This window comes from Bradyrhizobium sp. USDA 4461 (assembly GCF_054055655.1).
This window is the reverse complement of sequence record NZ_JBSRXM010000001.1, coordinates 7,481,374-7,539,044: the sequence shown is the minus strand read 5'-3', so window position 1 is coordinate 7,539,044 and position 57,671 is coordinate 7,481,374. Positions and strand designations below refer to the sequence as shown.

Below are 57,671 nucleotides of genomic sequence, written 5' to 3'. Positions count from 1 at the left end.
CCAGGATCCGAAGGACACCACGTCGGTGCCATTGCCGGTGCCCGATTATCTTGCCGGCCTGACCGGAGATTTGCGCGGCGTGGCAATCGGCGTCGATCGGCGCTGGACCAGCGAGGGCACCGATGAGCCGGCCGGCAAGGTGCTCAGCGAGGGGCTGCGTGTCGCGGCCGATCTCGGCGCGACGATCAAGGACATCACCTTCCCCGATCCGAAAGCGGTCATCGAGGACTGGTTCCCGCTGTGCGGCATCGAGGTGGCGGTTGCGCATGAGGAGACTTATCCCGCCCGCAAGGACGAATACGGTCCGGCGCTCGCAGGCCTGCTCGATCTCGGCCGGGCGCAGTCCGCCATGGACTATCAGAAGATCGTGCTGCGGCGCGAAGCGTTCCGCGGCGCGGTGCGACTGCTGTTCGACACGGTCGATCTGATCGCGGTGCCGGCCCAGGCCTTCGCTGCGCCGACGTTGGCCAAGATGGCGGCGCTCGGCGAGGACCCGTCGCTGATCACTGGGCTGCTGCGCTTCACCTGTCCGTTCGACATGACCGGCAGCCCGACCGTGACGCTTCCCGGCGGCTTCGCGCCGAACGGTGGTCCGGTGGCCTTCCAGTTTGTCGGGCGTCACTTCGACGAAGCAGGCCTCGTTCGCGCCGGCGATGCCTTCCAACGCGTCACCGACTGGCACAAGCGCCATCCCGCGATCTGAGTTGAGGAGCCGTTCGCATGACCGAAGACTGGTTGAAGAATTCCATCATGGCCAAGCGCGCCGTCGCCAAGGGCGCGACCGGCACGACCCATAGTTTGACGATCGAGCAACAGGGCGGGTTCCATTACGTCTATGGGCCCTATGCCAAGCCGACGCTGTCGATCGATCCCGGCGGGGTCGTCGTGGTCGAGACCGAAGACGCGTTCGGCGGTGTACTCACCAGCGAGAGTGACAGTCCGACCGCCAAGCTGAATTTCCCTTATTTGAACCCGCAATGCGGACCGATCGCGGTCAAGGGCGCCAAAAAGGGCGATTGCCTCGCCGTCTATATCCGCGACGTCGAGACCCGCGGCGCGCAGCCGGCCGGGACCACCTGCATCATTCCGGAATTCGGCGGCCTGGTCGGCACCGCGTCGACGGCACTGCTCAATCCGCCGCTACCGGAACGCGTCAAGAAGCTGCATGTCGACCGCAGCGGCGTGCGCTGGAACGACAAGATCACGCTGCCCTACGAGCCGTTCATCGGCACCATCGGCGTGTCGCCCGAGATCGAGGCGATCTCCTCGCTGCAGCCGGATTATCACGGCGGCAACATGGACCTGCCTGATGTCGCGCCCGGCGCGATCATCTATTTTCCGGTGCACAGGGAGGGCGGGCTGCTCTATGTCGGCGACTGCCACGCCACGCAGGGGGACGGCGAGCTGTCGGGCGTCGCGCTGGAGCAGCGCGCGACCGTGACGCTGCAGATCGACCTGATCAAGAACTGGAGCTTCGCCTGGCCGCGGCTCGAGACGGCTGACTTCATCATGACCATCGGCAGCGCCCGCCCGCTCGAAGACGCGGCGCGCATCGCCTATCGCGAGCTGGTGCGCTGGATGAGCGCCGACTACGGCTTCGATGAGATCGACGCCTACATGCTGCTCAGCCAGGCCGGCCGCATGCGGCTCGGCAACATGGTCGACCCCAAATACACGATGGGGGCGTCGATTCTGAAGAATTACCTCAAGGCGTGAAACTTCAACATCCTTCAACGACAGAGGACATGGCGATGTATTCGGGGCGTGTAGTGGGAATGGCTTTGCTCGGTGCAATGCTCGGGACCGCGGCAATTGGCGCCGCTCGGGCGGCGGAACCGCCGCTGAAGATCGGCTTGCTGGAGGACGTCTCCGGCGACCTGGCGTTCATGGGCATGCCCAAGCTGCACGGCTCGCAGCTTGCGGTCGAGGAGATCAACAAGAGCGGCGGCATCCTCGGTCGGCAGATCGAATTGATTCATCTTGATCCCCAAGGTGACAATGCCCGCTATCAGGAGTTCGGCCGCCGGCTGCTCAATCGCGACAAGGTCGACGTGCTGATCGGCGGCATCACGTCGGCCTCGCGCGAGGCGCTGCGTCCGATCGTTGATCGCACCACCACGCCGTACTTCTATACGAACCAGTATGAAGGCGGCGTCTGCGATGCCAGCATGATCAGCATGGGCGCGGTGCCGGAGCAGCAATTCTCGACGCTGATCCCCTGGATGGTCGAGAAGTTCGGCAAGAAGGTCTATGTGATCGCCGCGGACTACAATTTCGGCCAGATCTCCGCGGAATGGAACCGGAAGATCATGAAGGATCTCGGCGGCGAGGTCGTCGGCGAGGAATTCATCCCGCTCGGCGTGTCGCAGTTCGCGCAGACCATCCAGAACATCCAGAAGGCGAAGCCGGATTGGCTGCTGACTATCAATGTCGGCGCCGCGCAGGACTCGTTCTTCGAGCAGGCCGCCGCGGCCAATCTCAACCTGCCGATGGGGTCCTCGATCAAGGTCATGCTCGGCTTCGAGCACAAGCGGTTCAAGCCGCCGGCGCTCAACAACATGCATGCCACCGCGAACTGGTTCGAGGAGATCGATACGCCCGAAGCCAACGACTTCAAGAAGCGCTGGCACGCCAAGTTCCCCGACGAGCTCTATATCAACGACATGGGCTATAACGCCTACAACGCGCTCTACATGTACAAGACGCTGGTCGAGAAGGCGAAGTCGACCAAGCTCGAGGACATGCGCAAGGTGATCGCGACCGGCGACGCCTGTATTGATGCGCCCGAGGGCAAGGTCTGCATCGATCCGAAGAGCCAGCACACCTCGCACCGCATGCGCCTGATCTCGGTCGGGCCCAAGCACGAGGTGACGGTGGAGAAGGACTACGGCACGATCCAGCCGTACTGGCTCGGCGAGATCGGCTGCGACCTCACCAAGAAGAACGACAAGGATCAGTACACGCCGAGTCATCTTCCCAGCAAATCGTAATGCATATGGGCACGAATCTTGCTCGTGCATTGCATCTCGAACTTGAAGCGAACCGGCGCCGCACTGATGCGGCGCCGTGGTCACGGAGACTGGAATGTCGGCTGAGCTCTTCTCGGTATTCTATCAGTTCGCCGACGTCTTCGCGTTCCTGATCCTGTCGGCGGCGGGCCTCGCCATCGTGTTCGGCATGATGGGCGTCATCAACATGGCGCATGGCGAGTTCATCATGTGCGGCGCCTATGTCACCGTCGGCCTCGTGAACCTCGGCGTGCCGCTGCCGATCGCCCAGATCCTGGCGGCACTGACTGCGGGGATCATCGGCATGATCGTCGAGTTCCTGATCGTGCGGCGCTTCTACAAGCGTCCGCTCGATTCGTTGCTCGCGACCTGGGGCCTCAGCCTGATCGTGACGCAGTCGATGCTGCTGATCGTCGGCTCCGCGGTGCGCGGCATCGGCACGCCGGAAGGCAGCTTTGCGATCGGCGGCTATACGTTCTCGACCTACCGCCTGGTGCTGTTCGGCGCTGCGGTGGCGGTGCTGGCCGGGCTCTATATCATCTTCATGAAGACGCGGTTCGGCGTGATCGCGCGCGCGACGATGCAGAATGCGGCGATGGCGAAGGCGCTCGGCGCGCGCACCGGGCGGATCTATTCCATCAGCTTCGGCATCGGCACCGCGCTTGCCGGCCTCTGCGGCGCGCTCTATGCGCCGACCATGACGCTGATCCCGACCATGGGCGCGACCTTCGTGGTCGAGAGCTTTGTCACCGTGGTGATCGGCGGCGCCAATGTGCTGCTCGGCACCGCGCCGGCCGCGGTGTTCCTGGCGATGATCCGGATGGCGCTGAACGCGAGCTACGGACAGATCATCGGCCAGATCGGCATGCTGTTTGCCGTCATCCTGATCATACGTGTGCTGCCTGAAGGCCTATCCAGCGTGCTGGTGCGTCGTGGGCGCTAGACGGGAATTTCCGATGTTGAAGCTGCTCGAGGGCCCGCAGACGCTCGGACGGGGCAAGATCTTCTGGTCGTGCTTCCTGGCCGTGCTGGCGGGCGCGCTGATCTATCCGCTGTTCGCCGACTCCTATGATGTCGGCAATTTCGCCTATTTCCTGATCTGGATCTTCATGGCGCTCGGGCTCTGCCTGATGTGGGGCTATGGCGGCATGCTGTCGTTCGGCCAGACCTTCTTCTTCGGCATCGCCGGCTACGGCTATGGCGTGCTCGCCATCAACATGGGCGGCGGGACGGCGACGATTGCCGCGCTGGTCCTCTCGGTGGTCATCGCGATGATCGCAGCCGGAATCCTCGGCTACTTCATGATCTGGGGCGGCATCAGCGGGATCTTCTTCGGCATCGTGACGCTGTCGGCCACGCTCGTGCTTGCCTTCTTCCTTGGCCAGACCGCCGGACCGGAATGGCATATCGGCCCGGCGCGGCTGAACGGCTTCAACGGCATGAAGGGGATGGACCCGCTCACCGTCGGCAGCTTCGATATCGAGGGATCGGCGCTCTATTACCTTATGATCGCGCTGATCGTGATCGTCTACAGCGCGCTGCGCATGCTGGTGAATTCGAGCGTCGGCAACGTGATCGTGGCGACGCGCGAGAATCCGCAGCGCGCCGAGATGCTCGGCTACGACGTCCGCAAATATCAGCTCCTGACCTTCGTGATCGGTAGCGGCCTCGCCGGGCTCAGCGGCGCGCTGTACACGTCCTGGGGCCAGTTCATCACGCCGTCCAGCATCGGCCTGCCGGCGGCGGCGATGCCGATCGTGTGGGTCGCGTTCTCCGGGCGCAACGATCTGACCGCGACCTTGGTCGGCTCCTTCCTGCTGCTGTTCGGCTTCCAGACCATCACGGTCTACAGCCAGCAGGCGGCGCTGGTGCTGATGGGCGTGCTGCTGCTCGCCACCGTGATGCTGGCGCCGCAGGGTTTCGTGCTCGGCATCGGCAAGCTCGTGGTCGATTGGTGGAGCAAGCGCCGGCGTCGCGACGAGGGCCCCGCATTAGCCGATACCGGCCGCCTGCAATCGGATGAGACCTGAGCCATGGCACTCGTCGAGGTGAAAGGCGTATCGAAGCGTTTCGGCGGATTGACCGCCGTCTCCGAGGTCGACCTGACGGTCAATGCCGGTGAGGTCCATTGTCTGATCGGACCAAACGGGGCCGGGAAGAGCACGCTGTTCAAGCTGATCGTCGGCCTTTATCCGCCGAGCACGGGCAGCATCTTCTTCGACTCCACCGATATCACTGCCGAGCGGCCGTTTGCGCGGGTGCAGCGCGGCATGAGCATCAAGATGCAGGCCCCGAGCGTGTTCAAGGAACTGCCGGTGCGGCAGAACCTCCAGATCGCGTTGCAGGAACGTCTGTCGGGCGCGGAATGTGCTGCCGAGGAAGAGCGGCTGTTGGCGCTGCTCAATCTGGCCGAGGACTCCGGCAAGCTCGCCGGTGCGCTGTCGCACGGCCAGCAGCAATGGCTGGAGATCGGGATGGCGCTGGCCCTGCAACCGCAACTGCTGTTGCTGGACGAACCCACCGCCGGCATGTCGCCCGAAGAGACCTACAAGACCGGCGAGTTGATCAAGTCGTTCAATGCCGAGGGCATGACGGTGCTGGTGGTCGAGCACGACATGGCGTTCGTGCGGCAGGTCGCGCAACGCGTCACCGTTTTGCATCTCGGCAAGATCTTCGCGCGCGGCAGCCTCGACGCCATTCTGGAAGACGAGAAGGTCGCGGAAATCTACCTCGGTAAGACCCATGCCCACTGATCGCATTCTGGACGTGTCGGGACTTTGGGCCGGCTACGGCGCAACGCCGATCCTGCAAGGCGTCAGCATGCAGGTTTCGCGCGGCGAGATCGTCGGCGTGATCGGCCGCAACGGCGTCGGCAAATCGACCCTGATGCGCTGCCTGATCGGGCTGTTGCAAACCTGGCGCGGCACCATCAGCTTCATGGATCAGGATGTCACCCAACTCGAGGCCGATGCGCGGGCGCGCGCCGGCTTCGGCTACATCCCGCAGGGCCGCGACGTGTTTCCGCAGATGAGCGTCGAGGAGAATTTGCAGGTCGGCGAGCTGATCGGCGGCCCCGACGGAAAAAAATTGCCGGAGCTGGTCTACACGTATTTTCCGCGGCTGAAGGAACGGCGGCGCCAGATCGCGGGCACCATGTCGGGCGGCGAGCAACAGCAGCTCGCGATCGGCCGGGCGCTGATCGGCAATCCGGCGCTGATGATCCTCGACGAGCCGTCCGAGGGCATCCAGCCGTCGATCGTGCAGCACATTTGCGAGGCGCTGAAATCGTTCCGCACCGAGCTCGGCACCACGATCGTGTTCGTCGAGCAGAACCTCGACACCATCCTGGAGATCGCCCAGCGCTGCTACATCATGGAAAAAGGCAAGATCACGCGATCGCTGGCCGGCGAGGAAGTCAACGCCGACAATGTGCGCGCGCAGCTGCTGCTTTGAGCGGCCGGCCGCGCGGCGAGGACTTGCATTCGACAATCGATAATAACGGAGGGAATGGACATGGATCTGGGACTCAAGGGAGCAAAGGTTCTCGTTACCGGCAGCACCAAGGGCATCGGCAGAGCGATCGCCGACACGTTCGCGGCCGAGGGCGCCAATGTCGGCATCTGCGCGCGCAACCAGGCGGATGTCGAGGCAGCCGTCACCGCGCTCAAGGCCAAGGGTGTCGCTGCGTTCGGCGGTGCAGTCGACGTCTCCAACGGACCGGCGCTGAAGGCCTGGGTCGCCGATATGGCTGCAAAACTCGGCGGCATCGATGTCGTGGTCGCCAATGTCAGCGCGCTCTCGATCGGGCAGGACGAGGAGAGCTGGGAGAAGGAATTCTCCACCGACATGATGGGGACGGTGCGGCTCGTCAACGCCGCGATGCCCTATCTGGAGAAGAGCGCGGCGGCGGCGATCGTCACGATCTCCAGCGTGTCGGGACGCGAAGTCGATTTCGCCAGCGGTCCCTATGGCACCTTCAAGGCCGCGATCATCCACTACACCCAGGGCCTTGCCTATCAGCTCGCGGCCAAAGGCATCCGGGCCAATTCGGTGTCGCCGGGCAACACTTATTTCGAGGGCGGCGTCTGGAACATGATCAAGGACGGCAATCCCGAACTGTACAAGACCGCGCTGGCACTCAACCCGACCGGCCGCATGGGCACGCCGCAGGAGATGGCCAATGCCGCCGTGTTCCTCGCCAGCAAGGCGGCGAGCTTCATCACCGGGACGAACCTCGTCGTGGATGGCGCCTTGACGCGCGGCGTGCAGTTCTAGCTGGGGGCGACAGCGACATGTCAGCAGATCCATTGCACTACAAGTCGATCACCGAGATTTCCGGGCTGATCCAGCGCGGCGAGGCCAAGTCCTCGGAGATCACCGAGGCGATGCTGAGCCGGATCGCCAAATTGGACGGCCAGTTTCACGGCTACGCGCACGTCCTTGCCGAGCGGGCGATGGGGCAGGCGAAGCAGTGCGATGCGGAGATCGCCAGGGGCATCTGGCGCGGTCCGCTGCACGGCGTTCCGATCGGGCTGAAGGATCTCTGCTACACGACGTTCGCACCGACCGCAGGCGGCACCACGATCCACGCAAAATTCGTGCCGTCCTTCAACGCCACGATCGTGGATCGGCTCGAAGTCGCCGGGGCGGTGACGCTCGGCAAGCTCAAGATGACGGAAGGCGCCTATACCAGCCACCATCCGTCCGTTCAGGCACCGCTCAATCCGTGGAACGTGAACTATTGGGTGGGCTCGTCGTCGAGCGGGTCCGGTGTCGCGACATCGGCGGGTCTTTGCTACGGCTCGATCGGCAGCGACACGGGCGGCTCGATCCGGTTTCCGTCGGCGACCTGCGGCCTGACCGGCATCAAGCCGACCTGGGGCCGCGTCAGCCGGCACGGCGTCTTCCCGCTGGCGGACTCGCTCGATCACGTCGGGCCGATGTGCCGCAGCGCTGCGGATGCGGGAGCGATGCTCGGCGTCATTGCGGGCGCCGACTCCAACGATCCGACCGCGTTGCGGGCGCCGGTGCCGAACTATCTGGCCGGTATCGCCGACGGCATCAGGGGGCTGAGGATCGGCGTCGATCGCAGATATACCCAGGAGGGCATCGATCGGCAGGTTGTCGCCGCGCTCGTGCAAGCCGAGCGCACGCTCTCGGATCTCGGCGCCGAGATCCGAGAGATGCATTTTCCGCCCTATCAGAAGCTGGTCAGCCAGTGGATTGCGATGTGCTCGGTGGAGACGGCGGAAGCCCATCTCGACACCTACCCGGCGCGCAAGTCGGAATACGGGCCTGATCTCGCCCAGCTGATCGAGCAGGGCAGGGCGACCAGCGGCGTCGACATCGCCGCGATCCATCACGAGCGGCTGAAGTTCGCGGGCCAGCTCGCTGCGATGTTCGAGGACATCGATCTCCTCTTGATCCCGACCATGCCGGTACCGATCCCGACGCTCAGCAAGATGAGCGAATACGGCGCCGATCCGACCGTGCTCCTGAGCATCCTGCGCTTCACGGCGGTGTTCGACTTCTCGGGCAGCCCGACCATCACGTTGCCGATGGGCATGGCGTCCGACCGGATGCCGCTCAGCATGCAACTGGTCGGACCGCATCTCGCCGAGGACGTGCTGGTCCGCGCCGGGGCCGCATTCCAGTCGGTGACCGACTGGCACACGCGGCGGCCGCCGATCGAATAGCGCGCCGTCAGTCGGTTACGCCTTGCCGGAAAGTCTGGCCGCGATCGCGCGATAGCCGCGCATCCACATGTGATCGAGATCGAGGTCCATCGGCAGCGGCTGCGAGGAGACGCGCGCGATCACGGTCTCGTTGGCCGGATCGATGTGGATCCACTGGCCATGGATGCCGACCGCGGCAAACGGCGTTTCGCGCCGGTCGAGCGTGTACCATTTGTTGCGGTAATTGCCGTTCGGGAACACCTTGGTCAGGTCGCCGCGCGACCAGGCCTCGGCATTGCCGTTCTGCCTGATGTCATCGACCCACCAGCTGGGCACCACCTGTCGCCCGTTGCTGATGCCGTGATTGCGCATCATCTCGCCGAATCGGGCGAGGTCGCGCAGTGTCGCGCAGATGCCGCCGGCGACGCGCGCTGCGCCGCGTGAATCCACGCTGATGTAGGCGTCGTGCTCGGCGCCCATCGGCTGCCACAGATAGTGCGACAGGATCTTTGCATAGGACATGCCGCAGGCACGCTCATAGACCCAGCCGAGCACGTCGGTGTTGGTCGAGACGTAGTGGAAGGTCTGGCCATGCGGCGCGCCGTTTGGCCGCAGTGTGCGCAGATAGTCGCGCAGATTGCTCGGCGGGATGGTGGGATCCGGCAGCTCCCAGCCGGTCGAGCGCCGGTAATTCATGACGTCGCCGTCGCGCGCCATGTAATCCTCGTCGAAGCGGATGCCGACGCTCATGTCGAGCAGATGCCGCACCGTGCAGCTGCCGCCATAGACCGAGCCTTCCATCTCCGGGATGTAGCGCGTCACCGGCGCGTCGGGATCCAGCCTGCCGTGATCGGCCAGGATGCCGCCCAGCGTGCCGGCGACCGACTTGCTGACCGAGAAGATCAGGTGTGGCGCATCCGGCGCCAGGCCGTGGGCATACCATTCGAACGCGACCTGTCCGCGATGCGACACCACGATGCCGTCGGTGTGGCTGGTCCGCAGCGCCTCGCCGACGCCGATCTCCTCGCCGCGTGGGTCGGCGAAGCTGACGTCGTCGAGATAGCGCGGCGCAAACGACAGCGGCGCTGCCGCCGCGGCGCGCGTGATGTTCGCGGTCGGCAGCAGTTCGCGGACATTGCGGAATGCCCACTCGTTGAACGGATGTTGACGCCAGTTGGCGAGCGTGACTTGTTCGTCAGCCGCCGACGGGAAGGCGGCCATGATGCGACGCGAATTCATTCTTGATCCAGCGATGCCATTGGGAGACATGCGAAAGTTCCGCATGCGCCACGCCGCTCGCAATCAACCGGATGGTGGAGGGGGCCGTCGGGTTACCATGGCGTAACCGTTTCAGGATGCGCGCTTGGCCCGCAATTTGCTTGACTATGCCCTGCGGCTGCCCCAGCGTGACGGGCATGCGACGCGCAGACGTTCGCCATCGGGAAACATCGGGAGGTAGGTCATGATCGCGCTTCTGGGCCGACCGGATCCGGCAACTACGCAAGCCATTCAGTTCGCACGCGGAATTCTCGAGGGGTCGGCGACGGCGTTCTACGAGGTCGACGGCAACCTGACCCTCAACCGCTTCGTGCTCTCCAGCAACGTGCCGCCGAGTTTCCACGACCAGTATCTGGCCGGCATGAACCGACTCGATCCGTTGCATCCGCGCTCCGCCAGCAACCGGCCGATCGCGCGGCTGAGCGTGGCGCTCAACCAATGCGCGACCCAGGAGGCCGCGACCTACCGCGCCTTCGCCGGGCAATGCGGCGTCGCCGACATGATCGAGTTCTTCTTCCGCCGCAATGACCGGATCGTCGCCGGCATGAGCGTGCTGTGGGCGCCGGGTTGCACCATCCCCGACGGCAGCATGAACATCGCGGAGAAGATCCATGATTATCTCGAATTCAACCTGACCAGCCGGCTATCGTCGAATGCCGACGAGCCGGCGCGCTACGGCCTGACCTCGCGCGAGATGGAAGTCGTCGAGCTCTTGTGCTGCGGCCGCACCAACCGCGAGATCGGCGAGTGCCTGAACATCGGGCTGGCGACGGTGAAGACCCATCTGATCCACATCTTCGAGAAGCTCGGCGTCGAGACCCGCTCCGCCGTCGTGGCGATGATGTCGCGGCCGCATTGAGGGTGTGAGCTCACGGCTCTATCCACGCGTCGTCCCGGCCTAGTGCGCAATTGCGCACGGGGGCCGGGACCCATACTCCGCGGCCCGTGTTGTGAACGGGACTCGTCGTTCCAACTGCGCACAACAATCAGCATTTGTGGTTATGGGCCCCCTGAGTTCACAGGGACAACATCGAACGTGCCCGTCGATTAATTTTGCCGCAGGCCGTTCCCGATCCACCGTACGGTGGATTGCTGCCACCGCCTGCGCCAGCCGAGAGTCCCGCAAGGACCGGTGTCGTATTCGACAATGTTGGCGAGCGGCTGCCGCTCGCAGACATTGAAGGATTCGACATGCGTGATTTCATGGCCATCGGCCGCTCGGTGGCGGTTGCCGAGCGTGGCATGGCGGCAACCTCGCACCCGCAGGCGACGCTGGCCGCGGTCGAGATGCTGAAGGCTGGTGGCAATGCCGTCGATGCCGCGGTGGCGGCGGTCGCGGTGCAGGGCGTGGTCGAGCCGCAGATGACCGGCATCGGCGGCGACTGTTTTGCGCTCTATTCTCCTCACGCGGGCGAGCCGATTGCGCTGAACGGCTCGGGCCGCACGCCCGCCGGCACCGACGTCGAGAAATTTGCCGCAAGCGGCGCCCGCGACATTCCGCCGACCGCGCCCGAGGCGGTGACCGTGCCTGGCGCGATCGATGCCTGGTGCCGGCTGGTCGCCGATCACGGCAGCAAGTCGCTGGAAGAAATCTTCCGGCCGGCGATCGCGGCCGCCGAGCAGGGCTTTTGCGTGACGCCGCGCGTCGCCGAGGACTGGCGCCGCTTCCGGGCGCGGATCGAGATCGATGCCAACGCCGCGGCGCAGTTCCTTCCCGGCGGCAAGGCGCCCGAGGTCGGCGACATCCGCACCCAGCCTGCGCTCGGCCGCAGCCTGCGCCGGATCGCCCAGCACGGTCGCGAGGCATTCTACGCGGGCGAGGCCACCGACGAGATGGTTAGCATTCTGCGTGCCCTCGGCGGTGCCCACAGCAGCGAAGACTTCGCGGCGCAGAGGTCGGACTATGTGCGCCCGATCTCGGCGCGCTACCATGACCACGATGTGGTTGAATGTCCGCCGAACGGGCAGGGCTTGGCCGCGCTGATGATCCTGCGCACACTCGCCGGCTTCGACGTCGGCGCGCTGGCGCAAGCCGATCGCATCCATCTGCTCGCCGAAGCCACCAAGGCCGCCTACCGCGCACGCGACGCCTTTTTCTGCGATCCCGCGACCGGCACGGTCGATTCGCCGGCGTTCCTTGCCGAAGACTATATCGGGATGATCCGCAGCAAGATCGACATGAACCGGGCTTCCGCGCCCGCGGTCTGGGACGATATCGAACATCGCGACACGGTCTATGTCACGGTGGTCGATCGCGATCGCAACGCGGTCTCGCTGATCAACTCGCTGTTCTATCCGTTCGGCAGCGGTATCTACGCGCCGAAATCCGGCATCCTGCTGCATAACCGCGGCTGGAGCTTTCGCGCCAGGCCCGGACATCCGAATTCGCTCGGGCCGCGCAAGCGGCCGATGCACACGATCATCCCGGGCCTGCTGCGCAAGGACGGCAAGACCGTGATGTCATTCGGCGTGATGGGCGGCCATTACCAGGCCGCGGGCCACGCCAATCTGATCTCGAACATCTTCGACATGAAGATGGACGTCCAGGCCGCGGCCGAGGCGCCGCGCTCCTTCGCGTTCGACGGCGCACTGTCGCTGGAGACGACGATTTCGACGGATGTCCGCGACGAGCTGCGCGCCCGTGGCCACGATGCCCGCTTCTCCGAGGAACCGATCGGCGGCTGCCAGGCGATCCGCATCGACCATGCCCGCGGCGTCCTGTTCGGCGCTTCGGACCACCGCAAGGACGGTCTGGCGCTGGGATTCTGAGGTGCGTCACACAATTTCGGAATAATAGAACAATACCTCTGATTTGCCGGACATGTCAAGTCGCCATGTCGAGTGCCGGCACGCCGCCGGCTCCTTTGCATGGGGTTGTTTTCCAGGTTTTGGCAGTGCGCCCCCGCGGAGGCAGGCAATTCGCAATAGCCCTGCGCTTGCGGGGAGGTGGCGGAGCATCCACCGGACGGTGGATTGTTCCAAATGCCGACATGCCGAACCTTTGGCGTCACGCCGGTGTCGTGTGCGGTTCGGCCGCCGTGCACCGCACCGTGCGCGCCCCAGGCTTTCCCAATCGAGAAGTTGATCCGCATGACCAGGACATTCGCCGACACGGTCTTCCGCAACGGCCGGATCTACACGTCGAACCGGGCGCAGCCCTGGGCGAGCTGCGCGGCCGTCAAGGCCGGCCGGTTCATCGCCGTGGGCGAGCAGCGCGACGTCGCATCGCTGATCGGCGAGGGGACCGCGACGGTCGATCTCGGCGGCCGGATGGCGATGCCGGGGATCGTCGACATCCACAATCACATCATGATGGGCGGGCAGGCCGATCTCTACGAGCTGCGTTTCTCCAACGCCGACAGCATTCCAGGGATCGCCGAGACCCTGCACAAGGCGGCGTCGGCCGCCAAGCCCGGCGCCTGGATCGTCGGCGGGCAGTTCGGCAACAATCTGCTGAACGAGATGAACACCGCGGAGTCCTGCGCGCTGCTCGATGCGGCGTGTCTCGGACATCCCGTGGTGCTGCGCGACGACACCTATCACAACCGCTGGGCCAGCTCGGCGGCGCTGCGGCTGGCCGGTGTGCAGGCCGACAGCCCCGATCCGACCGACGGCGAGATCGGCCGCGACCTCAAGACCGGGACCTTGACCGGGATCATGATCGAGGCCGCCTCGGGCCTGGTCGAGCGCGCGCTCGCGGCCTCCGGTCACTACACCGCCGAGATGGACCGCGCGGCGGTGGGCCGCTCGATCTCGGTGCTGAATGCCTATGGCGTCACCGCCTTCATCGACGCCGCCAGCATGCAGCCGATCTTGGCGGCGCTGAAGGGGCTCGACGATCGTGGCGAGCTCACGGCCTGGGCGGTCTGCGCGATGCCGGTGGTCGAGCCCGGCTTCATGTTCGGCAAGTCCGGCGAGGAGCTGTTTGCGCTGCGCGAGGATTACCGCGGCGCGCATGTGAAGCCCGACTATGTGAAGGTGTTCCTCGACGGCGTGCCGGGCGCCAAGACCGCGGCCTTCCACGAGCCGTATGTCGCCGATCCCGTGCGCGGCTGCTGCTTCCGCGGCGCCACCATGTTGACCGTGCCGGACCTGATCCGCTGGCTCGGCCGCTGCGAGAAGCTCGGCCTTGCCGCCAAGATCCATTGCGCCGGCGATGCCGCGGTCACCCAGGCGCTCGACGCCGTCGATGTGGTGCGCAGCTTCAACGGCCCGACCCATCTGATCCACCAGATCGCGCATGCGAGCTATATCGCGCCCGACGACATCAAGCGTTTCGCCGAGCTCGGGGTCGCTGCCGATCTGTCGCCGATCATCTGGTACCCGACCGTCTTCCTCGAGGCGCACAAGGCCGCGATGGGCGAGGAGCGCGCGCAGCGCTTCTGGCCGAACCGGGATTTGAAGGAGGCCGGGGCGCTGATGGCCGGCGGCTCGGACTGGCCTGTCATCCCGATCCCCGATCCCTGGCAGGGCATCGAGGGCATGGTAACGAGGCAGAATCCCACCGGCGATTTTCCCGGCAAGTCGCTATGGGCCGAGCAGGCGCTCGACCTCAAAACCGTGATCGACATCTACACCATCGACGCCGCGCGTGCGGCCGGGCTCGGCCAGACGATCGGCTCGATCGAGGTCGGAAAATCGGCCGATTTGATCGTGCTCGACCAGATGATCTTCGACATTCCGCCGGATCAACTCGCCGATACGCGGGTCGAGATCACCTTCTTCGAGGGCCGCAAGGTCTACGAGCGGAGCGCGTGATGGCAGCGGTGCATCAGATCCCGGTCATGGTGCTGACCGGCTTCCTTGGTAGCGGCAAGACCACGGTGCTGAACCATCTGCTGCGCCAGAAGGAGCTCAATGGCGTCGTCGCCATCATCAATGAGTTCGGCGAGGTGGCGCTGGATCATCTCCTGGTCGAGAGCAGCGAGGATCGCCTGGCGCTGCTCGACAATGGCTGCATCTGCTGCTCGGTGCGCGAGGATCTGATCGAGACGCTGGCCGACCTCGCGTCGCGCCGGGCTGATGGCACGATCCCGCCGTTCCACCGCGTGCTGGTTGAGACCACCGGGCTCGCCGACCCCGTGCCCGTGCTGCACACGTTGATGACCGCACCCGATGTGGTCGGCCGCTACCGGATCGACGGCGTGGTCGCGACCGTCGATGCCGTCAACGGCGCGCATACGCTCAAGGCGCATGGCGAAGCCGTCCGGCAGATCGCGGTGGCCGACCGGCTGCTGGTAACCAAGACCGATCTTGCCGCCGACGATGCGCTGGCGCGGCTCGACGCGCAGCTTGCGGCGATCAATCCGGTCGCAACGCGTGCGCATGTGCGGAACGGGATCATCGATCCAGCGAAGATTCTCGATGCCGGACTGTTCGATCCGTCGTCCCGCTCGGCCGACGTCGTCAACTGGTTCGATCTGGCGGCGCAGGCGGCGAACGCACCGCACGATCGCGCCGATCACCATTGCCATGGCGAGGATTGCGGGCATCACAGCCACCACACGCACGATGCAGGCGTGTCGTCCTTCAGCCTTGTGATCGACGAGCCGATCCAGCGCGAGGCGTTCATGCGCTGGCTCGACTATGTCGCAGCCCTCAAGGGTGAAGACCTGCTGCGTTTCAAGGCAATCGTGCATGTCGCCGAGCAGCCCGATGCGCCGATGGTGGTGCATGGCGTGCAGCACGTGTTTCATCCGCCGATCACGCTTGCCGGCTGGCCGTCGGCGGACCGGCGCTCGCGGCTGGTCTTCATCGTGCGCGGCATCCCGCGCCAGATCATCGAGAACACCTTGTGCAAATTTGCCGCGGTGAACCGCAACGCGATTCAACGCTCGGCGGCGTAGGTCCGTGATCGGATAGTTTCATTATTGGTTGTGGAGGGAGAGGGACATGACTGAGACGAAGAACGGCAAGGGCGCTGGTGCGTTCAACCGGCGCACGCTGCTGAAGGCCGCCGGTATCACCGGCCTCGCATCGGCGACCAACGTGCCGCTGGTCAACATCGCGAGGGCTGCCGGCAATACGATCAAGATCGGCTGGGTCGGCTGCCTCTCCGGCGTCCGCGCACCTTTCGCCGAGCCCGACACCTGGATCCATGAACGCGTCAAGGCGCGGCTGAAGGACGGCCTGAAGATCGGCGGCAAGACCTGGCAGGTCGAGTTTGTTTTCAAGGACAATCAGTCCGATCCCAACCGCTCGTCGGTGGTTGCGAGCGAACTGGTGCTGCGGGAGAAATGCGACCTGATCCTTATCGAGGACGGCGACGCCCAGGCACCCGTGCAGGAGCTCGCCGACGCCCGGGGCATTCCCTCGATCTCGACCATGGTACCGTGGCAGGGCTGGATGTTTCCGCGCAAGTCGACGCCCGACAAGGGTTTTCCCTACAGCTATCATTTCTTCTGGGGCGCCGATGACGTCGTGAAGAATTTCCTCGGCATGTGGCAGTCGGTCGATACCAACAAGAAGGTCGGCACGCTCTACATCGACAATCCCGCCGGCCAGGCGTTCTCCGACCCGAAGGTCGGTCTGCCCGGCGGCATCACGGCGGCGGGCTATCAGGAATTCTCCGCCGGCAAATTCCAGATCGCGACCGACGATTTCACCAATCAGGCGTCGTCATTCAAGAACAGCGGCGTCGACATCGTCTCCGGCTTCACGTACGGCAATCATTGGGTGACACTGTGGAATCAGGCGGCGCAGGCTGGCTTCAAGCCGCAGATCTGCACGGTGGCGGCAGCGTTCCTGTTTCCGAGTGCGGTGAACGCGCTCGGCGATCGCGGCGACGGCATGTCCACCGAAGTGTGGTGGACGCCGGCCTATCCGTTCAAATCCTCGCTGACCGGGCAGAGCGCGGCTGAACTAGCTGCCGAATGGGAGAAGACGACCGGCAAGCAATGGACCCAACCGATCGGTTACGCGCATGCGTTGTGGGAGGTTGCGCTCGCCGCATTGCAGAACAGCGACCCAAAGGACAAGAATTCGCTGCGCGATGCCATCGCGGGTCTCGATATGGAGACGGTGGTCGGGCCGGTGAAGTTCAAGGGAACGCCGATCAAGAACGTCGCAGTGACCTCGCTGTCGGGCGGGCAGTGGCGCAAGACCAAGGGCGGCAAGTCGAAATACGAACTGCTGATCGTGCACAACGGCACCGCGCCGTTCATCCCGAAGCAGGCCGATCTCCAGCTGCTCTCCAAGCTGGCCTGAGATGGCACCGCTTCTGCGCGTCGGCGGGCTTTGCAAGCGCTTCGGCGAGATCGTTGTCGCCGACAATGTCAGCTTCGCGCTGGCGCGCGGCGAATGCCTCGGCGTGATCGGTCCGAACGGCGCCGGCAAGAGCTCGCTGCTCAACCTGATCGTCGGCCTGCTCAAGACCGACGGCGGGTCGATCATGCTCGACGGCGCTGAGATATCAGAGCTGCCGCCGCATCGCCGAGCGCGGATGGGGCTCGGGCGCGCGTTCCAGATTCCGCAGCCGTTCCCGCATCTCTCGGTCTACGAGAACGCGCTGGTCGCGGCGTCCTACGGTGCCGGCCTGTATGGCGAGGCGGCATCGGACTGGACCATGGAGGTGTTGCAGCGGACCGGGCTTGACGCCAAGGCCGACAAGCTCGCCGGCGCCCTGCCGCTGATCGACCGCAAGCGGCTGGAATTCGCCAAGGCGCTGGCGTCGAAGCCGAAGTTGATCCTGCTCGACGAGATCGCCGCCGGGCTGACCGAGCCTGAGGTCGAGCGCCTCGTCGCGATCATCCAGTCGGTGAAGGCAGACCATGCGATGATCTGGATCGAGCACATTCCCCACGCGCTGCGCGCGGTGTCGGACCGCATCCTGGTGCTCGATTTCGGCCGCAAGGTGCTGGAGGGGCCGCCCGCTGAGGTCATGGACAGCGCCGTGGTGCGCGAGATCTACATGGGATTGAAGGCCGATGGCGTTGCTTGATGTGAACGGCCTGCAGATCTTCTACGGCGATCTGCAAGCTGTGTTCGACATGAACTTTACCGTCGCCGACGGCGAGGCGGTGGCGCTGGTCGGCGCCAACGGCGCCGGCAAGTCGACGTTCCTGAAGGCGCTGGTCGGGCTCAACGAGGAGCGGCAGGGGGCGGTGCATTTCGATGGCATCGACATCTTGCAGATGCCGGCCGAGGACGTCTCGCGGCTCGGCCTCATCATGGTGCCCGAGGGCCGCCTGCTGTTTGATTCACTGACCATCGAGGAGAACCTGCTGATGGGCAGCGTCAATCGGCGCAAGGGAAGCTGGACCTTGCGGCGGGTGTTCGAGCTGTTTCCGATTCTCGAAGAGCGTCGCCGGATGTTTCCGGGCCAACTCTCGGGCGGTCAGCAGCAGATGGCGGCGATCGGCCGCGCGCTGATGTCGAACCCGCGGCTCTTGCTGTGCGACGAGATCTCGCTCGGGCTTGCGCCGGTCGTGGTCGAGCAGATCTATCGCTCCTTTGCCGATATCCGCCGCGAGGGCACTGCCGTCGTGCTGGTCGAGCAGGACGTCAAGCGCGCGCTCGCGACCTCTGAACGAATTTATTGCCTGTTGAAGGGGCGGGTGTCGCTGACCGGCTCGGCGCAAGGAATGCAGCCGGAGCAGCTGACCCACGCCTATTTCGGTAACTAGCCAGGATTGGCAACGAACATGATCTGGGTTGAGACATTGATCAACGGGGCTCTGCTAGGCGGGCTCTATGGCCTGCTCGGCATCGGGCTCGCGCTGGTGTTCGGCGTGATGCGCGTCGTCAACATCGCCCATGGCGAGTTCATGGTGCTGAGCGCATTCTGCGCCGTGCTGCTCTCCAACCTGTTTCCGCAGGTCTCGCCGCTGTTGATGCTGATCCCGGTGATCGCACTGTCCTTTGCGGTCGGCTGGCTGTACCAGGCGCTCATCGTCAACCGCGTCGTGACCTCACCCGATCCGCTGTCGCCGTTGCTTTTGACCTTCGGCGTCTCGGTGATCCTGCGCAACGTGATGGTCGAGATCTTCGGCGCCGACGTGCGCAGCCTCCAGGTCGGCGAGCTGTCGCGGGCCAGCCTCGAGGTTGCCGGCCTCAACATCGGCATCATGCCGCTGCTCACGCTGGTACTCGCTGCATTGCTGTTCATGGCGCTGCAGCTCGTGCTGCGCCATACCGAGTTCGGTCGGATCGTGCGCGCCACCGCCGACCGCCGCGACATCGTAAGGCTGTCCGGGGTCAAGCCTGACCGGGTCTACAACTATGTGATGGGCCTGTCGCTGGCGCTCGGCGCGATCGGCGGCGTGCTGCTTGCGGTGCGCTCGAGCTTCACGCCGTTCTCGGGTGCCGAGCGGCTCCTGATCGCCTTTGAGGTCGTCGTGCTCGGCGGGCTCGGCTCGTTCTGGGGCGCACTGCTCGGCGGCATCGCGCTCGGCATGGCGCAACTGATCGGGCTGAAGATCGATCCGAATGCCGGGCTGCTCTATGCGCACCTCCTGTTCTTCATCATGCTGCTGATCCGCCCGTCGGGTCTCGTGTCGAGCAGGGTGTGACGCCGATGCCGACACGGACAATTCTTTTGGCCTCTGCCATCGTGCTGGTTGCGATCATCGCCGGCGCGCCCTTCGTGCTCAACGAAGGCGTGCTGCGGCTCGCGACCGAATGCCTGCTGCTACTGACGATGGCGCAGATGTGGAACCTGCTGGCGGGCTATGCCGGGCTGGTCTCGCTCGGCCACCAAGTCTTCATCGCCTTCGGCGCCTATGCGCTGTTCCTGACCTCCGGCTGGCTCGAGGTCACCCCGATCTGGGTGCTGCCGGTGGCGCCGCTGGTGGCCGCAGCCGTCGCGGCCATCATCGCGTTTCCGCTGTTTCGGCTGCGCGACGCCTATTTCTCGATCGCGATGTGGGTGTTCGCCGAGATCATCGGCGCCTTCACGATGAAGTCGCAGGCGGTCGGCGGCACCTCCGGCGTGCCGCTCGCCACTAGCAAGCTGATCGATTTCGACTGGTTTGAGCCGACGATGTTCTGGCTCGCCGGCGGCCTGACTCTCGTCACCATCGCCGCGCTGTACAAGATGATGACCTCGAGTTTCGGGCTCGGCTTGATGAGCGTGCGCGACAATGATCTTGCGGCGATGAGCGTCGGCGTCGATGTCCGCCACAACCGCTTCATCGCCTTCGTGCTGTCGGCGGCGGGATGCGGGCTTGCCGGTGCGCTCAGCTTCATGGGCAATCTGTTCATCGCGCCGCTGGCGGCGTTCGACGTCAACTGGTCGGTCTACATGATGTTCATCGTGATCATCGGCGGCATCGGCACGCTCGAAGGCCCGATCCTCGGCGTCATCATCTTCTTCGGCCTGCGCGAGCTGATGACCGGGCCGCTCGGCCTGTCCGGCGGGTGGTATCTGGTCGGGCTCGGCGTCATCGCCGTCGTCGTGATGATCGTGGCGCCCCGCGGCCTCTGGCCGGCGTTGCGCGATCGCCTCGGCGTGCGGCTGCTCGATGTCCACCGTGCCGCGCCGCGGCCGGCCGCAGCCGCGATCCTGCCGGCCACGTCAGAACGGGTTACCGGATGAGGCAGGCCTTCACGCCGTCACCATTGCTTGTATTCTGACTGTTCTGGCTTTGAGTGGAGGGCGTGATGGCTCTGGTATTTCGGCATGGCGGATGGGCATTGGCGGGTCTGATCGTGGCGACATTGACGGTGCCGACGGCCGCGCAGGCCGAGCGCAGGATGTGGCCGCAGGCGGCCGCGATGCACCCGATGGATGGGCTCACCACCGACGAGATCCGCTCCGTCTCCGATATCCTCCGCGGCGCCGGCAAGCTCGACGATGCGACGCGGGTCGTGTCCATGACGGTCGAGGAGGATCCCAAGGACGAAGTGCGGGCGTGGAAGCCCGGACAACCGTTCACGCGGCGCGCCACTGCGACGCTGCTAAGCGGCGGGCATCTCTACGAGGCGCATATCGACCTCGCTGCGCGCAGTCTCATCGGCTGGGAGGAGATCAGGGATCATGAGGCGGCGCTGACCATCGACGAGCTGATGTCCGCCGGTGATCTGCCGAAGCAGGACCCGCGCTGGATCGCCGCGATGGCCAAGCGCGGCATCACCGATTTCAAGAACGTGCTGTGCCTTCCGCTGACGGTCGGGCCGATGACGGATCCGACGCTGAAAGGCCGCCGCCTGCTCAACGTGCCCTGCGTCGACACGTCAGGCGCCGCCAACAATCTGTGGGGCAAGCCGATCGAGAACCTGTTCGCCCAGGTCGATCTCAAGAGCAGGACGGTGCTGTCGGTGACCGATCTCGGCGTGGTGCCGCCACCGCCGCAGACGCCCTCGCACGCCTATGCCGACTCCGGCAAATACCGCAAGCCGCCGAAGCCGATCGAGATCATGGCGCCCGAGGGCAGCAATGTGAAGGTGGAGGGCGGCCAGGTCCGCTGGGACAATTGGTCGTTCCATGTCCGCCTCGAGCCGCGCGTCGGCGCGGTGCTGTCGCTGATCCGCTACGACGACCACGGCAGCTTCCGCGACATCGCCTATCAGATCTCGGCGAGCGAGATGTTCGTGCCCTATATGGATCCGACGCCGACCTGGTCGTTTCGCGCCTATATGGATATCGGCGAGTACGGCTTCGGCGTGCTGTCCAGCGAATTGCAGCGCGGCGTGGATTGCCCAGAAGGCGCACATTACCTCGATCTGACGATCTCGGACACCAAGGGCAATCCGGTCGTCTCGAAGGGCGCGGTCTGCATCTTCGAGCGCCCGACCGGCGATCCGATTTGGCGCCACAGCGAACTGCTCAACAACACCGCCGAGGTGCGGCCGAACAATGAGCTGGTGGTGCGGATGGCGCCGGTGGTCGGCAATTACGACTATCTGGTCGACTACGTGTTCGACCGCGCCGGCAACATCGACGTCAAGCTCGGCGCCTACGGCATCGACGCCACCAAGGGCGTGGCGAGCAAGACACTGAGCGACCCGACCGCCGCGCAGGATACTGCCTACGGCACACTGGTCGACGAAGGACTGCTGGCGGTCAACCACGATCACTACATGACGTTCCGGATCGACATGGACGTCGACGGCACCGCGAACCGCCTGGTCGAGGACCGCTTCAATGTCCGCCGGCTGGAGCAGGGCCAGCGCAAGAGCCTGTGGCAGGTCGACACCAGGCCGGTTCCGACCGAAGGGCCGATCACGACGCCGCTGAACGCGGCGCAGTTCAGGATCGAGAGCGCGGGCAGGACCAACAAACACGGCTACCGCACCAGCTACCAGATCATGCCCGGCCATTCCGACGTCTCGGTGCTCGCCAAGGACGATCCGATCCAGTTGCGTGCCGGCTTCAGCGCCTACACGCTATGGACCTCGGCCTATGCCCGTGACGAGCGCTATGCCGCGGGCATGTACCCGAATGGAAACCCTGAGGTCGACGGCCTGCCGAAATGGACCGCGGCGAAGCGGCCGATCGAGGATCGCGATCTCGTGCTGTGGTACACGGTCGGCTTCCGCCACGTGCCGCGCGCCGAGGATTGGCCTGTCATGCCCGGCCTGTGGCACGGCTTCCGGCTGCGGCCGTTCAATTTCTTCGATCGCAATCCCGCGCTCGACGTCCCGCCGATGGTGAACGCCCGGGATACGAAATGAAGGCCCGCATGTATCGCATCGGCGCCCTGCTGGCGTTGCTGGCGACAGCCCCAGCCGCGCTCGGCGCAGCGGCCGAAGCCGGCACCAACGATGCGTCCTTGCTCTATTTGAGCAGCGACGACTGGGACCGACAACCCGCGCCGCGCAAGGTCGCGCTCGCGGCCGACTTCATGCGGATCTTCTGCACGGTTCAGACGATGTCGGCCGCGTCGCTGGCCGACTGCCTCGATCGCGACAAGGCCGATGGCGCGGTGTTCGAGCGCGCCATAGCCTGCGTCAGCGCACTGTCAGCCGGCCGCTGAAAGGCCGGCGTCGATTCCTTCGGCGATCCGTTTCACGTCCGCCGTGGTGAGGATCAGCGGCGGGGACAGGATGAGGTTGTTGCCGGAGACCCGCAGCATCACGCCCGCCTCGTAGGCGGCGTCGGCGACCTTGGCCATCGTCTTCTTGTCGGCTGACTTCTTGCTGTCGCGATCGGCGACCAGCTCGAGCGCAGCCATCAGGCCCTTGCCCCTGACATCGCCGACCAGCGCATGCTTCGCCTTGAGCGCGGCCAGCGCCTGCGCAAGGTCCTTGCCGCGCGCAGCGGCGTTCTCGTCGAGCCTGAGGCGGCGGGTCTCGGCGAGCGCCGCCAGGCCGGCGGCGCAGCCGACCGGATGGCCCGAATAGGTGTAGCCATGGCCGATCGAGCCGAATGTCGTGGTGTCGGCCTCGAAGGCCTCGGCGACGGCTTCGCCGATCAGCATCGCGCCGAGCGGGAAGTAGCCCGAGGTGATCGCCTTGGCCATCGTCATCATGTCGGGCTTCACGCCCCACAGCCGCGAGCCCGACCATGCGCCGGTGCGTCCGAAGCCGGTGACCACCTCGTCGGCGATCATCAGGATGCCGTGACGGTCGCAGATCTCACGCGCCAGCTTCATGAAGTTGTCCGGCGGCACGATCACGCCGCCCGCACCTAACACCGGTTCCATGATGAAGGCCGCGATGGTGTCGGCGCCCTGAAACGCGATCTCCTCTTCCATCGCCGCCGCGCAGAGCTGCGCGAGCTTTGCGGGATCGGTCTCGTTGAAGGGATTGCGGTAGCTCGACGGCGCCGGGATATGGAACACGCCGGGCAGCATCGGCTCATAGTTGCGCCGGAAGTTGGCGTTGCCGTTGACGGAGGCGCCGCCGAAATGAGTACCGTGATAGCCCTTCTTCAGTGCCAGGAACTTGGTGCGATCGGCCTGGCCCTTGATCTTCCAGTATTGCCGCGCCAGCCGCAGCGCGGTCTCGACCGAGTCCGATCCGCCCGAGGTGAAGAAGGCGCGCACCATGCCTTCCGGCTTGAACCACTCGGTGAGCTCGTAGGCGAGCTCGATCGAGGGACCGCTGGAGGTGCCGCGGAAGCCTGAATAATACGGCAGCGCGCTGAGCTGGTCTGATATCGCCTGCTTGATCGGATCGCAGCTGTAGCCGAGATTGACGTTCCACAAGCCGCCGACCGCATCGATCACGGTCTTGCCGTCGATGTCGGTGACTTCGACGCCTTCGCCCTTCATCACGATCCGCGGCGGCTGCGCCCGCATCTCGGCAGGATGGGCCATCGGGTGCCAGATCGGCTTGGCGTTGTTCTCAACCAGAAAGTTTCTGTCGCGCATGATCGCCTCTGTTACTCGAACTGCAGCCCGAAATGCCGCAGCGCCTCGCCGTAGGACGCGGCCGGGTTGCGCACATCAAACAGCACCGTGCGCATGTTGCGCGCAACGGCGCCTGCGATGTTGCGGCGCTGGTCGTCGACGAAGACGCAATTGTCTGCCTCGAGCGCCAGTTCGTCCAGCACGCTTTGGTAGGCGCGGGGGTCTGGTTTCAGGATCCCGGTATGAGTCGCGTCGACGATGGTCTCGAAGCGCTCCAGGATGGACAGGCGGTTGCGGAAATCGGCGCCGTAGAACAGGTCGAGCTCGTTCGACAGGATGGCGAGCCGGAGCCCGGCATCGGCGGCGAGCTCGATCGCGCGCACCGCCTCGGGGCGGATCACGGTATCGGGATCGGCACCGCGCGCCCGTTTCACGAAAGTTTCCATGTCGCGCCAGTCTTCGCCGAGCATGCGGCCGACCTCGCGGCTGCGCGTCAGCCAGTAGTCGCGCTCCGAAATCTCGCCGCGCTGCATCGACGCCCATAGCGGGTCGCTGTCGGGCGCGAACGGTCCGAGCCATTTCAGCGTGCACGGGGCAAGCCCGAGCGTGCGCTCGGTCAGGTCATGGGTCTCGAACAGCGTCTTCGAGATCACGCCGCCGAAGTCGAGCACCAGCGCCTGGGCGTGCGGCCTTGTCATGCGGCAGCCGTCGCCCGGCCGGGGCGGACAACGCCGGCCGCGACCCAGCGGTCGAAGATGCCGAGCACTGTTTCGTTGAATGCGGCGCTGTTGATGTGATCCTTGATCTCGTGCAGCTCGACCGGGGGCTGAATCGCCGCGCGCATCGCATCCACAAAAGCGGCGAGGGCATCGGGATCGTGCAGCGCCTCGCCCTCGCGGTCCCATTGCTGGATGCCGCCGGCCGGCAGCACGAAGGCCACCGGTGCGGTGGCGCTGGATAACTTCTCGGCAATCGCGCGGGCGATGCGCTTCCGATCGGCGGCCCCAGAGGTCGCCGACGCGAGCAGCCGGTTATGCGCGTGGAACGGGCGATCCGACAGCTCCTTGGGAACGCCGAGCCAAGCCGGGAAGTCGACCATGTCGATCGCGCCGGGCGCGACGATCTGCGGAATGCCGGCACGGCCCGCATTCTTCAGCCTGTCGGCGCCGGAGTTGACCACCGAGCCGGTGAGCTGGTTGGCGACTTCCTGCAAGGAGAGATCCAGCACCGCCGCGAAGCCACCCTGAGCTGCGATCGATTCCATCGCGCGGCCGCCCATGCCTGTCGTGTGGAAGACGACGACCTCATAGCCGCGCCGTTCGAGCTGCGGCTTCAGCTCGACCATGTAGCGCAGGCAGCTCTTGCCGAGCGAGGTGATCGCGACCACCGGCCGGTCCAGGCTGGGCTTGATCGCGCTCTTCGCGGCGCCGACGATCGCGCCGCAGGCTTGCGACAGTACGGCCGTGCAGGTGCCGTTGAGGCCGTAGAGCCCGCCGGCCCACAGAATCATCATCAGGTCAGCGGCGACGCGCTCGGGCGGAATCAAATGCGAGAACGCGACGGTCGAGACGATCAGCTTGGGCAGGCCGAGCGGCAGCGCCTGCGCGACGTCGAGCGCAAGATCGGTTCCCATCGTGCCGCCGATCGCGATCATGCCGTCGATGGCATCACGCGCGGCGAGCTCGCGCGCTAGATTGGTGGCGCCGATCGCCATCAGCGACATCGCGGAATTCTCGTCGCCGCTGGATGCTATCGCCGCGATCGTGGTCTGCGCGGCGGCGGCCACCGCATGCTTGTCATGTGTGGGCTGATAGGGCGGATCACCGAGCACGCTGATGTCCATCATGATCGTGCGGCCGCCGGCGCGCGCGATGCACTCGCTCATGAACAGCAGTTCGTCGGCCTTGGTGTCTCCCGTTCCGATCAGGAGAATGCGGGGCTCTGTCATCTCAGGCATGACCTTCGGCTCGCCGGCGGCGTGAGGGATGTGGACGAGTTGGTTTGCACCCAGCGTGCGGGAGCGTTCGGCCATCGTGCGATCACGCTATGGGGACGCTCGCTGCGGTGACATCCACCTATCGGTTGATTGCTGCCAAAGCCTTGATTTGGCGAGGATTGCAACATGCCAGCGATCCCGGTCGGGAGTCGCGTTCGCCACCGTCACAATGATCCCGCATGCAGCAAGCCCAGATCGATCAACACCGCTCGGCTGCCATTCCGGCCCAGCAGCTCTTCATTGGCGGACGGCCTGCCCAGGCGGTCGGCGAGGCGCGGCTTGACGTCGTGTCGCCGATCGACGGCCAGCTGCTGACGAGCATCGCCGACGGCGATGCGGCCGATATCGGCGCCGCGGTGAGGCATGCGCGGCAGGCGTTCGAGCAGGGCAGCTGGTCGCGCGCGGTCCCGACGCAGCGCAAGAAGGTGCTGCTGCGGTTCGCCGAGTTGATCGAGCGGCACGCCCTCGAGATCGCGGTGCTCGGCGTGCGCGACAACGGCACCGAGATCGGCATGGCCTACAAGGCCGAACCGCTGTCGGCGGCCGGCACGATCCGCTACTACGCCGAGGCGATCGACAAGGTGTATGGCGAGATCGCACCAACCTCAGGCGACGTGCTCGGGCTGGTGCATCGCGAGCCGCTCGGTGTCGTCGGTGTGATCGTGCCGTGGAATTTTCCGCTGATGATCGGAGCGTGGAAGATCGGTCCGGCGCTCGCCGCCGGAAATTCGGTCGTGGTCAAGCCGCCGGAGCTTGCATCGCTCACGCTGCTGCGGCTTGCCGAGCTCGCGACCGAGGCGGGGTTGCCGGATGGCGTGCTCAACGTCGTCACCGGCCGCGGCGCATCGGCCGGCGAGGCGCTTGCGCTGCATATGGATGTCGACGCGCTCGCCTTCACCGGCTCGGGCGCGATCGGGCGGCGGCTGCTGGAATGTTCGGCGCGGTCGAACCTGAAACGCGTGCATCTCGAGCTTGGCGGCAAGTCGCCCAATATCGTGTTCGCCGATGTGCCCGACATCAAGCATGCGGCCAAGGTCTCCGCGAACGGCATCTTCCGGAATTCGGGCCAGGTCTGCGTCGCCGGCTCGCGGCTGCTCGTGCAGTCGCAGGTCTACGATCGCTTCATGGCTGAGCTGCTTGAGGCCACCGCCAGGCTTCGCGTCGGCGATCCCCTCGAATTGACGTCTGATATCGGTGCCGTCGCCAGCAAGGTGCAGTTGCGCAAGAATCTCGACGCTGTTGTCCGCGCGGAAGCGCAGGGCGCGAAGCGGCTGGTTGGCGGCGAGCAGATCCGCGCCGACAGCGGCGGCAACTTCATGGCGCCGGCGATCCTCACCGAGGTGACGCCGGCGATGGAGGTGTGGCGCGAGGAGGTGTTCGGCCCGGTGCTGTCGGTCACGCGGTTCGACAGCGAAGAGAATGCTGTCGCGCTTGCCAATGCGACGCCCTATGGACTTGCGTCCGCAGTGTGGACCGGAAACCTTTCGACGGCGCATCGCATGGTGCGCGCCATCAGGGCCGGCGTTGTGCACGTCAACGCCTATGGCGGCGCCGACATCACGGTGCCGCTCGGCGGCTTCAAGCAATCCGGCTTCGGACGCGACAAGTCGCTGCACGCGCTCGACGCCTATACCGACCTCAAGACCGCCTGGATCGCGCTATGACATCTGCAACTGCCGAACGCTCAGGCGTTCTGAACCGATTGCTCGATGCCGAGCAGGAGCGTTTTCGCGCGCTGCATCCGCGATCGGACGCGGCGTGGCAAGACGGCAGGCAGCACTATCTTTATGGCGGTCCGTCGCACTGGATGCGACGCTGGGCCGGCGGCTTCCCGGTCTATGTCGAGGAGGCGCAGGGCGCGCATATCAGGGACATCGACGGGCGCGACTACATCGATTTCTGTCTCGGCGACACCGGGGGCATGTGCGGGCACGCGCCCGAGGCGGTGACGGAGGCGGCACTCAATCAGCTCAAGCGCGGCGCGACCATGATGCTGCCGACGGAGGACAGCATCTGGGTCGGCGCCGAATTGTCGCGCCGCTTCGGTCCGAAATACTGGACACTGACGACGTCGGCGACCGACGCCAACCGCGCCGCGATCCGTATCTCGCGCATGATCACCGGCCGGCGCAAGGTGCTGGTGTTCTCCGGCTGCTATCATGGCGGTGTCGAGGAGGCGCATGTCGAGATCCGCGACGGCCGGGTCGGGCTGCGCAACATGATCCATCCCAACGGCATCGATCATGACGCGGTGAGCCGGGTGGTCGAGTTCAACGATGTCGCGGGCCTCGAGGCGGCGCTGGCGCATGGCGACGTCGCCTGCGTGCTGACCGAGCCGTTGATGACGAATTTTGGCATGATCCCGGTCGATCCCGGATTTCACGAAGCGTTGCGCGACCTGACCCGCCGGAGCGGCACCGTGCTGATCATCGACGAGACCCACACACTGTCCTGCGGGCCGGGCGGTTACAGCCAGGCGTATGGCCTCGAGTCCGACATTCTTGTCGCCGGCAAGGCGATCGCGGGCGGCATCCCCGCCGGCGTGTTCGGCCTCAGCCAGGAGATCGCCGAGCGGCTCTGGAAGCTCGTGCCTCACGTCAATCCGCGCGTGCGGCAGTCCGCACATCTCGGCTTCGGCGGTACGCTGGCCGGCAATGCGCTGACGCTCGCGACCATGCGCGCGGTGCTGGAGAAGGTGCTGACGTCTGCAAATTATGAGCGGATGATCGGGACCGCGACCTGGCTCGCACAGGACGCGCGCCGGTTGATCGAAGCGGCCGGTCTGCCCTGGCATGTCACGCAGATCGGCGCGCGCGCCGAGATCATGTTCATGCCGCATCCGCCGCGCAGCGGTGCCGATGTCATTGCCGGCCGGCAACCCGATCTCGAGACCTTGCTGCATGCGTTCTACATGAACGAGGGCATCCTGGTTACGCCATTTCACACCATGTTGCTGATGTGTCCGGCGACCTCGGCGCGCGACGTCGACAAGCATACGGCGGTGTTCGCGCAATTCATTGATTTGCTGCGCGACGCGGGAGCAATCTGATGCAACCGCCTCCGTTTAATCTTGATGGCCGGGTCGCCATCGTCACGGGTGGAGGCCGCGGGATCGGCGCCGCGATTGTCACGCGATTCGCGCAGGCGGGCGCGACCGTTGTGATCGCCAACCGGACGCTCGATGTGGCCGAAGCGCTGGCGCGCGAGCTGGCGGCCGATGGACGTGCGGCGCATTGCGCTCCGTTCGATCGACTCGATCGCAGCAGCTTGCGCGCCATGATTGATGGTGTCGCCGCCAAATTCGGTCGTCTCGACATCGTCGTGCACAATGCCGGCGGCTGTCCGTGGGCCTCGCTGGATGAACTCGACGAAGCAAAACTCGACGAGACGCTGGCGCTGAATCTCAACGCCAGCATCTGGCTCGCCCAGGCCGCCAGTCCGCATATGCGCGCCAACAAGTTCGGGCGGATCCTCGTGACGTCGTCGGTGTCGGCGCGCGTCGCGATGGGCGGCGGCGCGCATTACTCGGCGGCCAAGGCAGGCGTCAACGCGTTCATCCGCGGCGCCGCCTTCGAGCTGGCGCGCGACGGCATCACGGTCAATGGCGTCGAGGCCGGCTTCATCGAGAAACCCGGCCGCGGCAGCATGAGCGCGCCGGAGAACAAGGCCAAGCTCGAACGCTTCATTCCGATGGGACAGATGGGCCGGGCCGACGACATCGCCTGCGCGATGCTCTACCTCGCTTCCGTTGAAGCCAGATACGTCACCGGGCAGACCATCGTGGTCGACGGCGGTTCGACCTTGCCCGAAACCGGATTTGCCGTCGAACGGCAGTGGGGAGTCTGATGCCGCGGCTGGAAGGAAAGACGGCGCTGGTGACCGGCGCGGCCACCGGGATCGGCCGGGCCACGGCCGTGCTGCTGGCGTGGAGCGGCGCGCGCGTCGTGCTGTTCGGCCTCGGCGACGCCGAGCTTCAGGCCGCGGCGGCCGAGTGCGGCGGGCAGGCGATCCATGGCGACGTCACGCGTCCGGATGACGTTGCCAAGGCCGTCACTGCCTCCGGCGCGTGGCTCGACATTGTCGTCAACGCGGCGGGTTTGATCGTGCCGGATCAGCCCGCAAACGTCTCCGACGAGGTCTGGGCCAAAACGCTCGATGTCAACCTCACCGGGACGATGCGCGTCTGTCGCGCTGCGCTCCCGTTGCTCCGGCAGCGCGGCGGCGCGATCGTCAACATCGCGTCCGTTGCCGCGTTCAATGCCAGCCCGGATAGTGCAAGCTACGCCGCGAGCAAGGCGGCCGTCGTCGCCTATACGCGTTCGCTGGCCTACGCGCATGGCGCCGACGGCATCCGCGCCAACGCGGTCGCGCCCGGCTGGGTGCGGACGCCGATGAGCGCCCATGAGATGCGGTTGCTCGCGGAGCAGAACGGCACCACGGCCGAGACCGAGTTTCGCGCTGTCGAACGGCGGATCGCCTTGGGGCGGATGGCCGATCCCGCCGAGATCGCGGCATGCTGCCTGTTCCTGGCGTCCGACGAGGCGTCCTTTGTCACCGGAGCAGTGCTGGTCGCCGATGGCGGCGGCCGCTCGCCGACACAGAATCGCGCGGTCTAGAACAGTCGATTCGCGTCCAAGTGTTGCGGCCGGCACCTTGATCAGGGCCGGCGGATTTGGCACTCTCGCGCCATCACGTCATTCGATCGAGGGGCGTTATGAACAAGTCATTTTCCGTGATCATTGCCGCGGCCGCTTCAATCGTCGTGCTGTCGTCGACGGCGGCGAAATCTGGCGAGGTCTACCCGTTTGGCGATCCGCCGTACCGGCTGGACTTCGTGCAGGAGCCTCAGATCGAATCGGGCTGCTGGAAATGGAATTGGCAGCTGTACCAGTGGCAGGACTACTGCCCGGTTTACGTCTATCCGAAGGCTTATATGTTCTCGCGCTCGTCGCGCGTTGTGCTCCGCACCAGGGGGTGAGGAGCAACCTCGCGGCTTGAAGAGCTCTGCGTCACACCGATCGGAGCGACGCAGAAGCGCGCACTCTTATGAGTGCGCGATGGTGCAGGCGATCTGCTGGTGCTTGCCGAAGTTGAGCAGCGCGTTTTCCCGGAAGCCATCCAGCCAGACGCCACGGCCGGCATAACGATAGCCGACGCCCATCGGAACGTGCCGCACATGGATGCCGCCACGTCCGGTCAGCAGCGAGGCGGTGACCACTTCGCCCTCGACGGACACGGCGCGCGGGCACAGCGGATAGTGATGGCCGTTCTCGCAGGTGAAGACGATCTCGCTGCAGGTGCCGACCGGAGCCTTGGTGATCAGGCCGAGATCAGCGGCCGCCGCTGGCCGGGAATTGCCCGACAGTGCTGCGCCCAAAGCCAGAATTCCCGCGACCATGTAGCCAATTCGAATACGCATCAGTGCCCCCTCGTCCAGCGATAGGCTAAGTAATTGAGAAAAAATATCTGGCGCTAAATGAGCAAAAAAAGCCTCCAAGGTCAAACCTGCGACAGCGGTCGGCACGGGGGTCGGGCGCTGAGTGTTGCAGGTTTGCTGCACTGGAACGGAATTGAGAGGAAGACTGTCAGGCTGCGACAACGTGCCTTTACTGGCCACAATTGGCCTGCAAGTGGTGGAAGGTATTTGAGTCGTTTCGCAGGAACTGCTTTCAGCGCCTGACCGGATCGCATCGCGAACGGGGCCGCGCGAACATCGGGGGTGGGAATGGACTTCCGTGGTGCAATCGCAGGTTCGCTCCTGACCGTGATGATGGTCTCGGCGTCTGCGCTGTCGGCTCAGGCGCAGACGCCATCTCCTCAAACCTCCAACGGCCGGTCCGCGGCAGCGCAGGGCGATCAATCGTTTTCCGGCCCGAGCTTCCGCAAGGGCTTGTGGCGCTTCATCCGCACGCTCGACGTGGTCAGGACCGCCAACAAGAATTTCAAGTATCGGGTGCTGAACGCGGAAACGACACGCTGCGTCGACCCGACCTTCGCGATGAAGGCGACCTTTTCGCCGGATCCGGTCGGAAGCTGCGTCTCCGACAAGCCTGAAAAGGTCGGCAATCAATACACCTTCGGGCACCGATGCGATTACATGGGCGCGGTCAGCACCGTCATTACGGTGCGCAGTGACGAGGCCTATACCGAGCTGAATGAGGTCAGCACCGGCGAGCATCCGAGGACCGATATGGTCGTCGCGACCAGGATCGGCGACTGCGACGACGGGACGGCCGCCAGTCCTGAAAAGTCGGCCGCCGGGCGCGTGCAGCATTAGCTGGAGATCAGGAACAGCCGGCCCGGCATCGGCGTGCCGAGGGATGGGCTTTGGCGGCCGGTGCCTCGCCCTTGACGGTGGAGAGTCGTAGCCAAAAGGGCGAGTGTTTACCTGACCTTAACGCGAAGTGTTCTGAAATGACGTCAGGCTGGGCGTGCTTCGAGCCGAAGTCACGCGAAGCGCATCGTGCGGCCGATTGAGGATTCAACACATGGTATCGCGTGAGGACTTCGGGCACTCGAAGGTCTGCGCATGCACGCTTGGCGCCGTGATCGCACTTGCCGTGTCCTTGCTTGCGTCGCACGGCACCGCGGCCGAGGAAAGCTTCAACGGGCCGACCTTCCGCAAAGGCATGTGGCGCTTCGTGCGGACGATGGAGCTGGTGTCGCCGTCGAACGGGCGGCAGAAGCTGCTCGAGCGCGAGATGACCCGCTGTGTCGACCCGACCCAGGCGATGAAGGCGACCTTTTCGTCACCGTCGATCGGAAACTGCCATTCATCGAGGCCGGAGAAGATCAGCAACAAGTACATCTTCTCCAACCGGTGCGACTACATGGGGCCGGTCTCCACCGTCATCACGGTGCTGAGCGATGAGGCCTACACCGAAGTCAACGAGGTCCACGGTCAGGCGCCGCGGATGGATCGGGTGGTCGCCCGCCGGATCAGCGATTGCCATGAGGAAAGGGCGCAGCTTGGCCAGCCGGCCGCTGCTGCACCGAGCGACGTCTCACGCGACGTGGAGCAGGAGACCGCTGAGGGCGATCCGCTCTAACGCCGCGCCGTCAGATCTTCTGCTGGTTGCCCGGCCCGCTGACCTTGACGGTGATCTTCTGAATTTCGGTGCGGCCGCCCTGGTACTTGACCTCGATCGTCAGGGCGTCGTCGCCAAGGAATTCCGGCGGCGCCTTGTAGAAGGCGACATAGGCCGGCACCTCGAGCGCCAGGCAGGCCTTGTAATTGGTGGCCTTGGCCTTCGCCGTCTTCATCACGACCTTTCCCGCAGTGGGCGGCGTGACCAACCTGATGGTTGGCAATGGCCCCGACGTGCAGTCAGGTAACACATTGAGGTAAATGCCGATTTGGGTGTCCCGGTTGGCCAGGGTGCGGACCTGGCGTTCGACCGTGGTCTGCTGTGGGACGGGCGTCGGTGTTGGCGCTTGCGCGGATGCCGCGCCGGCCATGCCGCCAAGCAAAATGGCGGCGCATCCCTGAAGAATCACCCGCATCGGCCACTCCAAAATCGTCGGCAACATGAAATTGGGCCGGGCGGCCAGACCGCCTTTGGGCCGAGCCAATTCGGCTAAGCCGTTGTTCTTGCAGCCTCGACCTGTTCGATCTTTACCACACTCGCAGGGAAAGCATTGATTAACCAAATACATTTCTTGACCGGGGGGAGGGTTAACAATAGCCTAAAACTAAATTTTTCTACAATTTTTCCTCTAAACGCATTTTGCGGAGTTGATAATGCAGGGTTCGTTTCAGGTCGCTCAGGCTACCGGCACCGGCAATTCCACCAATTCGGCTCCCGTTCGAATTTACAAGCTGACCAAGCCGCTGACCGATCAGGCAGTGGTCGTCAACCTTGGTTACGACCAGAAGGCGAAGGTCGACTTCTCGTCGATCGCCAACGAAAAGATCACGCTGGTTCATATCGGCGAAAAGCTGATCATCCTGTTCGACAACCAGTCGACCGTCACGGTTGAGCCGTTCTTCGACTCCCGCGCGGATCACCAGAGCAACATCACGATCGAGATGGCGCCCGGTCGCGACGTCTCGGTGCAAGACTTCGCAAGCCTGTTCCCGATCAGCACGGATGGCTCCGTCTTGCCTGCGGCCGACAATGGCGGCAACTCGAACGGCAATGCGCAGGCGAGCGGAGCGAATTTCAGTCCGTTTGCGGTGGATGATCTCGGTCCCGTCGGCACCAACGCGTTGGCTCCGCAGGAAGAGCTGCCGGGCTTCACCGACACGCCGCCGACCGGCTTCGTGCTCAACCAAGAAGTTCCGAAGCCCACCATTTCGCTGGGCACCGCGCCGGATCTTACGGTGGACGAGAGCTTCCTGACCGTTGCGACCAATGGCATCGCAGGTTCCGGACTGGGACCGGCAGGTTCGACCGTGGCGACGGGGCTGATCCCGTTCTCGATCACCGCGGCCGGCGGCGAGAAGTCGCTGACCTTTGCGCTGTCGATCAGCGCGCCAGGCGTCGATACCGGTCTGATCGATTCGCAGACCGGCAATCACGTGTTCCTGTTCGTGGAGAACGGGCAGGTTGTTGGCCGGGAAGGCGGCCAGAACGGCCTCGCTGACTTCACGATCTCCGTGGACGCGACCGGCCATATCACGCTCACCGATCTGCGCTCGATGCACGAGGGCAGCGGGGAAGTGGGCGGCGACATCAACGAAGGTGTGCATCTGCCCGCCGGAATGGTGACGCTAACGGCGACGGTGACGGATAACAGCAACCAGACCGCGACAGCGCAAGCCGATGTCGGGCCGCATCTGACGTTCCTCGACGACGGTCCGGCGATCTCGCTGAGCGGGACGACGAGCGCGCTGAGCACTTTCGAGGCGTACCTGTCGGCTTCGACCAATGCCGGCATCAACGGCTCGACGCCGGATGCGTCGCCGACCCAGGGCCATGCGCTGGACAAGGAGAACTTCGCTGGCGCGTTCACGGTGGTGGCCGGCGCCGATGGCGCAACCACAAGCTATGCGCTGAGCATCGCGGGCAACGGCACTGCGACCAACCTGATCGACAGCGCCTCCGGCCTCGGCGTCGTGCTCGATCAGACCGGCAACACGATCTCCGGCTATGTGACCGGCCATGAGGGCCAGGCGGCGTGGCTGGTATTCACGCTCACGGTCAACACCGTGACCGGCGACGTGACGCTGACGCAAGATCGTGCGGTGCACGAGAACACCGCGTCGAGCCCGGATACCCATGAAGGCATCAGCCTGACCGGCGGTCTGGTGACGCTGACGGCAACGGTCACCGACAATGACGGCGACAGCGCCAGCCAGAACCTCGATCTCGGCACGCATATCACGTTCCACGACGATGGCCCATCGATCTCACTGAATGAGACGGTCAGGTCGCTAAACACCTATGAGGCGTACCTCTCGGCAGCGACCAACGCCGGTATCAACGGCTCGACGCCGGACGCCGTGCCGACCCAGGGCCACACGCTCGACACCGAGAGCTTTGCTAGTTCGTTCACGGTCGTGACCGGCGCCGACGGCGCAACCACGGCCTATGCGCTGAGCATCGCGGGCAATGGCACCGCAACCAACCTGATCGACAGCGCCTCCGGCCTCGGCGTGGTGCTCGACCAGGCCGGCAACACGATCTCCGGCTATGTGGCCGGCCATGAGGGCCAGGCGGCGTGGCTGGTGTTCACGCTGACGGTCAATACCGCGACCGGCGACGTCACGCTGACGCAGGATCGTGCGGTGCACGAGAACACCGCGTCGAGCCCCGACACCGGTGAAGGCATCAGCCTGACCGGCGGCCTAGTGACCTTGACCGCGACCGTGACTGACAAGGACGGCGACAGCGCCAGCCAGCACATCGACCTCAGCAGCCACGTCACGTTCCACGATGACGGCCCGTCCGTCACGCTGAGCGGGACAGTCAATTCGCTGAACACCTATGAGGCATATCTGTCGGCTGCGACCAATGCCGGCGTCGACGGCTCGACGCCGGATGCAGTGCCGACGCAGGGCCATACGCTCGATACCGAGAGTTTTGCCAGCGCGTTCACCGTCGTGACCGGTGCCGACAATGCGACCACAGCCTATGCGCTGAGCATCGCCGGCAATGGCACCGCGACCAATCTGGTCGACAGCGCCTCCGGTCTCGGTGTCGTGCTCGACCAGGCCGGCAACACGATCTCCGGTTATGTGGCCGGCCATGAGGGCCAGGCCGCCTGGCTGGTGTTCACGCTCACGGTCAACACTGCTACCGGCGACGTCACGCTGACGCAGGACCGTGCGGTGCACGAGCTTACCGCGTCGAGCCCCGACACCGGTGAGGGCATCAGCCTGACCGGCGGCCTGGTGACGCTGACGGCAACGGTCACCGACAAGGACGGCGACAGCGCCAGCCAGAATCTCGATCTCAGCACGCATGTCACGTTCCATGATGATGGTCCGTCGATCGCGCTGACGGGCAAAGTCGGCTCGCTGAACACCTATGAGGCGTACCTGTCGGCCGCGACCAATGCGGGCGTCGACGGTTCGACGCCGGATGCCGCGCCGACCCAAGGTCATGCGCTCGACACCGAGAGCTTTGCCGGTGCATTCACCGTCGTGACCGGCGCCGACAATGCAACGACCGCCTATGCGCTGAGCATCGCAGCCAACGGCACCGCGACCAATTTGATCGACAGCGCCTCCGGTCTCGGCGTGGTGCTCGACCAGAGCGGCAACACGATCTCCGGCTATGTGACCGGCCATGAAAACCAGGCCGCCTGGCTGGTGTTCACGCTCACGGTCGACCCGGCGACGGGCAATGTGACGCTGACGCAGGATCGCGCGGTGCACGAGCTCACCGCCTCGAGCCCGGACACCGGCGAGGGCATCAGCCTGACCGGCGGTCTGGTGACGTTGACGGCGACGGTGACCGACAAGGACGGTGACAGCGCCAGCCAGAACCTCGATCTCAGCTCGCATGTCACGTTCCATGATGATGGTCCGTCGATTGTGCTCAGCGGGAACGTCAACTCGCTGAACACGTATGAAGCGTATCTGTCGGCTGCGACCAACGCGGGCATCGACGGCTCGACGCCGGATGTGGTGCCGACGCAAGGTCATGCGCTCGATACTGAGAGTTTCGCCGGCGCGTTCACCGTCGTAACTGGCGCCGACAATGCGACCACATCCTATGCGCTGAGCATTGCAGCCAATGGCACCGCGACCAATTTGATCGACAGCGCCTCCGGTCTTGGGGTCGTGCTGGACCAGACCGGCAACACGGTGTCCGGCTATGTGACCGGCCATGAGAACGACCCGGCCTGGCTGGTGTTCACGCTGACGGTCAACACCGCGACCGGCGACGTGACGCTGACGCAGGATCGTGCGGTGCACGAACTCACTGCCTCGAGCCCGGACACCGCCGAAGGCATCAGCCTGACCGGCGGCCTGGTGACCTTGACCGCAACCGTCACCGACAAGGACGGCGACAGCGCTAGCCAGAATCTCGATCTCAGCCCGCATGTCACCTTCCATGATGACGGCCCATCAATCTCGCTGAGCGGGAACGTCAACTCGCTGAACACGTATGAAGCGTATCTCTCGGCCGCGACCAATGCGGGCGTCGACGGTTCGACGCCGGATGCGGTGCCGACCCAGGGTCATACGCTCGATACCGAAAGCTTTGCAGGCGCGTTCACCGTCGTGACTGGCGCCGACAATGCGACGACAGCCTATGCGCTGAGTATCGCAGGCAACGGCACCGCAACCAACCTGATCGACAGCGCCTCCGGCCTCGGCGTGGTGCTCGACCAGGCCGGCAACACGATCTCCGGCTATGTGGCCGGCCATGAGGGCCAGGCGGCGTGGCTGGTGTTCACGCTGACGGTCAATACCGCGACCGGCGACGTCACGCTGACGCAGGATCGTGCGGTGCACGAGCTTACGGCCTCCAGCCCGGACACCGGCGAGGGTATCAGCCTGACCGGCGGCCTGGTGACGCTGACGGCAACCGTCACCGACAAGGATGGTGACAGCGCCGCCCAGAACCTCGACCTCAGCAGCCACATCGCGTTCCACGATGACGGCCCGTCGATCTCGCTGAGCGGGAACGTCAACTCGCTGAACACTTATGAGGCTTATCTCTCGGCTGCGACCAATGCCGGCATCAATGGTTCGACGCCGGATGCCGTGCCGACCCAGGGTCACACACTCGACACCGAGAGCTTTGCCGGCGCGTTTACCGTTGTGACCGGTGCCGACAATGCAACGACCGCCTATGCGCTAAGTATCGCTGGTAACGGCACCGCGACCAATTTGATCGACAGCGCCTCTGGCCTCGGCGTCGTGCTCGACCAGACCGGCAACACGGTGTTCGGCTATGTGACCGGTCATGAGAATCAGGCCGCTTGGCTGGTGTTCACGCTGACGGTCGACCCGGCTACGGGCAATGTGACGCTGACGCAGGACCGCGCGGTGCACGAACTCACTGTGTCGAGCCCCGACACTGGTGAGGGCATCAGCCTGACCGGCGGCCTGGTGACGCTGACGGCAACGGTCACCGACAAGGACGGCGACAGCGCCGCCCAGAATCTCGACCTCAGCAGCCACGTCACATTCCATGACGATGGTCCGTCGATTGGACTGAGCGGGCGAGTTGGTTCGTTGAACACCTTCGAGGCCTATCTGTCGGCCTCCACCAATGCCGGCATCGACGGCTCGACGCCGGATCTGGTTCCGACCCAGGGCCATACGCTGGATACCGAGAGCTTTGCCGGCGCGTTCACGGTGGTGACCGGTGCCGACAATGCAACGACCGCCTATGCGCTGAGCATCTCGGCCAACGGGGTCGCGACCAATTTGATCGACAGCGCCTCTGGTCTCGGCGTGGTGCTCGACCAGAGCGGCAACACGATCTCCGGCTATGTGACCGGCCATGAAAACCAGGCCGCATGGCTGGTGTTCACGCTCACGGTCGACCCGGCGACGGGCAATGTGACGCTGACGCAGGATCGTGCGGTGCACGAGCTCACCGCCTCGAGCCCCGACACGGGTGAGGGTATCAGCCTGACCGCCGGCCTGGTGACCTTGACCGCGACGGTGACCGACAAGGACGGCGACAGCGCCAGCCAGAATCTCGATCTCAGCTCGCATGTCACGTTCCATGATGATGGTCCGTCGATCTCGCTGAGCGGGAACGTCAACTCGCTGAACACCTATGAGGCCTATCTGTCGGCGGCGACAAACGCGGGTATCAACGGCTCGACGCCGGATGCGGTGCCGACGCAAGGTCATGCGTTGGACACCGAAAGCTTCGCTGGCGCGTTCACCATTGTGACCGGCGCCGACAATGCAACGACCGCCTATGCGCTGAGCATCGCAGCCAATGGCACCGCGACCAATCTGATCGACAGTGCCTCTGGTCTCGGCGTGGTGCTTGACGAGACCGGCAACACGATCTCCGGTTATGTGACCGGTCATGAGAACCAGGCCGCGTGGCTGGTCTTTACGCTCACGGTAGACCCAGCGACGGGCAATGTGACGCTGACGCAGGATCGTGCGGTGCACGAACTCACCGGCTCCAGCCCGGACACCGGCGAAGGCATCAGCCTGACCGGCGGCCTGGTGACCTTGACCGCGACCGTGACCGACAAGGACGGCGACAGCGCCGCCCAGAACCTCGACCTCAGCAGCCACATTACGTTCCACGATGACGGCCCGTCGATCTCGCTGAGCGGCAACGTCAACTCGCTGAACACCTACGAGGCGTACCTGTCGGCTTCGACCAATGCCGGCATCAACGGCTCGACGCCGGATGCTGCGCCGACCCAGGGTCACACGCTCGACACCGAAAGCTTTGCCGGGGCGTTCACCGTCGTGACTGGTGCTGACAATGCCACGACCGCTTACGCGCTGAGCATCGCGGGCAATGGCACCGCGACCAACCTGATCGACAGCGCCTCCGGTCTTGGCGTCGTGCTCGATCAGACCGGCAACACCATCTCGGGCTATGTGACGGGCCATGAGAACCAGGCGGCGTGGCTGGTCTTTACGCTCACGGTCGACCCGGCGACGGGCAATGTGACGTTGACGCAGGATCGTGCGGTGCACGAGCTTACGGCCTCCAGCCCGGACACCGGTGAGGGCATCAGCCTGACCGGCGGCCTGGTGACGCTGACGGCAACCGTCACCGACAAGGATGGTGACAGCGCCGCCCAGAACCTCGATCTCAGCACCCATGTCACGTTCCACGATGACGGCCCGTCAATCTCGCTGAGCGGACGGGTTGGTTCGCTGAACACCTACGAGGCTTATCTGTCGGCGGCGACAAACGCGGGTATCAACGGCTCGACGCCGGATGCGGTGCCGACGCAAGGCCACACGCTCGACACCGAGAGTTTTGCCGGCGCGTTCACCGTTGTGACCGGTGCGGACAATGCAACGACCGCCTATGCGCTAAGCATCGCAGCCAATGGCACCGCGACTAACCTGATCGACAGTGCGTCCGGCCTCGGCGTGGTGCTCGACCAGACCGGCAACACGATCTCCGGCTATGTGACCGGTCATGAAAATCAGGCCGCCTGGCTGGTGTTCACGCTGACCGTCGACCCGGCGACGGGCAATGTGACGCTGACGCAGGATCGTGCGGTGCACGAGCTCACTGCCTCCAGTCCGGATACCGGTGAAGGCATCAGCCTGACCGGCGGCCTGGTGACCTTGACCGCGACCGTGACCGACAAGGATGGCGACAGCGCCAGCCAGAACCTCGATCTCAGCACCCACGTCACCTTCCACGACGACGGCCCGTCGATTGCGTTGAGCGGACGGGTTGGCTCGCTGAACACCTATGAGGCGTATCTGTCGGCTTCGACCAATGCCGGCATCAATGGCTCGACGCCGGACGCAGTCCCGACCCAGGGGCATGCGCTGGACACCGAAAGCTTCGCCGGCGCGTTCACGGTCGTGACCGGTGCCGACAATGCGACCACCGCCTATGCGCTTAGCATTGCGAATAACGGCGTCGCAACCAACCTGATCGACAGCGCCTCCGGCCTCGGCGTGGTGCTGGACCAGACCGGCAACACGATCTCAGGCTATGTGACCGGGCATGAAAACCAGGCCGCCTGGCTCGTGTTCACGCTGACGGTCGACCCGGCAACCGGCAATGTGACGCTGACGCAGGATCGTGCGGTGCACGAGCTTACGGCCTCGAGCCCGGACACCGGCGAAGGCATCAGCCTGACCGGCGGCCTGGTGACGCTGACCGCGACGGTCACCGACAAGGACGGTGACAGCGCCAGCCAGAACCTCGATCTCAGCACGCATGTGACCTTCCATGACGACGGCCCGTCAATCTCGCTGAGCGGGAACGTCAACTCGCTGAACACCTATGAGGCCTATCTCTCGGCCGCGACCAACGCCGGCATCAACGGCTCCACGCCGGACGCGGTGCCGACCCAGGGTCATACGCTGGACACCGAAAGCTTTGCCGGCGCGTTCACCGTCGTGACCGGCGCCGACGGCGCGACCACGTCCTATGCGCTGAGCATCGCGAATAACGGGGTCGCAACCAACCTGATCGACAGCGCCTCCGGTCTTGGCGTCGTGCTCGACCAGACCGGCAACACGATCTCCGGCTATGTGATGGGCCATGAGAACCAAGCCGCCTGGCTGGTCTTTACGCTCACGGTCGACCCGGCAACAGGCAATGTGACGCTGACGCAGGACCGTGCGGTGCACGAGAACACCGCGTCGAGCCCCGACACCGGTGAGGGCATCAGCCTGACCGGCGGCCTGGTGACGCTGACCGCGACCGTCACCGACAAGGACGGCGACAGTGCCGTCCAGAACCTCGATCTCAGCACGCATGTGACCTTCCACGACGACGGTCCGTCGATCTCGCTGAGCGGCAACGTCAACTCGCTGAACACCTACGAGGCGTACCTCTCGGCTGCGACCAATGCCGGCATCAACGGCTCGACGCCGGATGCGGTGCCGACGCAGGGTCACACGCTGGACACCGAGAGCTTTGCCGGCGCGTTCACCGTCGTGACCGGTGCCGACAATGCAACCACGGCCTATGCGCTGAGCATCGCTGGCAACGGCACCGCGACGAACCTGATCGACAGCGCCTCCGGCCTCGGCGTCGTGCTGGACCAGACCGGCAACACCGTATCCGGCTATGTGACCGGCCATGAGGGCCAGGCCGCGTGGCTGGTGTTTACGCTGACCGTCAACACCGCGACCGGCAGCGTGACGCTGACGCAGGACCGCGCGGTGCACGAGCTCACCGCCTCGAGCCCGGACACCGGTGAGGGCATCAGCCTGACCGGCGGCCTGGTGACGTTGACCGCGACGGTGATCGACAAGGATGGCGACAGCGCCAGCCAGAACCTCGACCTCAGCAGCCACATCACGTTCCACGATGACGGCCCGTCGATCTCGCTGAGCGGCAACGTCAACTCCCTGAACACCTATGAAGCGTATCTGTCGGCGTCGACCAACGCCGGCATCAACGGCTCCACGCCGGATGCGGTGCCGACGCAAGGTCATGCGCTCGATACCGAGAGCTTTGCCGGCGCGTTCACGGTGAAGACCGGCGCAGACGGTCAGCAATCATTGACCTATGCGCTGAGCATTGCGAATAACGGGGTCGCGACTAATCTGATCGACAGCGCCTCCGGTCTCGGCGTCGTGCTCGACCAGAGCGGCAACACGATCTCCGGCTACGTGGCCGGCCATGAGAATCAGGCCGCCTGGCTGGTGTTCACGCTGACGGTCAACCCGGCGACCGGCAGTGTGACGCTCACGCAGGACCGTGCGGTGCACGAGAACACTGCCTCGAGCCCCGACACCGGCGAGGGCATCAGCCTGACCAACGGTCTGGTGACGCTGACCGCAACCGTGACTGACAAGGACGGCGACAGCGCCGCCCAGAACCTCGACCTCAGCAGCCACATTACGTTCCACGATGACGGCCCGTCGATCTCGCTGAGCGGCAACGTCAACTCGCTGAACACTTACGAGGCCTATCTGTCGAGTTCGACCAACGCCGGCGTCAATGGTACGACGCCGGATGCGGTCGCGACGCAGGGCCACACGCTGGACACCGAGAGCTTCGCCGGCGCGTTCACCGTGAAGACCGGCGCGGATGGTCAGCAGTCGCTGACCTATGCGCTGAACATCGCGGGCAACGGCACGGCGACCAACCTGATCGACAGCAACTCCGGTCTCGGCGTCGTGCTGGACAAGAGCGGCAACACGATCTCGGGCTATGTGGCCGGCCATGAGGGCCAGGCGGCGTGGCTGGTATTCACGCTGACGGTCGACCCGGTGACGGGCAATGTGGCACTGACGCAGGATCGTGCGGTGCACGAGAACACCGCCTCGAGCCCGGATACTGGCGAAGGCATCAGCTTGACCAGTGGCCTGGTGACGTTGACGGCGACGGTGACCGACAAGGACGGCGACAGCGCCAGCCAGAACCTCGATCTCAGCACCCACGTCACGTTCCACGATGACGGTCCGCATTTCGGCACGATCGACAACGGGATCATCGCGGATGTCGCGGGGCTGTCCGTCACGGGCAACCTGCCCGTGATCTCCGGTGCCGACGGTTTCGGTGCATATGCCTTGACCCTCGCCGGCGACACACCGCCGGCGGGCCTGACGTTCGACGGCCAGGCCGTGCATTACTCGATCGACGCATCGGGGCACACACTGACCGCCTATGTCGGCGCGGCTCCGTCGGCAGCCAACGACATCTTCACGCTGACCGTGGATCCGACGACCGATCACTACACGTTCACATTGCTCGAGCCCTTTACTGCGGTGACGACCGAGAATGTCGGCGGTTCGAGCGCCTTCGGCTCGGGTCCGTCTCAGGAGCAGGTTCTGACCTCGGGCGCCGACCAACTGGCGGTTATTTCGGGCACCGCCTCCGGCGGCGGCCAAGGCAGTGTGAACGGATCTACCGTTGGCTGGGGTGTCGGCAACAACAACTTCGATCAAAACGAGAAGATGCTGTTCGACTTCACGAGCGGTGCGAGCGCCAGTCCGGTTCACAACGCAGCGTTCGTTCCTCCGGGACCCGAATCTGTCGCCAACTACACCTTCTCCGGTTACAAGGCCGGGGACGACATCCACTACGTCGTGTCCTATTGGGACGGTGTACACACGGCGTCGATCACATCGGTGTCCGGTGATTTCGATCCGTCCGCGCACGCCTCGATTGCCAACGAATGGTCGACGCCGGCAGCGCCCGCCGGCATGCAGCTCTACACGGTCCAGTTCACGGACGTGACGGGCAGCGGCAAGGTCGACCTGGTCAGCGTCGGAGTTGAGTCGACGGTAAATCTCTCCGAGAATCTGAGCTTCAACGTGGCGACGATTGACGGTGACGGCGATACGGCCTCCAGCACCATCAATATCAACATCAATGGCAGCACGACCCTTCAGGGTACGGCGGGCAATGATGCGATCCAGGGCAGCTCCGCCAATGAGACCCTGATCGGCGGCGGCGGCAACGACAGCCTGACCGGTGGTGGCGGCAACGACATCTTCGTCCTGCCGGGTTCGGGAGGCGGACACGACACGATTACCGACTTCTCCGCCCTGGCCGACAAGATCTTTGTCGATGTCGCCAGTCAGAACCTCACGATCGGCACGTCGACCGCGATCACGGCGGGTCAGTTCACGTCGTCGGCGACGACCGGCGGAACAGAGAATGCGGCGACCGCCTGGAACGAAAGCGCCAGCACCAACAAGTTCTTCTTCAACAATACGACGGGAGAGCTCTGGTATTCGGCCAATGGCACCGGCAGCGACAAGGTGGACCTTGCCCATGTGAGCACCGGCGTGCCGGCGGCGGCGAGCATCCATACGTTCTAGGCCGCGCCAGCCCTAAAAAGAGAAGTCCGCGGAGGCCAACTCCGCGGATTTTTGTTGGATCGGGGCCGCTACATCAGTACGGGCAGAAAGCCCGGGAGCGGGTCCGCGGCCTCGAGCGGCTCCATGCCGGTCCATTCGGCCTCTGCCGCATTGGCGGCCGCCGGTGTGGCATCGAGCTCGTCGCCGAGCGGCAGTCGCTTGGCGTAGGGCGCTGCAAAGAGCTGGACGCCGTGCTCGTTGATCGCAAACATCGGCGTGAAGTTGCCGAGCTCGCCGTCGTCGATCAGCTCGGCGCGGCGGCTGTCGAGGATCAGCCAGCGGCCGTCGAGCCGCGCCGCCAGCACCGCATGATCCTGCCGGATGGCGCGATCGCGGCCGAGCACCAGGCGCAGCTCTTCACGCGGGAAGCCGGCTTCGCTGAGCGCGATGTATTTTGCGATCGCGTAGTCCTCGCAATCGCCCTTGCCGGTCGCGAAAGTGGCGAGCGGGGCGGTCCAGCGGTCGGCTTCGCCATGCTGTGCGAAGTCGCTGACATAGCGGATCGCCTGGTTGACGGCGCGGTTGGCCTCATCCAGCCGGTCGCGTCCGGACTTGGACTTGACCGCGTTGATCAGGCGGAGGAATTGCGCGGCATTGGGCGGGCAGGCGGCCGCGTTCTCGCGGCAATGCGCGAGCACGGTCTGCTCTTTGGCGAGATCGGATTCGAGGCCGCGCCATTTGCGCCACAGGCCGTTCTCCGGTGCGCGGAACGTGAACAGGCCGAACGGCTCGGCGCCGACAGGCGGCAGCGGTTTCGCCGCGGGCGAGGCGTCGGTCGCGGTGTTCGTCGGCGTCAGCGCGGCGGTGCGAAGCGCGTTCGGGCCGCGGCCACGCTGCCGGTCGAGCTTGGCCAGCACGTCGGTGATGGTGAAGAAGGTGGCCGGCGGGCGGTTCGATGCGGCGTCCGCCGTCGCCGTAAGCTCGCCGGCGGAGCTGCCGAGAGACAGTTCGTCCGCGGCAAATGCGGATGAGGCTGCGCAAAGACTTATTGAAAGTGCAGCCACGGCCATGACCGCCGACGAGGCAATCTTCAGCGACTTCATATGACGTCCCCAATACCGGGGACCGTCAACGTCTGTGCGCCGATCTGCGTCCCCGCTGTTATCGGGGCGCAGACTGACGCCTTGGCCGCTTAAGCGGAGTTAAGTGGAGGGGCTGCCGCCTGGCATTGTCGGAAAGGCGGTCAATCCAGGGTTTGCCGGTTCGTTCGAAATTGAACGACCGCAGGTCATAAACGGGTAACCATGCGCGGGCCGCGATCAGCGTTCGCGCAGGGCCTCGTCGCGCAGCAGGCGGGCCGGCTTCACGATGTAGTCCAGCACGGATTTTTCACCGGTCAGCACCTCGACCGTGGTCACCATGCCCGGAATGATCGGCAGCGGATGCTGCTCGGTGCCGAGATGGTTCTTATCGGTGCGCACCATGACCCGATAGAAGGTCTCCGGACGTTCGGTCTTCTCCGCCTTGTCGTCGACGATGGTGTCGGCGCTGATGCGTTCGACCTTGCCCTTGAGCGATCCGTAGACCGAGGAATCATAGGCGCTGATCTTCACCACCGCGTCCTGGTCCGGACGGATGAAGGCGATGTCCTGCGGACGGATCCGTCCCTCCACCAGCAGCGTGTCGTCCAGCGGAACGATGTCCATCAGATTGGCGCCGGGCTGCACGACGGCACCGATGGTGCTGATGTTCAACTTGTTGACGATGCCGTGGACCGGCGCCTTCAGGTCGGTGCGGCGCACCCGGTCCTGGGCGGATTTGATGTTTTCGTCGAGCACGGCGAGGTCGGCACGCGATTTGGCCAGATCCTCGTCGGCCTGCGAACGGAACGACGCGGTGATGTTGGCGATCTTCGATTGCGCCTCGGCCAGTTGCCCCTTCATCTCGGTGGCCTGCCGATCGAGCCGCAGCATCTCAATCTCGGGCACCACCTTCTGCTCATACAGCTTGCGGGTCAGGGTCTGCTCGCGTTCCAGAAGCTTCAGCGAGCCGGTGAGGCGGGTGACCTGCTGGTTGAGCACGTCGATGTCCTGCGCGACCTTCTGGCCCCGCATCTTGAACACGCTGGTCTCGGTCGCGACCGCGGCAGGAACCATCTTGTCGAGATCGTCCGGGAAGGTGAGCTCGCTACGTCCGCGCGCCTCGGCGTCGAGGCGGGCTACCCGCGCCGCCATCGCCGCGCGGCGCTCACGGATCTCACCGAACTCGGAAGCGAACTTGGTGTCGTCGATACGCATCAGGGACTGGCCCTGCTGAACGATGTCGCCTTCGCGCACCAGGATGTCGCCGACGATGCCGCCTTCGAGCGATTGCACCACCTGCATCTGCCGCGACGGCACGACGCGGCCGCTGCCGCGCTTGACCTCGTCGAGCACCGCGAAATGCGCCCAGACCACAAACGTCGCCAGCAGCGCGCAGGAGGTCCACAGCAGCATGCGTGAGGTGCGGGGCGTGCGCAGCAGCGCCGCGGACCGGATGTCGTTTGCGAAAGCAAAATCGGAAGACGCCATAATATTCGCTCGTTATGCAGATTTCGGCTGGATCGTATTCTCGGGCGACGGCGGCGTGGACGCGGGCTTGCCCTGGAGCAAGGCGAGCACCTTGTCGCGCGGGCCGTCGGCAACCAGACGGCCATTGTCGAACAGCAGCAGGCGATCGACCATGTTGAGCAATGACAGACGATGGGTCGAAATGATGATCGTCATGCGCTCGTCGCGGAGCCCCTTGAGGCGCTCGAGGAATTCCTGCTCGCTGCGAATATCGAAATGCGCCGTCGGCTCATCGAGGAACAGCACGCGGGGCTTGCGGATCAGGACACGCGCGAGCCCGATGGCCTGCTTCTGGCCGCCGGACAGGCTGCGGCCGCCTTCCGAGATCGGCATGTCATAGCCCATCGGATGGCCGGCGATGAAGCTCTCGACGCCGGAGAGCCGCGCGGCCAGCAGGATTTCCTCGTCGGTCGCCTCCGGCTTGCCGAGGGCGATGTTGTCGCGCAGCTTGCCGTAGAAGAGGTCGGTGTCCTGCATCGCAAAGCCGATGCCGGCGCGCAGGTCCGAAGGATCGTATTGGCGCGAGTCGACGCCGTCGACCATGATCCGGCCTTCCTTCGGCTCGTAGAATCCGAGCAGCAGCCTGCCGACCGTGGTCTTGCCGGATCCGACCCGGCCGATGATGCCGACCTTTTCTCCGCCCTCGATCTTGAAGCTGACTTTCTCGAGCGCGTTGCCCGGCGCGTTGGGATAGGCGAACGAGACGTTCTCGAAAGCGACCTTGCCGTCGTCGATCCGCCTAGCGACGTAGGATCGGGTCGGCGAGCGTTCGCGCTCGATCGACATGATGCGGTCGATCGCCTTGAGCGACGACAAGGTCTGCGTGCCCTTGGTGATGACCGAGGCGATGCCTGCGATCGGCGCCAGGATGCGGCCGGCGAGCATGTTGGCCGCGACCAGCGCGCCGACGCTCAGCTTGCCGTCGAGGATCAGGAAGATGCCGACGATCACCATCAGCAGGCTGGTGATCTGCTGCGCGGTGCTCGCGCTGGTCAGCGACATCGACGACCAGAAGTGGACGTCCTCGCCGGACCGGGCGGTCGCCGCGACCGAGCGCTCCCACAAGGTCTGCATGCGGGCCTCGGCGCCGGTCGCGCGGACGGTCTCCAGGCTCGACAGCGACTCGACCAGCACGCCGTGCCGGGCGGCGGATTCGGCTTGCAGGCGCTTCATCGCACGATCGAGCGGACGCTGCAGCAGAAAACCGATCAGCATGACGAGCGGGAGCATGATCAGCGGGATCCAGGCCAGCGGCCCGGCGATGATGAACAGCACCCCGACGAACAGGATGGCAAACAGCAGGTCGGTCGCCGAGACCACGCTGCCGGAGGTGAAGAATTCGCGCACCGAGTCGAAGTCGCGGAGCTGATTGGCGATGATGCCGACCGAGGTCGGCCGCTGCGCCATCTTCACGGCCATTACATGCTCGAAGATATTGGCGGCGAGCACGACGTCGATGGTCTTGCCCGTGACGTCGATCATGCGGCTGCGGACCATGCGGAAGATGAAATCGAAGACGATGCCGAGCCCCATGCCGATCGAGAGCGCGATCAGGGAGGGGATCGCACCGTTGGGGATGACGCGGTCATAGACGCTCATCGTGAAGAGCGGGGTCGCCAGCGCCAGGACGTTGGTCAGGAAGGCCGCGATCGCGATGTGCCCGTAGCTGCGCCAGTGCGCCTTCACGACCGACCAGAACCAGTGGTTCCTGGGGATGTCTCCTGCGGCGACGGTGCGCGCATCGGCCTGCGCTGCGCTTCGCACCAGAAATGCGTAGCCGGTATAGTCCGCAGCGAGCGAGGCGATGCCGGCGATGCGCGGGGTCTGCGGTGTCGCCGGCTCGACGATCTTGATCGACTTGTTCGCCGGGTCGACGCCGAGCAGGATGAGCGCGGAGCCGTCCTTCATGATGAGGACGGCCGGCAGCACCAGCGCGGGAATGTCCGCAATCGCGCGCTTGACGGCCTCGGTCTCAAGGCCCGCACGTCGCGCGGCGCGGTCGTAGAGCGAAACCGACAGGCGTCCATCCGTGATCGGAAGTCCGCCGAGCAGCGCTTCGCGGCTCACGGCGCGGCCGTGATGGGCGGCGAGATAGGTTAGCGATGCGGTGAGGGGATCGTCGCCGAGCGTGCGCGGCCGGCTCGTCGCGGCAGCCGTTGAAGTTGAATCATCTGACGGGGAGCGGCCGGCATCAGCCACCGCGCTGGGGGTTCGAAACAACAACTGAAACCTCGATAACCAAAATGGAAATGCAGAAATCGCATTCAACGATTGCTTGGAGACTACAACAAACAGCGAACAAAATCAGCGAAACTTGCTTTAAGTATTAATACGGGAATCGAAAGGGCCCCTTCTGGGGCCCTTTCGGAAGTCATGGTCCTGATCTTAGCCCTGGTTTTGGCCAAGTGGCGGCTATTGCGCGGAACTCGGGAAGGCCGACAGCAGCCAGTGCGGCCTGGTGGACGCATAGGAGCTGGCATTCGCCGTGACCGACGGGTCGGCGTAAATGACGTTCGGACCGTCAGCGGCATTCTTCTGCTGTTGCATCCATTCCGCGGATCCAGGCACCGAAGCCGTCGTCGTCGAACCGGTGAAGCGGTCCGCAAAGCCGTTATCCTTCGGCTGAACTGCGGCATAGCCCTTGTAGCCCTTGGCGGGGCGGGCAGCGGCAGTGGGGGCCGGAACGGCGACCTGCAGCGGCTCGGAGCCGGTCTGCGGCAGGTTCACGCGCAGGGTGGGGAACGAGTAGCGCGGCAGGCCAATCGACAGCATGTCGGTCGGCGCCGCATCGACCGGGGGCGGGGCCTTCAGATACTCGATCAAGGTGCCCATCGCGGCCAGCAACTGGTAGTCGGCGAAAACGACCACGCTGCGGGCCGAGGTGAGCGAGACCGACGCGTTGAAGAACTGGTTCTGTGCGTTGAGCAGATCGATCAGGGAGCGCTGGCCGAGCTCGTATTCCTTCTGGAATGCCGCGATGGTCTTGCGGTCCGCTTCCAGCTGACGGGTCAGAGCCGAAATGCGCGTGGCCGTAATCGTACGGGCATTCCACGCCTTGTCGATCGACTCATAGGCGTCGCGCTGCAAGCGCGCGTGGCGCATGGTGGCTTCGGTATAGCGCTCGGCTTTCTCCGACCTGTTCCAGGCATCCTGGCCGCCGCGGAAGATGTCCCACGACATCACCACCTTGCCGCTGTAATCCTCATGGGTCACGGCAGGGCTTCCCGGCGCCGTCACGTATGGGAATGAATTGTCGTAGTGGGTGGCGCGGCCCTCGAGGTAGAATTTCGGGCCGAACGTTCCGTCGGTCGCCTTGAACGCATGCTTGGCGGCGTCGGCGTCGGACTGGGCCGCGGCGATGGTCGAATTGAAGCGCAGCGTGGTCGCCAGCGCTTCGTCGCGGCTGCTCGGCAATCCACCGAGAGGGGCGGGGAAGCGGACGTTGATCGGCTCGAGCCCGACGACCTTGCGGTACTTCGCCCGCGCGTCATCGAGGCTGCGCTGGAATTCCGCGAGCGCCGCACGGGCGGCCTCGACGCGTTCCCGCGCCTGCTCGAGGTCGCCTTCGCCGGCCCGGCCGCCGGAGAAGCGGGAGTTCACGTTTGCAAAGATCTTCTCGTGATTGGCGACGTTCTGCTGGGCAAGGCTCACCAGGCGGATGTAGCGCACGACGTCCATGTAGCCTTCGGCGGCGTCGAGGGCGAGCAGCTCGGTTCGTTCCTTGACGCGCGAGGCCGCCGCATTGACGCGCGCGGTCTGGCGCCAGACGTCATAGATCGACGAAAAGCCGTCCCACAGCAGCTGGCGCACGACCACCGATTCCTGGCTGCCATTGCGCCACGGGCCTGAACCCACGGTCGGCGTCTGCACGGTGTTGATGACGCCGGGCGGCTGATCGAATTTCTCCGGACCGTAGCTGGCGTCGACGCGCACCTGCGGCAGCAGCGTGCTCTGGGTTTGTCTCAGCTCGCTTTCGGTCGCACGCCGGTTCGCGGAAGCCTCGCCCACGCCCGGGTTGGTCAACATGGCCTGGCGCAAGGCATCGTTAATGGAAAAGACCTCGGCACGCGCTGACGTTGCCGCCAGGCAGAGGCACGCAATTACCGTGTATGCCGATCTCATAATTTCCGCCCCTACTCACAAAAATATTACGTAAGAATCTGCGGAAGGCTAACAGCGGATGGTTCCGCAACCTATGACATTTCAGCCACACAATGGCTCTAAGTGGGATCGTCATCGCTGCGGATGGGCGCGCGCGAATCCAGATATCTTTATTAAAATCCAATGGTTTGGCGGCAATTTTGGCTGCAAGTCGGAGGCGTGCCGACCGGCAACACTGGCGACCAGAACAGGGAAGATCGGTTAAGCCTGCCTTAATAACGGCCGGTCATCGCCTACTGCTCCCGACAGCTCGCAAGGTAGGCTGCAACGAAGGGCGTGGCCTTCGAGTCGGACGAGGGGGCCTCCAGGCGGCTGGTCAGCTTGTAGAGCGACTTGCTGCCAAAATAGAACCGGTAGATCTCGGCAGTGGACTCGTCGACGCGGGTTGCGAAGATCGATGACGCGGTCCGATGGGCGGCGGCGAAGACATAGGTCGTGAGCTTCGCTGGCTTGCCTTCCGCCGCGACCGACGTTCCCCAGGTGACCGTGAAAGTTTCGCCATCGATCACCACGGCAGGCCGGACCGTCTCCAGATCGTCCTCGATCCATTGAATGGTGTTGCCCGAGGCGCCGGGCTCGACCCGCTTGCCCCGCGGTGTGTCACAGGTGAACCTGGAAGAAGCTGCTGTCGCCACGCTCGTCGTTGCCAGCAGCAACACCAGGCAGCCGACCGACCGCCACATTGGTTCTTCCCTCCCCAGTTGCGTTCGGATCATAGTGAAGTCTCGAACCGCGCTGCGCAACTCGGTGATGTACGGACAGCAGCACCGCGCTCCTGTTTGCAGGCGAGCCCGGCGGGTGAGGTCGGGAGGCGCTTACGTCGTCACTCCGGCGCAATCGGATGCGGCGGGCGCTCGATCGATTGCCTGAGGCTCTCGAGTTCGACGAAGGCGTCGGCGTGCCTGCGAAGCTCATCGGCGATCATCGGAGGCTTGGTTCGAATGCTGGAAATGACGGTGACGCGCACGCCCATCCGCCGGACAGCTTCGACTACGGCGCGCAGGTCGCCATCGCCGGAGAACAGGAATGCCTGGTCGATGCGCGGCGCGATTTCCAGTGCGTCGACCGCGAGCTCGATGCCGATGCTGCGCTTCATGCGCCGCCGTCCGTCGCCGTCGTCATGCTGCTTGGCCGACTTTCGTCGGACCGCATATCCATTGTAGTCGAGCCAATCCACCAGCGGCCGAAGGCTGCTGAACTCGTCATCGTCTCTCACGACCGTGTAGAAATAGGCGCGGACGATTTGCCCGTGCTTGCCGAACTCCGTGAGCAAGCGCCGGAAGTCGACTTCGAAGCCGAGGTTCTTGACCGTGGTGTGCAGGTTCGCACCATCGATGAAGAGTGCAATACGATCGGTCATCTCGAGCCCCATGACGCCGGATCAGTCGATGTACGCTTTGGTTCTTGAAATTCCTTGGGGCGCGCACGGTGGCGCCCCTGTTGAAATGCCTGATCCTAAAGCAAGGACTCGGCGGTGATGAAGCGGAAAGTTCCGCCAGCGCGATGGAGGTATCTCATCCAGCGCATGCTGATCCGGCCGCGCAGACGCCTGTCGCCAGGCAAGGTTGCTATTGCCTGCGCAGCCGGAATGCATTTACCATCAACGAGCTGACGTGCCGCTTGTGCCGGGCGATATTTGAGACGATCACTTGATTTTGCGGATTTGGTTTTTCGAAGATTGGAATTTTTATCGCTAGAGGAGGGGACGGTTCTGCGCCCCTGATGCACAGACATCTTTATCCTTGCTTGCGGGCGTGACCGAAGGAGGTACGTCGATCGGGTTAGTTTGCCGTCAGATCAGCGATCAGGCCTGGTTGAAGCGCGCGAGATGCGTGGTCGTCCTTTCGCTCTGCATCCTGCTGTCTTGTTGCGGCGCTGCGCGGCAGGCCAACGAAAAGGATGCGGGACCGGCAGCTGACCCGACAACGGAGACGGCAGCAGCGGCGGCCGAGCCGACACCAGCGGCGACAACGACACCGGCGCCGCCCCCGGAAGTGACAAGCAAACCGTCAACAGCAGCGGAAACGGTCAATCTGAGCGGCGCGCTCGTAGAATGTCGCAATAGCTTTCCGGATCAGATTGCGCAGGCTGTGGCGAGGGCGGCTTGCGTGATCAAGGCAACCGAACCGGTGCGGCCGCTGTTGCCGTTTCCCGACTTGCTCGATCGGGAGAACGCCCTGCGCAAGACGCTGGCCGAGCAGGTTCAGGCAAGGACAATCTCCCTGCTCGAGCGAAACATCCAGATCCAGAAGCTCCATGCGCAGCTGCTCGAGGAAGAGCACAGCCGGCTGCCGGCCGCAGCGGCGGACGCGAACAAGGTGCCGCTGGCGGTCACGCAGTGGCGGCAATCCAACGGGGAGAGTTGCGGGCGGCTCGGAGGGGATTCCGGGACGTGCTATTGAGACGGTCGATCCCTGTAAGGACAACCGGCGGGAACTTTGCGAAGCCGGATCGTGGCGCTGCCACCGTCGGCCTCGTTCGCGCGACGGATTCGTCGGTATCGCGCTCTGGATGTGCGGTCACCGTATTCGCACGGAGCGGGCAGGCTGAAATGTCGCGAAATACCAAAACGCCTATGATTTAAGGCGTTTCGTGCGACCAGTCTCGGATTGCCGCGGCCGAACAGGGCGCCGGCCGCGCCGCAGGTAGGGTTAATAAACGATTACCAATCGACAGATTTCTCGCGACGCATTATAAGAAAATCCTAGTTGGCCTTGGATTTTGCCCTGCCAACATATTGCGTAAATTTCATGTAAAGGGATATTTTCCTATGTTGAAGCTCTACATCCAGACCACCGAAGCCTTCAAGCGCCTCCGTTCCGACACGGCCGGCGTCGTGTCGTTCGAGTACGTGATCGTCGCTGCCTGCATCGTCGCCGCGGTTGCCGCTGCGTTCGGTACGACCGCTGGCGGTGGCATCGGAGCGGCTCTGACCTCCGCGATCGGCAAGATCACCGCAGCCGTCAATACCGCGACCTCCGCCTGATTGCCTCTGGCCGATCGGTCAAGTCTGCGCTGGTCTTACGACAAGACGCCGTCGGCGGTTTCATCTGCCGACGGCGCCCTGAAATCATTCAAGACATTCATTGCCTGAACAGGGATTAAGCCCAATGTCGACGTATTACTTTAAAGTGAAAGACGTCTTGAGAGTTTTGCGCACGGACGAGGCCGGGGTCGTGTCGTTCGAGTATGTGATCGTTGCTGCTTGTATCGTAGCTGCAGTGGCCGCAGCGTTTGGCACGACTGCTGGCGGAGGCATCGGATCAGCACTCACCTCCGCAATCGGCGCGATCACGACTGCAATCAATACTGCTGTCTCAGCCTGATTAGCCAGAGATTGGGGCACCGCAAAGTGCCCCGCTTTGTCTGAGGCAAATTTTGATGAACTGGATTGCATCCACGACCTCGTGTCTGGAAATCGCGTTGTTGTTGTATGTCGCAACGATCGATATCGCGACACGGTTGATCCGAAACGAAATCTGTCTGGCGCTGGCGCTTCTCGGGATCGCCGGTCAATTGGCCACCCCGACGCAGATCGGCCAGTCGCTGATCGTCACTGCAATTCTGTTTCTGCTGCTCTTCGTGATCTATCAGCGGGGAGCGATCGGCGGCGGCGACGTCAAGTTGCTGGTTGCCCTGGCGATCGGTCTGCCGCTGACCGGTGTGATCGAGTTGCTGACGGCGACCGCATTGGCCGGTGGCGGTCTAGCCGTCGTGCATCTGATGATGCGCCGCCTGCCAACTCCGCGGCTGGCACCCGCTGGGTCGTCACTGGTGCGCCGGATCTACGCGGTCGAACGCTGGCGGCATTTGCGGCATGCGCCGCTGCCTTACGGGGTCGCGATCGCATGCGGCGGTATCTGGACCATTTTGAGCAAGGGATTTTGATATGTCATCCGCATTGCGAGTCTCGATCATCATGGTGCTGTTGCTTGCAGCCACGGCACTCGGAATCATTGCGTTCAACCTGAACCAGCCGAAAGACCTGGTCGTTGCGCAGGTTGCGGAAAAGCCGGCGGCTGCGCCGGCGACGGTTGGCTACTTTGTCGCGACACGTCCGCTGTCGAAGGGCACGCTGGCGCGCGACGAGGACTTCGCGATCCGCCAGGCGGCGCCGAATCGCGTGCCCGCCGGGGCGATCCTCGAAACGCCTGACACCAAGGCAGGACTTCCCGGCTCCCTGGTTCGCAAGTTCGTCGACACCGGCAGCGCCATCACCCTGGAGGACATCCTGCGTCCGAAGGATCGTGGCTTCCTCGCCAGCGTGCTGGCGCCCGACAGCCGCGCCATCAGCATCAAGGTCGACGAAGAAACCGGCGTCTCGGGCCTGATCCGGCCAGGCGACAATGTCGACGTGGTCTTGACCCAGGTGTTCGAGAAGGCCGATCCGATGAAGCGGGCCGTCAGCGAAACCGTTCTGTCGAACGTGCGTGTCATTGCGATCGACCAGGAAATTGCGCAGGGCGGCCGCCCGCTCACCAATGCCGTCCCCGGCAAGACGGCGCAGACCGTCTCGCTGGAGCTCAAGCCGAGCCAGGTCAAGAAGGTCGCCGTCGCCAAGCAGCTTGGAACGCTCTCGCTCGTCGTCCGCGCCGCCGCCGAGCAGTGGGATAAGGCCGACACCGGGGCGACCTCGAGCTGCGACGTGTCGCCGGAGCTGGCGCGCCAGAGTGCGGTCGCCGGCCAGAGCACGACGATCGCGATCTATACCGGCAACGAGGTCAAGCAATATTCGGTCAGGAAGCAGGATGTCGACGATGACGCCCGTGTGAACTGCGACGGAGCGTTCGGGGCCGAGGCGCAGACGACGGCGGCGGCCAGTGATATCGGCAAGGGTCCGGAGAAGCGTTGATGAGTGTGAACATGGCAGTGGTTGACCAACCCGAAGAGACGACCTCCGTTGTCACGCGTAACCGCATTGTCTGCTTCGTCAACGACGAGCTGAGCGCTGCAGCCCTTCGCAAGGGTCTCGAGGGCAGCAATCTGGTGATCCGGCGCGGCACCATCCGTCACGCGACGCGCATGCTCGAGACCGACACCGATCTGACCGCGCTGGTGACCGACATCAGCGGCATCGACGATCCGTTCACTGAGCTGGAGCGTCTGGCGAGCGTCTGCCCGCCCGATGTGCGGGTGTGCCTGATCGGCGAGAACCGGGAGATCACCTTCTATCGCGAGCTGATGGAGATCGGCCTTACCGAGTACCTTCCGACGCCGATCACCCGGGACATGGTGCTGGACCAACTGCGTCCGAAGCTGCTCGGCGACAGCACGACCGCCCACAGTGACCGTGATCGCGGCGGGCATGTGGTCTCGATCTGCGGTGCGCAGGGCGGCGCCGGCGCGACCAGCGTCGCGATCAACCTCGCGTTGCAACTGGCCGAGACCACCAAGGCCAAGGTCGCGCTGCTCGACCTGCATCTGCAGGGCGGCGAGACCGCGGTGATGCTGGGCGTGCGCCCCGGTCCGGGCCTGCGCATTGCGCTGGAAAACCCGATGCGGGCCGACACGCTGTTCCTGGAGCGCGCGGCAATCGAGGTGAACGATCGGGTTTGCCTGATTTCCGGCGACGAAGACCTCGATGCCAAGCTCGACATCACCGAAGCCGGCGTCCGCCACGTGATCGGCCTGCTTCGGCAACGCTTCAACTACGTCGTGGTCGACGTGCCGGTGCCGTTCCCGGCATCTATCTATCCGGTCATCCAGATGTCGCGTCATGTGCTGGTCCTGCTGGAAGCCGAGGTGACCGGCCTGCGCAACGCCCACGCGCTGCGCAATGCCGTCACCAACATCGCCGGCAAGGATCGCGTCTTCACCCTGCTCAATCGCGCCGATCGCGCCGGCGGCCTGCCGAGGGCGACGATCGTCAAGGCGC

48 protein-coding genes (2 of these 48 only partly in view) are annotated in these 57,671 nt (G+C 64.6%); 34 read left to right on the top strand and 14 right to left on the bottom strand.

Going from position 1 to position 57,671, the window contains the following annotated elements:
- From ACVINW_RS35535 to ACVINW_RS35495, 9 genes are all read left to right on the top strand, one after another.
- Positions 1-703, top strand: partial view of an amidase gene (locus ACVINW_RS35535; protein WP_456755591.1) — the 3' portion only. 698 nt of this gene lie to the left of the window's left edge; 703 of the gene's 1,401 nt are visible here — the last part of the coding sequence; its start codon lies beyond the left edge, outside the window; the stop codon is at positions 701-703.
- A 17-nt stretch (positions 704-720) separates the two neighbouring features.
- Positions 721-1,716, top strand: coding sequence for an acetamidase/formamidase family protein (locus ACVINW_RS35530; RefSeq protein WP_456755590.1), 996 nt, complete (start codon positions 721-723; stop codon positions 1,714-1,716).
- Positions 1,717-1,775: 59 nt separating this feature from the next.
- Positions 1,776-2,990 (top strand): urea ABC transporter substrate-binding protein, encoded by a 1,215-nt coding sequence (locus ACVINW_RS35525; RefSeq protein WP_456755589.1) that lies wholly within the window; start codon positions 1,776-1,778, stop codon positions 2,988-2,990.
- Between the two features lie 94 nt (positions 2,991-3,084).
- A complete protein-coding gene (locus tag ACVINW_RS35520; protein ID WP_456755588.1) occupies positions 3,085-3,951 on the top strand; it encodes an ABC transporter permease subunit in 867 nt (288 codons plus the stop codon).
- A gap of 13 nt (positions 3,952-3,964) precedes the next feature.
- On the top strand, positions 3,965-5,038 hold the full coding sequence (locus ACVINW_RS35515) for a branched-chain amino acid ABC transporter permease (RefSeq protein ID WP_456755587.1): 1,074 nt from the start codon (positions 3,965-3,967) through the stop codon (positions 5,036-5,038).
- A gap of 3 nt (positions 5,039-5,041) precedes the next feature.
- Positions 5,042-5,761, top strand: a complete 720-nt coding sequence (locus ACVINW_RS35510; protein WP_456755586.1) for an ATP-binding cassette domain-containing protein — start codon at positions 5,042-5,044, stop codon at positions 5,759-5,761.
- Positions 5,751-6,461, top strand: a complete 711-nt coding sequence (locus ACVINW_RS35505; RefSeq protein ID WP_456755585.1) for an ABC transporter ATP-binding protein — start codon at positions 5,751-5,753, stop codon at positions 6,459-6,461. Before ACVINW_RS35510 ends, ACVINW_RS35505 begins: the two co-directional genes overlap by 11 nt.
- Before the next feature lie 60 nt (positions 6,462-6,521).
- Positions 6,522-7,283: an SDR family NAD(P)-dependent oxidoreductase gene (locus ACVINW_RS35500; RefSeq protein WP_456755584.1), complete on the top strand. Its 762-nt coding sequence runs from the start codon at positions 6,522-6,524 to the stop codon at positions 7,281-7,283.
- A gap of 17 nt (positions 7,284-7,300) precedes the next feature.
- Positions 7,301-8,704 carry an amidase gene (locus tag ACVINW_RS35495; RefSeq protein WP_456755583.1) on the top strand — a complete coding sequence of 468 codons (1,404 nt, stop codon included), beginning with the start codon at positions 7,301-7,303 and terminating at the stop codon, positions 8,702-8,704.
- Between the two features lie 15 nt (positions 8,705-8,719).
- Here ACVINW_RS35495 and ACVINW_RS35490 read toward each other — a convergent pair whose 3' ends face one another.
- Positions 8,720-9,922, bottom strand: a complete 1,203-nt coding sequence (locus tag ACVINW_RS35490; protein WP_456755582.1) for a serine hydrolase domain-containing protein — start codon at positions 9,920-9,922, stop codon at positions 8,720-8,722.
- A complete protein-coding gene (locus ACVINW_RS35485; protein WP_456755581.1) occupies positions 9,879-10,100 on the bottom strand; it encodes a hypothetical protein in 222 nt (73 codons plus the stop codon). The genes ACVINW_RS35490 and ACVINW_RS35485 overlap by 44 nt, the downstream gene beginning before the upstream one ends.
- A gap of 45 nt (positions 10,101-10,145) precedes the next feature.
- Between ACVINW_RS35485 and ACVINW_RS35480 the strand changes: the two genes are divergently transcribed.
- From ACVINW_RS35480 to ACVINW_RS35430, 11 genes are all read left to right on the top strand, one after another.
- Positions 10,146-10,820, top strand: coding sequence for a helix-turn-helix transcriptional regulator (locus tag ACVINW_RS35480; RefSeq protein WP_212023088.1), 675 nt, complete (start codon positions 10,146-10,148; stop codon positions 10,818-10,820).
- A 332-nt stretch (positions 10,821-11,152) separates the two neighbouring features.
- On the top strand, positions 11,153-12,730 hold the full coding sequence (locus tag ACVINW_RS35475) for a gamma-glutamyltransferase family protein (RefSeq protein WP_456755580.1): 1,578 nt from the start codon (positions 11,153-11,155) through the stop codon (positions 12,728-12,730).
- A 321-nt stretch (positions 12,731-13,051) separates the two neighbouring features.
- Positions 13,052-14,719, top strand: coding sequence for an amidohydrolase (locus ACVINW_RS35470; protein WP_456755579.1), 1,668 nt, complete (start codon positions 13,052-13,054; stop codon positions 14,717-14,719).
- Positions 14,719-15,807, top strand: coding sequence for a CobW family GTP-binding protein (locus ACVINW_RS35465; protein ID WP_456755578.1), 1,089 nt, complete (start codon positions 14,719-14,721; stop codon positions 15,805-15,807). Before ACVINW_RS35470 ends, ACVINW_RS35465 begins: the two co-directional genes overlap by 1 nt.
- A 46-nt stretch (positions 15,808-15,853) precedes the next feature.
- Complete coding sequence (locus tag ACVINW_RS35460; RefSeq protein ID WP_456755577.1) at positions 15,854-17,167, top strand: ABC transporter substrate-binding protein; 1,314 nt, start codon at positions 15,854-15,856, stop codon at positions 17,165-17,167.
- A gap of 1 nt (position 17,168) precedes the next feature.
- Positions 17,169-17,900 carry an ABC transporter ATP-binding protein gene (locus tag ACVINW_RS35455; protein ID WP_456755576.1) on the top strand — a complete coding sequence of 244 codons (732 nt, stop codon included), beginning with the start codon at positions 17,169-17,171 and terminating at the stop codon, positions 17,898-17,900.
- Positions 17,887-18,585, top strand: coding sequence for an ABC transporter ATP-binding protein (locus ACVINW_RS35450; protein ID WP_456755575.1), 699 nt, complete (start codon positions 17,887-17,889; stop codon positions 18,583-18,585). The genes ACVINW_RS35455 and ACVINW_RS35450 overlap by 14 nt, the downstream gene beginning before the upstream one ends.
- A gap of 18 nt (positions 18,586-18,603) precedes the next feature.
- Positions 18,604-19,470, top strand: coding sequence for a branched-chain amino acid ABC transporter permease (locus ACVINW_RS35445; RefSeq protein WP_229182581.1), 867 nt, complete (start codon positions 18,604-18,606; stop codon positions 19,468-19,470).
- A gap of 26 nt (positions 19,471-19,496) precedes the next feature.
- Positions 19,497-20,495, top strand: a complete 999-nt coding sequence (locus ACVINW_RS35440) for a branched-chain amino acid ABC transporter permease (RefSeq protein WP_456755574.1) — start codon at positions 19,497-19,499, stop codon at positions 20,493-20,495.
- A 65-nt stretch (positions 20,496-20,560) separates the two neighbouring features.
- Positions 20,561-22,573 (top strand): copper amine oxidase, encoded by a 2,013-nt coding sequence (locus ACVINW_RS35435; RefSeq protein WP_456755573.1) that lies wholly within the window; start codon positions 20,561-20,563, stop codon positions 22,571-22,573.
- Positions 22,570-22,875 (top strand): hypothetical protein, encoded by a 306-nt coding sequence (locus tag ACVINW_RS35430; protein WP_456755572.1) that lies wholly within the window; start codon positions 22,570-22,572, stop codon positions 22,873-22,875. The genes ACVINW_RS35435 and ACVINW_RS35430 overlap by 4 nt, the downstream gene beginning before the upstream one ends.
- Here ACVINW_RS35430 and ACVINW_RS35425 read toward each other — a convergent pair.
- Genes ACVINW_RS35425 through ACVINW_RS35415 form a run of 3 tightly spaced genes read right to left on the bottom strand, consistent with a single transcriptional unit; the run spans position 22,861 to position 26,149 of the window.
- On the bottom strand, positions 22,861-24,213 hold the full coding sequence (locus tag ACVINW_RS35425; protein ID WP_456755571.1) for an aminotransferase class III-fold pyridoxal phosphate-dependent enzyme: 1,353 nt from the start codon (positions 24,211-24,213) through the stop codon (positions 22,861-22,863). The two genes, ACVINW_RS35430 and ACVINW_RS35425, sit on opposite strands and share 15 nt — an antisense overlap.
- A gap of 11 nt (positions 24,214-24,224) precedes the next feature.
- Positions 24,225-24,890, bottom strand: a complete 666-nt coding sequence (locus ACVINW_RS35420; RefSeq protein ID WP_456755570.1) for an HAD family hydrolase — start codon at positions 24,888-24,890, stop codon at positions 24,225-24,227.
- A complete protein-coding gene (locus tag ACVINW_RS35415) occupies positions 24,887-26,149 on the bottom strand; it encodes a Tm-1-like ATP-binding domain-containing protein (RefSeq protein ID WP_456755569.1) in 1,263 nt (420 codons plus the stop codon). Before ACVINW_RS35415 ends, ACVINW_RS35420 begins: the two co-directional genes overlap by 4 nt.
- Positions 26,150-26,367: 218 nt before the next feature.
- On the opposite strand from ACVINW_RS35415, the gene ACVINW_RS35410 reads away from it, so the two are divergent.
- The 5 genes from ACVINW_RS35410 to ACVINW_RS35390 all read left to right on the top strand — a co-directional run bounded on the left by ACVINW_RS35410 (position 26,368) and on the right by ACVINW_RS35390 (position 31,166).
- On the top strand, positions 26,368-27,852 hold the full coding sequence (locus ACVINW_RS35410; protein ID WP_456755568.1) for an aldehyde dehydrogenase: 1,485 nt from the start codon (positions 26,368-26,370) through the stop codon (positions 27,850-27,852).
- Complete coding sequence (locus ACVINW_RS35405) at positions 27,849-29,237, top strand: transaminase (RefSeq protein ID WP_456755567.1); 1,389 nt, start codon at positions 27,849-27,851, stop codon at positions 29,235-29,237. Before ACVINW_RS35410 ends, ACVINW_RS35405 begins: the two co-directional genes overlap by 4 nt.
- Complete coding sequence (locus tag ACVINW_RS35400; protein WP_456755566.1) at positions 29,237-30,034, top strand: SDR family oxidoreductase; 798 nt, start codon at positions 29,237-29,239, stop codon at positions 30,032-30,034. The genes ACVINW_RS35405 and ACVINW_RS35400 overlap by 1 nt, the downstream gene beginning before the upstream one ends.
- Positions 30,034-30,804, top strand: a complete 771-nt coding sequence (locus ACVINW_RS35395) for an SDR family NAD(P)-dependent oxidoreductase (protein ID WP_456755565.1) — start codon at positions 30,034-30,036, stop codon at positions 30,802-30,804. The genes ACVINW_RS35400 and ACVINW_RS35395 overlap by 1 nt, the downstream gene beginning before the upstream one ends.
- A gap of 98 nt (positions 30,805-30,902) precedes the next feature.
- Entirely contained in the window at positions 30,903-31,166 is a 264-nt protein-coding gene (locus ACVINW_RS35390) for a hypothetical protein (RefSeq protein WP_456755564.1), read from the top strand.
- 66 nt (positions 31,167-31,232) lie between these two features.
- Here ACVINW_RS35390 and ACVINW_RS35385 read toward each other — a convergent pair whose 3' ends face one another.
- Complete coding sequence (locus ACVINW_RS35385) at positions 31,233-31,805, bottom strand: hypothetical protein (protein WP_456755563.1); 573 nt, start codon at positions 31,803-31,805, stop codon at positions 31,233-31,235.
- A gap of 108 nt (positions 31,806-31,913) precedes the next feature.
- On the opposite strand from ACVINW_RS35385, the gene ACVINW_RS35380 reads away from it, so the two are divergent.
- Together ACVINW_RS35380 and ACVINW_RS35375 are read left to right on the top strand one after the other, a co-directional pair.
- On the top strand, positions 31,914-32,465 hold the full coding sequence (locus ACVINW_RS35380) for a hypothetical protein (RefSeq protein ID WP_456755562.1): 552 nt from the start codon (positions 31,914-31,916) through the stop codon (positions 32,463-32,465).
- A gap of 211 nt (positions 32,466-32,676) precedes the next feature.
- On the top strand, positions 32,677-33,237 hold the full coding sequence (locus ACVINW_RS35375) for a DUF3617 domain-containing protein (RefSeq protein ID WP_456755561.1): 561 nt from the start codon (positions 32,677-32,679) through the stop codon (positions 33,235-33,237).
- A 10-nt stretch (positions 33,238-33,247) separates the two neighbouring features.
- Here ACVINW_RS35375 and ACVINW_RS35370 read toward each other — a convergent pair whose 3' ends face one another.
- Complete coding sequence (locus tag ACVINW_RS35370) at positions 33,248-33,691, bottom strand: hypothetical protein (protein WP_456755560.1); 444 nt, start codon at positions 33,689-33,691, stop codon at positions 33,248-33,250.
- A 238-nt stretch (positions 33,692-33,929) separates the two neighbouring features.
- Here ACVINW_RS35370 and ACVINW_RS35365 point away from each other — a divergent pair, with 238 nt between their 5' ends.
- Positions 33,930-45,047, top strand: a complete 11,118-nt coding sequence (locus tag ACVINW_RS35365) for a beta strand repeat-containing protein (protein WP_456755559.1) — start codon at positions 33,930-33,932, stop codon at positions 45,045-45,047.
- A gap of 68 nt (positions 45,048-45,115) precedes the next feature.
- Here ACVINW_RS35365 and ACVINW_RS35360 read toward each other — a convergent pair whose 3' ends face one another.
- The 7 genes from ACVINW_RS35360 to ACVINW_RS35330 all read right to left on the bottom strand — a co-directional run bounded on the left by ACVINW_RS35360 (position 45,116) and on the right by ACVINW_RS35330 (position 53,530).
- On the bottom strand, positions 45,116-46,129 hold the full coding sequence (locus tag ACVINW_RS35360; RefSeq protein WP_456755558.1) for a transglutaminase-like cysteine peptidase: 1,014 nt from the start codon (positions 46,127-46,129) through the stop codon (positions 45,116-45,118).
- Between the two features lie 216 nt (positions 46,130-46,345).
- On the bottom strand, positions 46,346-47,596 hold the full coding sequence (locus tag ACVINW_RS35355; RefSeq protein WP_456755557.1) for an HlyD family type I secretion periplasmic adaptor subunit: 1,251 nt from the start codon (positions 47,594-47,596) through the stop codon (positions 46,346-46,348).
- Between the two features lie 12 nt (positions 47,597-47,608).
- The gene (locus ACVINW_RS35350; RefSeq protein ID WP_456756574.1) at positions 47,609-49,702 is read right to left on the bottom strand and encodes a type I secretion system permease/ATPase; all 2,094 of its coding nucleotides are present in this window, start codon (positions 49,700-49,702) and stop codon (positions 47,609-47,611) included.
- Between the two features lie 345 nt (positions 49,703-50,047).
- On the bottom strand, positions 50,048-51,661 hold the full coding sequence (locus tag ACVINW_RS35345; protein WP_456755556.1) for a TolC family outer membrane protein: 1,614 nt from the start codon (positions 51,659-51,661) through the stop codon (positions 50,048-50,050).
- A gap of 368 nt (positions 51,662-52,029) precedes the next feature.
- Positions 52,030-52,479, bottom strand: coding sequence for a hypothetical protein (locus ACVINW_RS35340; RefSeq protein WP_456755555.1), 450 nt, complete (start codon positions 52,477-52,479; stop codon positions 52,030-52,032).
- Positions 52,480-52,619: 140 nt separating this feature from the next.
- Positions 52,620-53,156 carry a LabA-like NYN domain-containing protein gene (locus tag ACVINW_RS35335; RefSeq protein WP_456755554.1) on the bottom strand — a complete coding sequence of 179 codons (537 nt, stop codon included), beginning with the start codon at positions 53,154-53,156 and terminating at the stop codon, positions 52,620-52,622.
- Positions 53,157-53,251: 95 nt separating this feature from the next.
- The gene (locus ACVINW_RS35330; protein ID WP_456755553.1) at positions 53,252-53,530 is read right to left on the bottom strand and encodes a hypothetical protein; all 279 of its coding nucleotides are present in this window, start codon (positions 53,528-53,530) and stop codon (positions 53,252-53,254) included.
- Between the two features lie 98 nt (positions 53,531-53,628).
- On the opposite strand from ACVINW_RS35330, the gene ACVINW_RS35325 reads away from it, so the two are divergent.
- The 6 genes from ACVINW_RS35325 to ACVINW_RS35300 form a co-directional block, all read left to right on the top strand.
- Positions 53,629-54,198 (top strand): hypothetical protein, encoded by a 570-nt coding sequence (locus tag ACVINW_RS35325; protein ID WP_456755552.1) that lies wholly within the window; start codon positions 53,629-53,631, stop codon positions 54,196-54,198.
- 368 nt (positions 54,199-54,566) lie between these two features.
- Complete coding sequence (locus ACVINW_RS35320; RefSeq protein WP_456755551.1) at positions 54,567-54,782, top strand: hypothetical protein; 216 nt, start codon at positions 54,567-54,569, stop codon at positions 54,780-54,782.
- A 124-nt stretch (positions 54,783-54,906) separates the two neighbouring features.
- Positions 54,907-55,122, top strand: a complete 216-nt coding sequence (locus ACVINW_RS35315; protein ID WP_456755550.1) for a hypothetical protein — start codon at positions 54,907-54,909, stop codon at positions 55,120-55,122.
- A 55-nt stretch (positions 55,123-55,177) separates the two neighbouring features.
- Positions 55,178-55,684, top strand: coding sequence for an A24 family peptidase (locus ACVINW_RS35310; RefSeq protein ID WP_456755549.1), 507 nt, complete (start codon positions 55,178-55,180; stop codon positions 55,682-55,684).
- Between the two features lies 1 nt (position 55,685).
- Positions 55,686-56,648 carry a Flp pilus assembly protein CpaB gene (gene cpaB / locus ACVINW_RS35305; RefSeq protein ID WP_456755548.1) on the top strand — a complete coding sequence of 321 codons (963 nt, stop codon included), beginning with the start codon at positions 55,686-55,688 and terminating at the stop codon, positions 56,646-56,648.
- A gap of 11 nt (positions 56,649-56,659) precedes the next feature.
- On the top strand, positions 56,660-57,671 hold the 5' portion of the coding sequence (locus ACVINW_RS35300) for an AAA family ATPase (RefSeq protein WP_456755547.1). Its footprint extends 185 nt past the window's final position; only the first 1,012 of its 1,197 coding nucleotides appear in the window; it begins with the start codon at positions 56,660-56,662; the stop codon falls past the right edge of the window.

Bases quoted from the DNA above. Each gene is read 5' to 3' on its own strand.
- ACVINW_RS35490 (WP_456755582.1), bottom strand. From the start codon at position 9,922: ATGAATTCGCGTCGCATCATGGCCGCCTTCCCGTCGGCGGCTGACGAA.
- ACVINW_RS35360 (WP_456755558.1), bottom strand. From the start codon at position 46,129: ATGAAGTCGCTGAAGATTGCCTCGTCGGCGGTCATGGCCGTGGCTGCA.
- ACVINW_RS35370 (WP_456755560.1), bottom strand. From the start codon at position 33,691: ATGCGGGTGATTCTTCAGGGATGCGCCGCCATTTTGCTTGGCGGCATG.
- ACVINW_RS35530 (WP_456755590.1), top strand. From the start codon at position 721: ATGACCGAAGACTGGTTGAAGAATTCCATCATGGCCAAGCGCGCCGTC.
- ACVINW_RS35495 (WP_456755583.1), top strand. From the start codon at position 7,301: ATGTCAGCAGATCCATTGCACTACAAGTCGATCACCGAGATTTCCGGG.
- ACVINW_RS35335 (WP_456755554.1), bottom strand. From the start codon at position 53,156: ATGACCGATCGTATTGCACTCTTCATCGATGGTGCGAACCTGCACACC.
- ACVINW_RS35400 (WP_456755566.1), top strand. From the start codon at position 29,237: ATGCAACCGCCTCCGTTTAATCTTGATGGCCGGGTCGCCATCGTCACG.
- ACVINW_RS35445 (WP_229182581.1), top strand. From the start codon at position 18,604: ATGATCTGGGTTGAGACATTGATCAACGGGGCTCTGCTAGGCGGGCTC.
- ACVINW_RS35470 (WP_456755579.1), top strand. From the start codon at position 13,052: ATGACCAGGACATTCGCCGACACGGTCTTCCGCAACGGCCGGATCTAC.
- ACVINW_RS35480 (WP_212023088.1), top strand. From the start codon at position 10,146: ATGATCGCGCTTCTGGGCCGACCGGATCCGGCAACTACGCAAGCCATT.
- ACVINW_RS35460 (WP_456755577.1), top strand. From the start codon at position 15,854: ATGACTGAGACGAAGAACGGCAAGGGCGCTGGTGCGTTCAACCGGCGC.
- ACVINW_RS35330 (WP_456755553.1), bottom strand. From the start codon at position 53,530: ATGTCTGTGCATCAGGGGCGCAGAACCGTCCCCTCCTCTAGCGATAAA.
- cpaB (WP_456755548.1), top strand. From the start codon at position 55,686: ATGTCATCCGCATTGCGAGTCTCGATCATCATGGTGCTGTTGCTTGCA.
- ACVINW_RS35390 (WP_456755564.1), top strand. From the start codon at position 30,903: ATGAACAAGTCATTTTCCGTGATCATTGCCGCGGCCGCTTCAATCGTC.
- ACVINW_RS35355 (WP_456755557.1), bottom strand. From the start codon at position 47,596: ATGGCGTCTTCCGATTTTGCTTTCGCAAACGACATCCGGTCCGCGGCG.
- ACVINW_RS35320 (WP_456755551.1), top strand. From the start codon at position 54,567: ATGTTGAAGCTCTACATCCAGACCACCGAAGCCTTCAAGCGCCTCCGT.
- ACVINW_RS35380 (WP_456755562.1), top strand. From the start codon at position 31,914: ATGGACTTCCGTGGTGCAATCGCAGGTTCGCTCCTGACCGTGATGATG.
- ACVINW_RS35410 (WP_456755568.1), top strand. From the start codon at position 26,368: ATGCAGCAAGCCCAGATCGATCAACACCGCTCGGCTGCCATTCCGGCC.
- ACVINW_RS35345 (WP_456755556.1), bottom strand. From the start codon at position 51,661: ATGTTGACCAACCCGGGCGTGGGCGAGGCTTCCGCGAACCGGCGTGCG.
- ACVINW_RS35510 (WP_456755586.1), top strand. From the start codon at position 5,042: ATGGCACTCGTCGAGGTGAAAGGCGTATCGAAGCGTTTCGGCGGATTG.
- ACVINW_RS35310 (WP_456755549.1), top strand. From the start codon at position 55,178: ATGAACTGGATTGCATCCACGACCTCGTGTCTGGAAATCGCGTTGTTG.
- ACVINW_RS35425 (WP_456755571.1), bottom strand. From the start codon at position 24,213: ATGCGCGACAGAAACTTTCTGGTTGAGAACAACGCCAAGCCGATCTGG.
- ACVINW_RS35500 (WP_456755584.1), top strand. From the start codon at position 6,522: ATGGATCTGGGACTCAAGGGAGCAAAGGTTCTCGTTACCGGCAGCACC.
- ACVINW_RS35435 (WP_456755573.1), top strand. From the start codon at position 20,561: ATGGCTCTGGTATTTCGGCATGGCGGATGGGCATTGGCGGGTCTGATC.
- ACVINW_RS35515 (WP_456755587.1), top strand. From the start codon at position 3,965: ATGTTGAAGCTGCTCGAGGGCCCGCAGACGCTCGGACGGGGCAAGATC.
- ACVINW_RS35415 (WP_456755569.1), bottom strand. From the start codon at position 26,149: ATGCCTGAGATGACAGAGCCCCGCATTCTCCTGATCGGAACGGGAGAC.
- ACVINW_RS35465 (WP_456755578.1), top strand. From the start codon at position 14,719: ATGGCAGCGGTGCATCAGATCCCGGTCATGGTGCTGACCGGCTTCCTT.
- ACVINW_RS35475 (WP_456755580.1), top strand. From the start codon at position 11,153: ATGCGTGATTTCATGGCCATCGGCCGCTCGGTGGCGGTTGCCGAGCGT.
- ACVINW_RS35315 (WP_456755550.1), top strand. From the start codon at position 54,907: ATGTCGACGTATTACTTTAAAGTGAAAGACGTCTTGAGAGTTTTGCGC.
- ACVINW_RS35365 (WP_456755559.1), top strand. From the start codon at position 33,930: ATGCAGGGTTCGTTTCAGGTCGCTCAGGCTACCGGCACCGGCAATTCC.
- ACVINW_RS35430 (WP_456755572.1), top strand. From the start codon at position 22,570: ATGAAGGCCCGCATGTATCGCATCGGCGCCCTGCTGGCGTTGCTGGCG.
- ACVINW_RS35525 (WP_456755589.1), top strand. From the start codon at position 1,776: ATGGCTTTGCTCGGTGCAATGCTCGGGACCGCGGCAATTGGCGCCGCT.
- ACVINW_RS35340 (WP_456755555.1), bottom strand. From the start codon at position 52,479: ATGTGGCGGTCGGTCGGCTGCCTGGTGTTGCTGCTGGCAACGACGAGC.
- ACVINW_RS35395 (WP_456755565.1), top strand. From the start codon at position 30,034: ATGCCGCGGCTGGAAGGAAAGACGGCGCTGGTGACCGGCGCGGCCACC.
- ACVINW_RS35520 (WP_456755588.1), top strand. From the start codon at position 3,085: ATGTCGGCTGAGCTCTTCTCGGTATTCTATCAGTTCGCCGACGTCTTC.
- ACVINW_RS35420 (WP_456755570.1), bottom strand. From the start codon at position 24,890: ATGACAAGGCCGCACGCCCAGGCGCTGGTGCTCGACTTCGGCGGCGTG.
- ACVINW_RS35450 (WP_456755575.1), top strand. From the start codon at position 17,887: ATGGCGTTGCTTGATGTGAACGGCCTGCAGATCTTCTACGGCGATCTG.
- ACVINW_RS35485 (WP_456755581.1), bottom strand. From the start codon at position 10,100: ATGCCCGTCACGCTGGGGCAGCCGCAGGGCATAGTCAAGCAAATTGCG.
- ACVINW_RS35405 (WP_456755567.1), top strand. From the start codon at position 27,849: ATGACATCTGCAACTGCCGAACGCTCAGGCGTTCTGAACCGATTGCTC.
- ACVINW_RS35505 (WP_456755585.1), top strand. From the start codon at position 5,751: ATGCCCACTGATCGCATTCTGGACGTGTCGGGACTTTGGGCCGGCTAC.
- ACVINW_RS35455 (WP_456755576.1), top strand. From the start codon at position 17,169: ATGGCACCGCTTCTGCGCGTCGGCGGGCTTTGCAAGCGCTTCGGCGAG.
- ACVINW_RS35375 (WP_456755561.1), top strand. From the start codon at position 32,677: ATGGTATCGCGTGAGGACTTCGGGCACTCGAAGGTCTGCGCATGCACG.